51 protein-coding genes and 1 riboswitch (2 of these 52 only partly in view) are annotated in these 57671 nt (G+C 61.9%); of the genes, 29 read left to right on the top strand and 22 right to left on the bottom strand.

Features of this window, described 5'->3' with window-relative positions; all coding sequences use genetic code 11:
* From PQR27_RS14250 to PQR27_RS14230, 5 genes are all read right to left on the bottom strand, one after another.
* A protein-coding gene (locus PQR27_RS14250; protein ID WP_408524262.1) for a hypothetical protein crosses the window boundary here: on the bottom strand, positions 1 to 115 show its 5' portion. It extends 206 nt beyond the left edge of the window; the window shows 115 of its 321 coding nt (coding positions 1-115); it begins with the start codon at positions 113 to 115; its stop codon lies beyond the left edge, outside the window.
* A gap of 125 nt (positions 116 to 240) precedes the next feature.
* Positions 241 to 1071, bottom strand: a complete 831-nt coding sequence (locus PQR27_RS14245; protein WP_408524261.1) for an alpha/beta fold hydrolase — start codon at positions 1069 to 1071, stop codon at positions 241 to 243.
* An 8-nt stretch (positions 1072 to 1079) separates the two neighbouring features.
* Positions 1080 to 2672, bottom strand: coding sequence for a benzoate-CoA ligase family protein (locus tag PQR27_RS14240; RefSeq protein ID WP_408524260.1), 1593 nt, complete (start codon positions 2670 to 2672; stop codon positions 1080 to 1082).
* 86 nt (positions 2673 to 2758) lie between these two features.
* Positions 2759 to 4351, bottom strand: coding sequence for a 3,4-dehydroadipyl-CoA semialdehyde dehydrogenase (locus PQR27_RS14235; protein WP_408524259.1), 1593 nt, complete (start codon positions 4349 to 4351; stop codon positions 2759 to 2761).
* Between the two features lie 8 nt (positions 4352 to 4359).
* Complete coding sequence (locus tag PQR27_RS14230; RefSeq protein ID WP_408524258.1) at positions 4360 to 4827, bottom strand: DUF4863 family protein; 468 nt, start codon at positions 4825 to 4827, stop codon at positions 4360 to 4362.
* A gap of 182 nt (positions 4828 to 5009) precedes the next feature.
* Here PQR27_RS14230 and PQR27_RS14225 point away from each other — a divergent pair, with 182 nt between their 5' ends.
* From PQR27_RS14225 to boxA, 4 genes are all read left to right on the top strand, one after another.
* On the top strand, positions 5010 to 5990 hold the full coding sequence (locus PQR27_RS14225; RefSeq protein WP_408524257.1) for a helix-turn-helix transcriptional regulator: 981 nt from the start codon (positions 5010 to 5012) through the stop codon (positions 5988 to 5990).
* A gap of 117 nt (positions 5991 to 6107) precedes the next feature.
* A complete protein-coding gene (gene boxC, locus PQR27_RS14220) occupies positions 6108 to 7778 on the top strand; it encodes a 2,3-epoxybenzoyl-CoA dihydrolase (RefSeq protein WP_408524256.1) in 1671 nt (556 codons plus the stop codon).
* 144 nt (positions 7779 to 7922) lie between these two features.
* Positions 7923 to 9350 (top strand): benzoyl-CoA 2,3-epoxidase subunit BoxB, encoded by a 1428-nt coding sequence (gene boxB / locus PQR27_RS14215; protein ID WP_408524255.1) that lies wholly within the window; start codon positions 7923 to 7925, stop codon positions 9348 to 9350.
* Positions 9351 to 9416: 66 nt separating this feature from the next.
* Positions 9417 to 10655 carry a benzoyl-CoA 2,3-epoxidase subunit BoxA gene (boxA, locus tag PQR27_RS14210; RefSeq protein ID WP_408524254.1) on the top strand — a complete coding sequence of 413 codons (1239 nt, stop codon included), beginning with the start codon at positions 9417 to 9419 and terminating at the stop codon, positions 10653 to 10655.
* Between the two features lie 73 nt (positions 10656 to 10728).
* On the opposite strand, the gene PQR27_RS14205 is transcribed toward boxA, so the two are convergent.
* Positions 10729 to 11493 (bottom strand): TetR/AcrR family transcriptional regulator, encoded by a 765-nt coding sequence (locus PQR27_RS14205; protein ID WP_408524253.1) that lies wholly within the window; start codon positions 11491 to 11493, stop codon positions 10729 to 10731.
* A gap of 302 nt (positions 11494 to 11795) precedes the next feature.
* Between PQR27_RS14205 and PQR27_RS14200 the strand changes: the two genes are divergently transcribed.
* The 10 genes from PQR27_RS14200 (at position 11796) to PQR27_RS14155 (ending at position 24225) form a co-directional block, all read left to right on the top strand.
* Positions 11796 to 13076 carry a Zn-dependent hydrolase gene (locus tag PQR27_RS14200; protein ID WP_408524252.1) on the top strand — a complete coding sequence of 427 codons (1281 nt, stop codon included), beginning with the start codon at positions 11796 to 11798 and terminating at the stop codon, positions 13074 to 13076.
* Positions 13077 to 13205: 129 nt separating this feature from the next.
* Positions 13206 to 14555, top strand: a complete 1350-nt coding sequence (locus PQR27_RS14195; RefSeq protein ID WP_408524251.1) for an NAD(P)-dependent oxidoreductase — start codon at positions 13206 to 13208, stop codon at positions 14553 to 14555.
* 67 nt (positions 14556 to 14622) lie between these two features.
* The gene (gene preA / locus PQR27_RS14190; RefSeq protein ID WP_408524250.1) at positions 14623 to 15972 is read left to right on the top strand and encodes an NAD-dependent dihydropyrimidine dehydrogenase subunit PreA; all 1350 of its coding nucleotides are present in this window, start codon (positions 14623 to 14625) and stop codon (positions 15970 to 15972) included.
* Between the two features lie 116 nt (positions 15973 to 16088).
* Positions 16089 to 17600, top strand: a complete 1512-nt coding sequence (locus PQR27_RS14185) for an NCS1 family nucleobase:cation symporter-1 (protein ID WP_154559077.1) — start codon at positions 16089 to 16091, stop codon at positions 17598 to 17600.
* A 52-nt stretch (positions 17601 to 17652) separates the two neighbouring features.
* Entirely contained in the window at positions 17653 to 19104 is a 1452-nt protein-coding gene (gene hydA / locus PQR27_RS14180) for a dihydropyrimidinase (RefSeq protein WP_408524249.1), read from the top strand.
* A 357-nt stretch (positions 19105 to 19461) separates the two neighbouring features.
* Entirely contained in the window at positions 19462 to 21213 is a 1752-nt protein-coding gene (locus PQR27_RS14175) for a S8 family serine peptidase (RefSeq protein ID WP_408524248.1), read from the top strand.
* Between the two features lie 26 nt (positions 21214 to 21239).
* A complete protein-coding gene (locus PQR27_RS14170) occupies positions 21240 to 21731 on the top strand; it encodes a hypothetical protein (protein WP_408524247.1) in 492 nt (163 codons plus the stop codon).
* 247 nt (positions 21732 to 21978) lie between these two features.
* On the top strand, positions 21979 to 22758 hold the full coding sequence (locus PQR27_RS14165) for an amino acid ABC transporter substrate-binding protein (protein ID WP_408524246.1): 780 nt from the start codon (positions 21979 to 21981) through the stop codon (positions 22756 to 22758).
* 22 nt (positions 22759 to 22780) lie between these two features.
* Entirely contained in the window at positions 22781 to 23458 is a 678-nt protein-coding gene (locus PQR27_RS14160; RefSeq protein WP_408524245.1) for an amino acid ABC transporter permease, read from the top strand.
* Positions 23458 to 24225: an amino acid ABC transporter ATP-binding protein gene (locus PQR27_RS14155; RefSeq protein WP_408524244.1), complete on the top strand. Its 768-nt coding sequence runs from the start codon at positions 23458 to 23460 to the stop codon at positions 24223 to 24225. The genes PQR27_RS14160 and PQR27_RS14155 overlap by 1 nt, the downstream gene beginning before the upstream one ends.
* Before the next feature lie 330 nt (positions 24226 to 24555).
* Here the strand turns inward: PQR27_RS14155 and leuA are convergent, their stop codons facing one another.
* A complete protein-coding gene (gene leuA, locus PQR27_RS14150) occupies positions 24556 to 26277 on the bottom strand; it encodes a 2-isopropylmalate synthase (RefSeq protein ID WP_408524243.1) in 1722 nt (573 codons plus the stop codon).
* A 267-nt stretch (positions 26278 to 26544) separates the two neighbouring features.
* On the bottom strand, positions 26545 to 27411 hold the full coding sequence (locus PQR27_RS14145; RefSeq protein ID WP_408525489.1) for a class I SAM-dependent methyltransferase: 867 nt from the start codon (positions 27409 to 27411) through the stop codon (positions 26545 to 26547).
* A gap of 283 nt (positions 27412 to 27694) precedes the next feature.
* On the opposite strand from PQR27_RS14145, the gene PQR27_RS14140 reads away from it, so the two are divergent.
* A complete protein-coding gene (locus tag PQR27_RS14140; protein ID WP_408524242.1) occupies positions 27695 to 28015 on the top strand; it encodes a hypothetical protein in 321 nt (106 codons plus the stop codon).
* A 127-nt stretch (positions 28016 to 28142) separates the two neighbouring features.
* Here the strand turns inward: PQR27_RS14140 and PQR27_RS14135 are convergent, their stop codons facing one another.
* Positions 28143 to 28757 carry a cadmium resistance transporter gene (locus PQR27_RS14135; RefSeq protein WP_408524241.1) on the bottom strand — a complete coding sequence of 205 codons (615 nt, stop codon included), beginning with the start codon at positions 28755 to 28757 and terminating at the stop codon, positions 28143 to 28145.
* A gap of 237 nt (positions 28758 to 28994) precedes the next feature.
* Between PQR27_RS14135 and PQR27_RS14130 the strand changes: the two genes are divergently transcribed.
* Positions 28995 to 29519 carry a hypothetical protein gene (locus PQR27_RS14130; RefSeq protein WP_408524240.1) on the top strand — a complete coding sequence of 175 codons (525 nt, stop codon included), beginning with the start codon at positions 28995 to 28997 and terminating at the stop codon, positions 29517 to 29519.
* Positions 29520 to 29577: 58 nt separating this feature from the next.
* Here the strand turns inward: PQR27_RS14130 and PQR27_RS14125 are convergent, their stop codons facing one another.
* The 3 genes from PQR27_RS14125 to PQR27_RS14115 form a co-directional block, all read right to left on the bottom strand.
* A complete protein-coding gene (locus PQR27_RS14125; RefSeq protein ID WP_408524239.1) occupies positions 29578 to 31461 on the bottom strand; it encodes a glycosyl transferase family 1 in 1884 nt (627 codons plus the stop codon).
* Between the two features lie 310 nt (positions 31462 to 31771).
* Complete coding sequence (locus PQR27_RS14120) at positions 31772 to 33040, bottom strand: DUF3443 domain-containing protein (protein WP_408524238.1); 1269 nt, start codon at positions 33038 to 33040, stop codon at positions 31772 to 31774.
* Positions 33041 to 33087: 47 nt separating this feature from the next.
* Positions 33088 to 33552 carry a DUF2844 domain-containing protein gene (locus tag PQR27_RS14115; protein WP_408524237.1) on the bottom strand — a complete coding sequence of 155 codons (465 nt, stop codon included), beginning with the start codon at positions 33550 to 33552 and terminating at the stop codon, positions 33088 to 33090.
* Positions 33553 to 34012: 460 nt separating this feature from the next.
* On the opposite strand from PQR27_RS14115, the gene PQR27_RS14110 reads away from it, so the two are divergent.
* Positions 34013 to 35245 (top strand): outer membrane protein assembly factor BamC, encoded by a 1233-nt coding sequence (locus PQR27_RS14110; RefSeq protein WP_408524236.1) that lies wholly within the window; start codon positions 34013 to 34015, stop codon positions 35243 to 35245.
* Positions 35246 to 35385: 140 nt separating this feature from the next.
* Here PQR27_RS14110 and PQR27_RS14105 read toward each other — a convergent pair whose 3' ends face one another.
* The 6 genes from PQR27_RS14105 to PQR27_RS14080 form a co-directional block, all read right to left on the bottom strand.
* Positions 35386 to 36312 (bottom strand): DMT family transporter, encoded by a 927-nt coding sequence (locus PQR27_RS14105; RefSeq protein WP_408524235.1) that lies wholly within the window; start codon positions 36310 to 36312, stop codon positions 35386 to 35388.
* A gap of 371 nt (positions 36313 to 36683) precedes the next feature.
* The gene (locus PQR27_RS14100; RefSeq protein ID WP_408524234.1) at positions 36684 to 38282 is read right to left on the bottom strand and encodes an L-lactate permease; all 1599 of its coding nucleotides are present in this window, start codon (positions 38280 to 38282) and stop codon (positions 36684 to 36686) included.
* Between the two features lie 331 nt (positions 38283 to 38613).
* On the bottom strand, positions 38614 to 39135 hold the full coding sequence (locus tag PQR27_RS14095; protein WP_408524233.1) for a hypothetical protein: 522 nt from the start codon (positions 39133 to 39135) through the stop codon (positions 38614 to 38616).
* 233 nt (positions 39136 to 39368) lie between these two features.
* Positions 39369 to 39581: a YMGG-like glycine zipper-containing protein gene (locus tag PQR27_RS14090; RefSeq protein ID WP_408524232.1), complete on the bottom strand. Its 213-nt coding sequence runs from the start codon at positions 39579 to 39581 to the stop codon at positions 39369 to 39371.
* Positions 39582 to 39877: 296 nt separating this feature from the next.
* Positions 39878 to 41809, bottom strand: a complete 1932-nt coding sequence (gene thiC, locus PQR27_RS14085; RefSeq protein ID WP_408524231.1) for a phosphomethylpyrimidine synthase ThiC — start codon at positions 41807 to 41809, stop codon at positions 39878 to 39880.
* A 93-nt stretch (positions 41810 to 41902) separates the two neighbouring features.
* A riboswitch (TPP riboswitch) is annotated at positions 41903 to 42021 on the bottom strand.
* A 154-nt stretch (positions 42022 to 42175) separates the two neighbouring features.
* A complete protein-coding gene (locus tag PQR27_RS14080; RefSeq protein WP_408524230.1) occupies positions 42176 to 42586 on the bottom strand; it encodes a GreA/GreB family elongation factor in 411 nt (136 codons plus the stop codon).
* A gap of 507 nt (positions 42587 to 43093) precedes the next feature.
* Between PQR27_RS14080 and PQR27_RS14075 the strand changes: the two genes are divergently transcribed.
* From PQR27_RS14075 to PQR27_RS14055, 5 genes are all read left to right on the top strand, one after another.
* Positions 43094 to 43951: a DUF1223 domain-containing protein gene (locus tag PQR27_RS14075; protein WP_408524229.1), complete on the top strand. Its 858-nt coding sequence runs from the start codon at positions 43094 to 43096 to the stop codon at positions 43949 to 43951.
* A gap of 56 nt (positions 43952 to 44007) precedes the next feature.
* The gene (locus PQR27_RS14070) at positions 44008 to 44646 is read left to right on the top strand and encodes a cytochrome b/b6 domain-containing protein (protein WP_408524228.1); all 639 of its coding nucleotides are present in this window, start codon (positions 44008 to 44010) and stop codon (positions 44644 to 44646) included.
* Positions 44647 to 44688: 42 nt separating this feature from the next.
* Positions 44689 to 45468 (top strand): molybdopterin-dependent oxidoreductase, encoded by a 780-nt coding sequence (locus PQR27_RS14065; RefSeq protein ID WP_408524227.1) that lies wholly within the window; start codon positions 44689 to 44691, stop codon positions 45466 to 45468.
* Positions 45469 to 45593: 125 nt separating this feature from the next.
* Positions 45594 to 45842, top strand: coding sequence for a pentapeptide MXKDX repeat protein (locus PQR27_RS14060; protein ID WP_408524226.1), 249 nt, complete (start codon positions 45594 to 45596; stop codon positions 45840 to 45842).
* A gap of 364 nt (positions 45843 to 46206) precedes the next feature.
* Entirely contained in the window at positions 46207 to 47136 is a 930-nt protein-coding gene (locus PQR27_RS14055; protein ID WP_408524225.1) for an EamA family transporter, read from the top strand.
* Between the two features lie 29 nt (positions 47137 to 47165).
* Here PQR27_RS14055 and PQR27_RS14050 read toward each other — a convergent pair whose 3' ends face one another.
* Positions 47166 to 49211 (bottom strand): oxidoreductase, encoded by a 2046-nt coding sequence (locus PQR27_RS14050; protein ID WP_408524224.1) that lies wholly within the window; start codon positions 49209 to 49211, stop codon positions 47166 to 47168.
* Between the two features lie 362 nt (positions 49212 to 49573).
* Here PQR27_RS14050 and PQR27_RS14045 point away from each other — a divergent pair, with 362 nt between their 5' ends.
* Positions 49574 to 50371, top strand: coding sequence for a DUF4397 domain-containing protein (locus PQR27_RS14045; protein ID WP_408524223.1), 798 nt, complete (start codon positions 49574 to 49576; stop codon positions 50369 to 50371).
* 296 nt (positions 50372 to 50667) lie between these two features.
* Here the strand turns inward: PQR27_RS14045 and PQR27_RS14040 are convergent, their stop codons facing one another.
* On the bottom strand, positions 50668 to 50802 hold the full coding sequence (locus tag PQR27_RS14040; protein ID WP_012433647.1) for an entericidin A/B family lipoprotein: 135 nt from the start codon (positions 50800 to 50802) through the stop codon (positions 50668 to 50670).
* A 214-nt stretch (positions 50803 to 51016) separates the two neighbouring features.
* On the bottom strand, positions 51017 to 52483 hold the full coding sequence (locus tag PQR27_RS14035; protein WP_408524222.1) for a sensor histidine kinase: 1467 nt from the start codon (positions 52481 to 52483) through the stop codon (positions 51017 to 51019).
* A gap of 252 nt (positions 52484 to 52735) precedes the next feature.
* Here PQR27_RS14035 and PQR27_RS14030 point away from each other — a divergent pair, with 252 nt between their 5' ends.
* The 5 genes from PQR27_RS14030 to PQR27_RS14010 all read left to right on the top strand — a co-directional run bounded on the left by PQR27_RS14030 (position 52736) and on the right by PQR27_RS14010 (position 55128).
* On the top strand, positions 52736 to 52912 hold the full coding sequence (locus PQR27_RS14030; protein WP_408525488.1) for a DUF1328 domain-containing protein: 177 nt from the start codon (positions 52736 to 52738) through the stop codon (positions 52910 to 52912).
* Between the two features lie 112 nt (positions 52913 to 53024).
* Entirely contained in the window at positions 53025 to 53186 is a 162-nt protein-coding gene (locus tag PQR27_RS14025) for a DUF1328 domain-containing protein (protein WP_006052455.1), read from the top strand.
* 87 nt (positions 53187 to 53273) lie between these two features.
* On the top strand, positions 53274 to 53846 hold the full coding sequence (locus tag PQR27_RS14020; RefSeq protein ID WP_408524221.1) for a ferritin-like domain-containing protein: 573 nt from the start codon (positions 53274 to 53276) through the stop codon (positions 53844 to 53846).
* 216 nt (positions 53847 to 54062) lie between these two features.
* Complete coding sequence (locus PQR27_RS14015) at positions 54063 to 54695, top strand: response regulator (protein WP_408496292.1); 633 nt, start codon at positions 54063 to 54065, stop codon at positions 54693 to 54695.
* Between the two features lie 4 nt (positions 54696 to 54699).
* Positions 54700 to 55128, top strand: coding sequence for a response regulator (locus PQR27_RS14010; RefSeq protein WP_408524220.1), 429 nt, complete (start codon positions 54700 to 54702; stop codon positions 55126 to 55128).
* A 684-nt stretch (positions 55129 to 55812) separates the two neighbouring features.
* Here PQR27_RS14010 and PQR27_RS14005 read toward each other — a convergent pair.
* Positions 55813 to 57009, bottom strand: coding sequence for an MFS transporter (locus tag PQR27_RS14005; protein WP_408524219.1), 1197 nt, complete (start codon positions 57007 to 57009; stop codon positions 55813 to 55815).
* A gap of 263 nt (positions 57010 to 57272) precedes the next feature.
* Here PQR27_RS14005 and PQR27_RS14000 point away from each other — a divergent pair, with 263 nt between their 5' ends.
* Positions 57273 to 57671, top strand: the 5' portion of a protein-coding gene (locus tag PQR27_RS14000; protein WP_408524218.1) for a DUF2569 domain-containing protein. The gene runs 87 nt beyond the window's last position; only the first 399 of its 486 coding nucleotides appear in the window; the start codon lies at positions 57273 to 57275; its stop codon lies beyond the right edge, outside the window.

Here is a 57671-nt window from a genome sequence, read left to right as displayed (position 1 = left end):
ACGCCTTGTCGTCGTCATTGCTGCATGCGGTCAGCATGCACAGCGACACGGCGAACAGCGCGCCTGCCAAACGTTTGCGATGCAAGGCAGCAGCTGGCTTCAACACGACGGGCATGGAGTGACTCCGGCACGGGGAAAGGTGCGCCAGGGCATCCAGGTGCCCAGGTCAGCGATGCGGAAGAATAATCGCTGACCTGTGTAAGTTTTGTGAAGGTGCGGTGAGTAGTACGGACTGGTCCGTTAGCGGTGGCTCGATACAAACGCGCTGATTGCGTCGTTCAATGCATCCGGCGCATCGCGGTGGGGCGAGTGTCCGCAGGACTCGAGTTTGACTCGTTGCGCATGCGGCACGCAGTCGGCGATCGTATCGATCTGCGCCATCGTGCCGTAGTTGTCGTCATAGCCTTGTACTGCGAGCAAGGGCTTTTCGATGGACGCCAATTCCCCGGCGATATTCCACGCCCTGAAGGCCGGATTCAGCCAGATGTCGTTCCAGCCGTAAAACGCGGAGTCGACATCGGCGTGATAGCGGCTGAGCTTGCTGCGCAGATCCGTGGACTCGTAGAGCTGTTTGGTTTGCGCGATGCTGCTCACTGAGATGTCCTCGACGAACACGTGCGGCGCGATTGCCACCATGCCGGCGAGAGCATCCGGATGCAGCGCCGCGTACAGCAGCGCGATCGAACCGCCGTCGCTATGACCGATCACCCACATGCGCCGGCGTTCCGGCATGCCGACGGCGAGCGCGTCAAGCAACGCAGGCAGTATGTCGTGCGCCTGCGCCGTCATGAAATCGACTGGCCACTTCACGTCATGCGGGCGCGGCGTGGAGCGCCCGTAGCCCGGCCGGGAATAAACCAGTCCACGCATGCCGAGCCGCGCGCACAGTGCTTGCGGCCAATCGCGCCACATGGCGATCGAGCCAAGTCCTTCGTGCAGGAAGATAGCGATCGGCGCGTCGCTTGCCGTTTCATTCACCCAGCGATATTCGAGGCGCAGCGGCCCATGTGCCGCCGTGGCGGGGAGTTCTGCAAACTTGCTATCCGTGGTTGCGATTGCCGGATTCTGCATGGATTACCTTATGACTGTTCGCGCAGTTTGAAGCGTTGGATCTTCCCGGTTGCGGTCTTGGGCAGATCGTCGACAAACACGATATCGCGCGGATATTTATGCGGTGCGAGGCGGTCCTTGACGAAAGCCTTCAGCTCATCCGCGAGTATCTCAGACGGCGGGAATTCACGCTTTAGCACGACGAACGCGCGTGTCTTGACGAGGCCGCCGTGCTCGACGCCGACCACCGCTGCTTCGAGCACTGCGTCGTGCTGCACCAGCACCATTTCCACTTCGACTGGCGAGACATACTGGCCGCTGACTTTCAGCATGTCGTCGCTGCGGCCCGCGTACACGTAGCAGCCGTTTGCGAGGCGGCGGTACTTGTCGCCGCTGCGAATCCACTCGCCGAGAAAGGTCGCACGCGTCTTCTCGCGATTGCTCCAGTACATCAATGCCGCGCTGGGTCCTTTGATAAACAGATCGCCCACTTCGTCATCGGGCACTGGGCGGCCGGCTTCGTCCCGCAGTTCGACTTCATAGCCGGGCACCGGGCGCCCGGTCGTGCCGTATTCAACCGCGCCCGCGCGATTCGACAAGAAGATATGCAGCATTTCCGTCGAACCGATGCCGTCAAGAATCTCGCAGCCGAAGTGCGCAGTGAAGCGCTCGCCGATTTCACGCGGCAACGCTTCGCCCGCCGATGTGCACACACGCATCGCAACATCCGCACGCGCGGGCAGCGTGGGCGATACGAGCATGCTTGCGTAGAGCGTCGGCACACCGTAGAAAACAGTCGGCCGATGCTGTATGAGACGTTTGAAAATAGCATCGGCTGTGGGCCGTTCCGCCATTAATATCGCGGTAGCACCGACCGAAAGCGGGAAGGTCAGGCCGTTGCCGAGACCGTACGCAAAGAACAGTTTGGCCGCCGAGAACACCACGTCGCTTTCGACAATGCCGAGAATCGGCTTGGCATACAACTCCGCGGTCCAATACAGATTCGCATGCGTGTGAACGGTGCCTTTCGGTTTGCCGGTCGAGCCTGACGAATACAGCCAGAAGGCGATGTCGTCGCAACCCGTCGAAGCCGCCTTGACGGCGGGCGTGGCGGCGTCGATCAGATCCCTGAATTGCGGCGCGAGCAGCGGCTCACCGTCGAGCGGCTGCGAGACGATCAACTGGCAGCCGTCATGTTCGGCGGTCGCCATCGCCTGCGTGACGTTCGGCAAGAGCGCGCCCGACGCAATCACCGCGCGCGCGTGGCTATGCGTGAGCATGTAGACGTAGTCAGGCGCGGTCAGCAGGGTATTCGCCACCACCGGCACGACGCCCGCATACAGTGCGCCGAGAAAGGCGATCGGCAACTCGACGGTATCGAGCATCACCAGCAGCACACGCTCTTCCGGATGCACGCCGAGCGTACGCAGCGCGCTCGCGAAGCGCCGCGCCCGTTCTTCGAGTTCGCCGTATGTCGTGGCGCTAGCGTCGTCGATATAGGCGGTTTTGCCCGCGCGTGTTTCGTTCAGGTGGAACAGATAGGCCGCGAAATTGAATTGCGCGGGCGGTGGCTCGACCGTCGCGGCGGACTGACTCGCCGCGGATTCCAGCAGGGCTTCCATGTGTCTCCTCCATCGGGTGAGGGCGGGTCCGGCTGTTTTGTGCTCGTGATCCGCGCGATGTGTGCGTACTGTCCGTTTGCCGCGTTTTACGCCGTGGGTAGACAGGTTGTTTGCGTCAGCGTGTCGACGGCCGCGCTCGATGCCTGGATCGCCGAGCGCCGGTGATAGAAACCCAGCGCACGCAAGCCGCCGAGTTCTTCGCCCCCGCCGGCGCGTCCCGGGCCGCCATGCAGCGACATCGGCATCACATTGCCGTGGCCGGTCTGACTCTGTTGCACGGCCGGCGAGACGGCATGCACGCGGCCGTGTGAATCGGCCAGTTCCAGGGCGAGGCGGCCGAGATGCGCGTCGTCGTTCGAATAGATCGATGCAACGAGCGAGCCCTGGCCGCGTCGCGCGAGTGCGACGGCATGGGCTTCGGGCAGTGCATTGCCGGCGGCCACGCGGTAGGGCGCCACGCTTGCCACCGGTCCGAACACTTCGACGTCGTGCAGCAGCATGGCGCTATCGGGATCGTTGACGACGAACAGATGCGGCGCGATGCAAGCGGCGATCGTTGCGTCCGCATCGACCAGCGGCACGGAGGAGCCGTCATAGGCGAGCACGGCTTCTTCGCGTAGCGCGGCAATACCGGCCAGCACGTTCTCGTATTGCTCACGACTCACGAGCGAACCCATGCGCACGGTGTCGTTGCGTGGATTGCCCACGGTGATCTTCGCGAGCTTTGCCTTGAGCGCATCGAGCACCGCTTCAAGCGATGCCTCTGGTACGAACGCACGCCGGATCGCGGTGCATTTCTGACCCGACTTCACGGTCATTTCACGCACCACTTCCTTGATGAACAACTCGAATGCGAGCGTGTCGGGCGTTGCGTCAGCGCACAGAATCGCGCTGTTCAGACTATCCGCTTCGACATTCAAACGTGCACCGTGCTGTACGAAAGCGGGATGCGCGCGCAGCGTAGCGGCAGTCTCCGCGGAGCCCGTGAACGAGACCACGTCGAATGCCTGAATCTGATCGAGCAGGCCCGCCGAACTGCCGCAGATCACCGACAACGCGCCGGCCGGCAAAATCCCTGCGTCGACGACGTCGGCGACCATCCGTTGAGTGAGCCATGCGGTGGCCGTAGCCGGCTTGATGATGACCGGCACACCGGACAGCAGTGCGGGCGCTGCTTTCTCCCACAGACCCCACGACGGGAAATTGAACGCATTGATAAAAAGCGCGACGCCGCGCGTCGGCGTGAGCACGTGCTGCACGCTGAACGACTGGTCTTTGCTGAGGGATGCGGGGCTGCCGTCGCGCAGCGCATGCACGTCGCCGAGTGACGCACCGAGTTTGGCGTAGTACGACAGCGTGAACAGGCCGCCGTCGATGTCCACGGCTGAATCGTTGCGCGTGGTGCCCGAGTTTGCCGTCGCGATCGCGTAGTAGTCGTCGCGCTTCGCCTGCAGTAGCTTGACGATCTCCGCGAGGTGGGCGGCGCGCTGCGCGTAGGTCAGCTCACGCAAGGCCGCGCCGCCCTGGTTGCGTGCAAAGCCGAAGGCCTCGCCGAGATCCAGGCCCTGGCTCGACACGCGCACGAGCGCTTCGCCCGTCACCGGATCGGTGAGCGTGACGCCTGCGCCGCCGCCCTCGATCCACTGGCCGGCAACGTAGTTCTTCAATAGTTCAGTCATGGCGGGTCTCAGGCAGGAGTGAATTCGATCGCGCCTTGCGGCAACAGGTACAGCACCAGCGCCTGGCCGTTCGCGACAGTGGGACGATGGGCGCTGCCAGGGCGGTACACGCACCAGCCGGCCGGGTGGCCGTCGAAGGTGGCGCCTTCGGTGAGCGGCATGATCAGGTCGATCTCGCCGTGCGGGTGGACGTGATGTGGACCGGCAATATCTTTCATGTCGACCACGTCGACGGAAAAGCCGTGAGTGTCGGGCAGTGCCTTGAAGATGCGCCCGTAGCGAATGCCGCCGCCTTCGCGATTGCATAGCCAGCCCTCAGCGACGCCGGCGCGGCAGGCATCCGCGAGCGTGCGAAAGGCCGTGCTGCCGGCCGGATAGCGGTCGTTCAGCCACGCGGCGAGCGCGTCGTCGAGCGGCCGGCCGGCGATCTGCGCGGTCACGCCCGCGATCAGGCGTTGGAACTCATGTGGGGACATGCGAGCCTCCAGATAGACGCTCACGCACCTTGGTTCATGCGTGTTTGAGCGCCGTCTCCGTTGCGCCGCCGAAACATTCCGGCAGCGTTTGTTATTAAAACAATATTTGGCGAAAATTAACCGTTCACTAGATGTGTGTCAAGCACTATAGTACATGTATCGCAGTCAATGGGTAGCAAAACATGAATCAAAATGACATTCGAGCGCCACTGGACGAACCCGCCGAGGACGATGCCAGTCGCGTGGAGCGGGCGGAGCGAGGCGTTGAGCGCGAACAGCGCGATCCTTTTCTGACGGCGATGGGCGAGCGCGTGCGTCTGCTGCGCGCGCGCCGCGGCATGACGCGCAAGACACTGGCAACCGAAACCGGTTTGTCCGAGCGGCATCTGGCCAATCTGGAATCGGGCGTGGGCAACGCGTCGGTGCTGGTGCTGCGACAGATCGCGGCCACGCTGAACTGTCCGTTGGCGGAGGTGATCGGCGACGAAACCACCGCGTCCGCTGAATGGCTGCTGATCCGCGAACTCCTGCAGGGGCGCGATCAGGCGGCATTGCAGCGCGCCCGCGTGGCGCTCGCCGAGATGTTCGCCCAGGCGCCGCGCGACCCGCATCGCAAGGACCGGATTGCACTGATCGGCCTGCGCGGCGCGGGCAAGTCGACGTTCGGGCGAATGCTCGCTCAGGAGCGCAAGGTGCCGTTCGTCGAGCTGACGCGCGTGATCGAGCAACTGGCGGGCTGTCCGCCGTCGGAGATTCATTCCCTGTATGGTGCGAGCGCATATCGGCGCTACGAACATCGCGCGCTGGAGGCCGTGATCCATGAGCATGAGCGCGCCGTGATCGCCTCTCCCGGCGGGCTCGTGTCGGAGTCGGGCACCTTCAACGCGCTGCTCTCGCACTGCTTTACCGTGTGGCTGCAGGCCACGCCGGAAGAACACATGCGCCGCGTCGTCGCACAAGGCGATTTGCGGCCGATGTCGGGCAACAAGGAAGCAATGGACGACCTGAAGCGCATCCTGGCCGGGCGTGGCGAGCTGTACGGGCGCGCCGACATGACCTTCGACACCAGCGAGAAAACCTTGGCCGACGCCTACCTGCAACTGCGTGACCGGCTCGCCGCCAGGCTGGCGGCGGAAACGCCGGACGACGCGCGGGTCAGCTGATCTGCAATGCGGTGCCAGGGTTTACTAGCAAACATGCACTAAAGTGCTTTACATGGGTATGACTATGCACTATTGTTCAAAAAACAAGTTTTGCTTCGTCCAGTCAGGAGACGCCCCATGTCCACAGCAGAAACCGCTATCGCGCCGGTCGACTACCGCACCGATCCTTCGCAGTACAAGCATTGGAAACTGAGCTTCAACGGCGCCGTTGCGACGCTCGGCATCGACATCGCCGAGGACGGTGGGATTCGCGACGGCTACAAGCTGAAATTGAATTCATACGATCTTGGCGTCGATATCGAACTGCATGACGCGATCCAGCGCATCCGCTTCGAGCATCCCGAAGTCAAAACGGTGGTGCTGACAAGCCTGAAAGACCGTGTGTTCTGCTCGGGCGCCAATATTTTCATGCTTGGCTTGTCGACCCACGCGTGGAAAGTCAATTTCTGCAAGTTCACCAACGAAACGCGCAACGGTCTGGAAGACTCGTCGCGTCATTCGGGTCTGAAGTTTCTCGCGGCGGTGAACGGCGCGTGTGCCGGCGGCGGGTATGAACTCGCGCTGGCTTGCGACGAAATCTATCTGATCGACGACCGCTCGTCGTCGGTCTCGCTGCCGGAAGTGCCGCTGCTCGGCGTGCTGCCGGGTACGGGCGGCCTGACGCGCGTCACCGACAAGCGCAAGGTGCGCCACGACCGCGCCGATATCTTCTGCACGGTGGTCGAAGGGATTCGCGGCGAACGCGCGAAAGAATGGCGTCTGGTGGATGAAGTGGTGAAGCCGAACCAGTTCGATCAGGCGGTCCAGGCGCGCGCGCTCGAACTCGCTGAACAAAGCGATCGTCCCTCGGACGCGCAAGGCGTGACGCTAACGCGTATCGAACGCACGAATCGCGAAGACGGCCTTACCTACAGGACGCTCGACATCACGATCGACCGTGCCAGGCGCATCGCTACCTTTACCGCCAAAGCACCGCAAACCGAACAACCCACTGATATCGACGCCATCGTGGCAGCCGGCACGAGCTGGTGGCCGCTGCAATTCGCTCGCGAACTCGACGACGCGATCCTCACGATGCGGACCAACGAACTCCAGGTCGGCACGTGGATCTTCAAGACCGAAGGCGACGCTCGCAACGTGCTCGCCGCGGATGCCACGCTGATGCAACATAAGGACCACTGGTTCGTGCGCGAGACGATTGGCCTGCTGCGCCGTACGCTCGCGCGCATCGACGTGTCGTCGCGTTCGCTGTTCGCGCTGATCGAACCGGGTTCGTGTTTTGCCGGCACGTTCGCGGAACTCGCGTTCGCCGCCGACCGCACCTATATGGCCGCGCTGCCTGCCAATGAGGACGAAGAACCGGCGATCACGCTTTCCGAAGTCAACTTCGGTCTTTATCCGATGGTCACGCACCAGTCGCGTCTTGCGCGCCGCTTCTATGAAGAAGCCGCGCCGCTCGACGCAGTGCGCTCGAAGATCGGCCAGCCGGTCAAGCCGGTGGAAGCCGAGCGTCTTGGTCTCGTGACCGCATCGCCCGACGATATCGATTGGGCCGACGAAATCCGCATCGCGCTGGAAGAGCGCGCGGCAATGTCGCCGGATGCCTTGACCGGTCTCGAAGCGAATTTGCGCTTTAACGGTCCGGAAACGATGGAGACGCGCATCTTCGGCCGTCTCACCGCGTGGCAGAACTGGATTTTCAACCGGCCGAACGCAGTGGGCGAGAAGGGCGCGCTCAAGGTGTACGGCAAGGGCAGCAAAGCGCAATTCGACGTCTCGCGCGTCTGAGTTCCGCGTTTGGCTCGCGTCAGGTTGTTACGCGACCTGACGCACGCCGGCTGCACCGATACGACGCCTCTCATCTAAAGACACCGATAGACACTGCTGTTTCCCGATTGGGAAGTCACCACGGAAGCGACCAAGGAACCGACCATGTCAACGATCAACTACAGCGATAAAATTCCGAACAACGTCAATCTCGCCGACGACCGCGCCTTGCAACGCGCGCTCGAACAATGGCAGCCGAACTTCCTGTCATGGTGGGGCGATATGGGCCCGGAGGGCTCGCACGGTTACGACGTTTATCTGCGCACGGCAGTGAGCGTCGATGCGGGCGGCTGGGCGCATTTCGATCACGTGAAAATGCCGGACTATCGTTGGGGCATCTTTCTGACACCGGGTGAGCAGGATCGCAAGATCCATTTCGGCGAGCACAAGGGCGAAGCCGCGTGGCAGGACGTGCCCGGCGAGCATCGCGCGAATCTGCGCCGCATTATCGTCACGCAAGGCGATACGGAGCCGGCTTCGGTCGAACAGCAGCGGCACCTGGGTTTGACCGCGCCGTCGATGTACGACCTGCGCAACCTGTTTCAGGTGAATGTGGAAGAAGGCCGCCATTTGTGGGCGATGGTGTACCTGCTGCATCGCTACTTCGGTCGCGATGGCCGTGAGGAAGCCGAAGCATTGCTCGGCCGCCGCTCGGGCGATGAAGACAATCCGCGCATTCTCGGCGCCTTCAACGAGAAAACACCGGACTGGCTCGCGTTTTACATGTTCACGTATTTCACGGATCGTGACGGCAAGTTCCAGTTGTCGGCGCTGGCCGAATCGGGTTTCGATCCGCTCGCACGCACCACCAAATTCATGCTGACCGAAGAAGCGCATCATATGTTCGTCGGCGAATCCGGTGTGTCGCGCGTGATCCAGCGCACCGCACAGGTGATGAACGAACTGGGCACGGACGACGTCAGCAAGATTCGGGCAGCCGGCGTGATCGATCTGCCGACCATCCAGCGTTACCTGAACTTCCATTACGCGGTGACGATCGACCTGTTCGGCGCGGATCATTCTTCTAATGCGGCCACGTTCTATAGCTCGGGTCTGAAGGGCCGTTACGAAGAAAACAAGCGCGACGACGATCACCAGCTGAACGGTCAGAGCTACAAGCTGCTCGACGTGCAGGGCGACAAACTCGTCGAGCGCGAGGTGCCGATGCTCAATGCAATGAACGAAGTACTGCGCGACGACTACATCAAGGATTCGGTGGCGGGCGTGGGGCGCTGGAACAAGGTACTCGAAAAAGCCGGCATCGATTTCCGCATGACCGTGCCGCATAAAGCGTTCAATCGCCAGATCGGTACATTCGCCGGCACACGGGTGTCGCCGGATGGCCGCGTGATCAGCGAAACCGAATGGGCGGCCAACGAAGCGAAGTGGCTTGCGACCCCGGAAGACCGTGCGTACGTGGCATCGCTGATGGGGCGCGTGAGCGAGCCCGGCAAGTTCGCGAACTGGATTGCGCCGCCGGCGATGGGGGTGAATCGCCAGCCGGTGGATTTCGAATACGTGCGCTTCAATTAAGCACGCGGCTTGCACGAGTTGGTACGCGCGGTGTTGCAGGCGCGGGAATACATGGTGGAGGAAGTCATGAACGGCCCAGTATCGATCGAAGTTCTCAGGCAGCATCTGATCGATCCGGAAATCTGCATTCGCTGCAATACCTGCGAAGAGACTTGCCCGGTCGATGCGATCACGCACGACGAGAACAACTATGTGGTCAAGGCGGATATCTGCAACGGCTGCATGGCGTGCGTGCCGCCGTGTCCGACCGGCGCGATCGACAACTGGCGCACGGTGTTAAAGAGCGACGCGTATTCCATCGACGAGCAGTTCAAGTGGGACGTGTTGCCAGAACAGAACACGATGGCCGTGCCGCCAGCAGAGGCGGCAACGGCCGGGCCGTCCGGCGATGCAGCGGCGGAAGCGAGCGGCATTGAAGTCGATACCGTGCGCGGCTCGGTCGTGCCGCCGTGGTCCGCCGCGAAGCCGTATGTGAATCTCTACACGCACAAGGCGCCGACCACCGCGACGGTGGTCGGCAACTACCGGCTCACCGACGGGGCGACCGAGAGCGATATTCATCACATCGTCCTCGATTTCGGGTCGATGCCGTTTCCGGTGCTGGAGGGTCAGTCGATTGGCATTCTGCCGCCAGGCGCAACCGACGACGGCCGCGTGCATCATGCGCGGCAGTATTCGATTGCGAGTCCGCGCGACGGCGAGCGGCCGGGCTACAACAACGTGTCGCTCACCGTGAAGCGCGTCAGCCAGCAACACGGCGACGTGATGGACGGCGTGTGCTCGAACTATCTGTGCGATCTGAAGAAGGGCGACGTGGTCAACGTGATCGGCCCGTTCGGCGGCACATTCCTGATGCCGAATCATCCGAACTCGCATCTGCTGATGATCTGCACGGGCACGGGTTCGGCGCCGATGCGCGCGATGACCGAGTATCGCCGGCGGCGCCGGCTGAAAGGCGCGACCGGCAAGCTGATGCTGTTCTTCGGCGCGCGCACGAAAGAAGAGTTGCCGTATTTCGGGCCGCTCACCAATCTGCCGAAGGACTTCATCGATACCAATCTGGCGTTTTCACGCACGGTGGGGCAGCCCAAGCGCTACGTGCAGGACGCGATGCGCGAACGCGCGGTCGATGTCGCGCAGATGCTCAGGGACGATAACACGCACATCTATGTGTGCGGTTTGAAGGGCATGGAAGACGGCGTGCTGCAGGCGCTCAAGGATATCGGCGAGCAGCATCAGATGGATTGGGAAGCGTTGTGGGCGAAGCTGAAGCGGGAAGGGCGACTGCATCTGGAAACGTATTGAAGCTCTCCGTCTGCAATAGCCTCATGCCATAAACGAAAGGCCGCGCTGCTCGTGAAATGCAGCGCGCCCTTTTTCATCTTGCGGGGTCCGCTCCGTCCTCATGCTGCGCCGGCGACACCGCCCCGCACGCCCGAATCACTAACTGCACGACTTCCTCGGTCGTCGCCTCAAACGCTTTCTGCGTCAACGCGCGTTTGCCTTTGAGCGCGCGTATCTGTGCGTCGAAATCGGCGTAGTGCTGGGTGGTTGCCCAGATCATGTACATCAGCGTTTGCGCATTCACCGGCGCGAGCAGGCCGCGCGCGATCCAGTCGTCGATTACCGTGACGCGGCTGTCGAGCCACGGCTTAACGCGCCCCGTGAGAATGTCCTGCATATGCTCCGCACCGTGAATGATCTCGCTCGCCCACACCTTGGAGCCGAGCGGACGGCGGCGCGACAACTCCATTTTCGCGCGCACGTAGCCACCAATCGCTTCGACCGGATCGTCGCTGCATTCGAACGTATCCGCTGCGCGATGCCAGTCTTCGAACAGATCTTCCAGCACGCGTCGATAGAGGGCGAGTTTTGTCGGGAAGTAGTAATGCAAGTTAGCTTTTGGTAAGCCGGCACGCTCCGCGATCATCGCGGTACTGGTGCCGTCGAGTCCGCGCTCCGCAAAAACCGCCTCGGCGCACGCCAGCAAATGCGCTTCGTTCGACTCGCGAATGTGCGCCTTGCGCCGCCGCAAAGGCGCGCGGGTTTCCGCGTTTATTTCATCGTTTTCCGTGATGTCGGCAGCCACGTCGTCGTCTCTCATGTTGGCCTGCATCGGCATGTGTGCCGCGTCGCGCTTCATTCTAGTCGTTTGAGCGGCGCGCGATACAAGCATTCGCAACGTGTGCGGCAAACGTGTTGCACTGCAATGGCACGCTTCTCGCTATGTTTCCCACCGTACGAAAGGTGTTGATTTGGCGGGCTTAATCGTCTACAACCTGTCCAACTGGACAGGATATGGAGAGCGGCCGATGTCTTAGGGTTTGCCCTTTGTACAAGGGACGATCGAAGTCATCAGGCGTGCACCGCCGCCGTGCGGCGACGCCCCAGAATCCACCGCCGATGCACCAGTTTCATGTCGATTCACCGAAAGGAGCGAGACGAATGGACGCGGTATCCGAAGCGCTGAAACACCCTGAACCCGCTACGTCGATCAAGGTCGACGGCAAGCGTCTCTGGGACAGCCTGATGACGATGGCGAAGATCGGCGCGACGCCGAAAGGCGGTGTTTGCCGCCTCGCGCTGACCGATCTCGACAGGGAGGGACGCGACCTGATCGTCAGTTGGGCGAAGGAAGCGGGTTGCACGGTCAGTGTCGACCAGATGGGCAATGTGTTCATGCGCCGCGCCGGGAAGAATCCAGACGCGCTGCCGGTGATGACTGGCTCGCACGCGGATTCGCAGCCGACCGGCGGCCGCTTCGACGGCATTTACGGCGTGCTCGGCGGCCTCGAAGTGATCCGCAGTCTCAACGATCATGGCATCGAGACCGAGCATCCGGTTGAAGTGGTGATCTGGACCAATGAGGAGGGCTCGCGCTTCGCGCCGGCTATGGTCGCCTCGGGCGTGTTCGCAGGCGTTTTCACGCTGGAATACGGCTTGTCGCGCAAGGATGTGGACGGCAAAACGATCGGCGAAGAACTCAAACGCATCGGCTATGCAGGCGATGTTCCATGCGGTGGCCGGCCCCTGCATGCGGCATTCGAATTGCACATCGAGCAAGGACCGATTCTCGAAGCCGAACGGAAAACCATCGGCGTGGTGACCGATGCGCAAGGTCAGCGCTGGTACGAAATCACGCTGACCGGGCAGGAAGCGCATGCGGGCCCGACACCGATGCCACGCCGTCGCGATGCGCTGCTTGGCGCCGCGCGCGTGGTCGATCTGGTCAATCGCATCGGGCTTGACAATGCGCCGTTCGGTTGCGCGACGGTCGGCATGATGCAGGTCTATCCGAACTCGCGCAACGTGATTCCTGGCCGCGTGTTTTTCACCGTCGATTTCCGTCATCCGGACGATGCGGTGCTCGCAAAGATGGATGCCGCGTTGCGCAAAGGCGTGGCCGACATCGCGAACGGTATTGGCCTCGACACCGAACTCGAACAGATCTTCTATTACGCGCCAGTCGCTTTCGACGCCGCCTGCGTGAAGTCCGTGCGCGCCGCGGCTGAACGCTTCGGCTATCCGCATCGCAACATGGTGTCCGGTGCGGGACACGATGCATGTTATCTCTCGCAAGTCGCGCCGACTTCGATGGTGTTCGTGCCGTGTGTGGACGGCATCAGTCACAACGAGATCGAAGACGCCACCTTCGAATGGATCGAAGCGGGCGCGAATGTCTTGCTGCACGCGATGCTCGAGCGAGCGTGCGAGCCGGTTTCATAAGGCTTCTGCAGTAACGGTTGCGGTCGTTTCACCAGCCTCACCGTAGTGCCCATAAAACATGCCGCCCCGGCTCCGCCATTGCGCAGCCGGCGGGACCGGCTACGTCCTCACATCGAAGAAGGAACGTGTATGGCCATCAAGCAAACCGGCGACATTGCCCCTCAACGCCTGTCGCCCGATCAGCTTTCGTGCGAGTTCGCCGACATCGCGCCGTTGCTCGACGCGAGCGCCGCGGCCGCTGCGGCGAGCCGTTGTCACTACTGTTACGACGCGCCTTGCGTGAATGCGTGTCCGACCCAGATCGACATTCCCAGTTTCATTCGCAAGATCAGTCACGGCAACCTGAAGGGTGCGGCCGTCGATATCCTGTCGGCCAATCCGATGGGCGGCATGTGCGCGCGCGTTTGCCCGACCGAGATTCTTTGCGAGGGTGCTTGTGTGCGCAACCATCAAGATGCGAAGCCGGTGGCGATAGGTGCGCTGCAACGTCATGCCACTGATTGGGCGATGGCGGGCGGCGAGCCGTTGTTCAAGCGCGCGGCTGAAACCGGTCGGCATGTCGCGGTGGTGGGGGCGGGGCCTGCGGGACTCGCGTGCGCGCATCGCCTTGCACTCGCTGGCCATAGCGTGACGATCTATGACGCCCATGAAAAAGCAGGTGGCCTGAACGAATACGGCATCGCCGCGTATAAAACCGTCGACGATTTTGCGCAGCGGGAAGTGGAATGGCTGTGCTCGGTCGGCGGCATCGAAATAAAAAACGGCATGGCGCTTGGGCGTGAGTTGAACCTCGACGCATTGCGCAAGGAACATGACGCCGTGTTTCTCGCTATCGGCCTCACCGGCGTGCGCGCATTGGCGATGGAAGGCGAGGACCTGAGCGGTGTGATGAACGCAGTGGACTTTATCGAACAGGTGCGTACCGCGAGCGACTTCGGCACGGTGCCGGTCGGGCGGCGCGTGGTCGTGATCGGCGGCGGCAATACCGCGGTCGATGCCGCCGTGCAGAGCCGCAAGCTCGGCGCAACCTCGGTGACGATGGTGTACCGGCGCGGCGTCGAATCAATGAGCGCCACGTGGGCCGAGCGCGACTTCGCCCAAACCAACGGCGTCACGCTCGTTACCCATGCGACGCCGATGCGTTTGATCGGTGAGAACGGCGTGGTCAGCGGCGTCGAATTCGAACGCACGTCGAGCGAAGGCAGTCAGGAACGCTTCATCGTCGACGCCGACATGGTGCTCAAAGCGATCGGCCAGACGTTGGTGCCGGTCGGGATTGAACGCGAGCTCTTGACGCTGGACGGCAGCCGCATCGCAGTCGATGCAGATGGGCAAACCTCCTTGCCTGGCGTCTGGGCGGGAGGCGATTGTGCGGCCACCGGCGCGGTGGATCTTACGGTGCAAGCGGTGCAGGACGGCAAGGTCGCAGCAGCCGCGATCGATGCACAGTTCGCCCGCACCGCCGTCAAAGCCGCATAAGCCCGTAAGCGTCGCGATATACGACGACAAAGCGAAGACAAAAACAGCAGTCCCCAAGGAGCCGAACATGGCCGATTTGCGCTGTACGATTGCCGGCATTACCTCGCCGAATCCTTTCTGGCTCGCCTCCGCGCCGCCGACCGACAAAGCCTATAACGTGAACCGAGCATTCGAAGCGGGCTGGGGCGGCGTGGTGTGGAAGACGCTGGGCCTCGACCCGCATGTGGTAAACGTCAGCTCGCGCTATGGCGCGGTGCAATGGAACGGTCAGCGCATTGCCGGGCTGAACAATATCGAACTCATCACTGACCGTCCGCTCGACATCAACCTTAAGGAAATCGCCCAGGTCAAACGCGACTGGCCCGACCGCGCGATGATCGTCTCGCTGATGGTGCCCTGCAACGAACGCGACTGGAAATGGATCCTGCCGCTCGTCGAAGACACCGGCGCCGATGCGGTCGAACTGAATTTCGGCTGTCCGCACGGGATGAGCGAGCGCGGAATGGGCGCGGCCGTGGGCCAGGTGCCCGAGTACGTGGAGATGGTCACGCGCTGGGTCAAGGAGGGCACGAAGCTGCCGTGCCTCGTCAAACTCACGCCGAACATCAGCGACATCCGCGTCAGTTCGCGTGCGGCCTATAAGGGCGGCGCGGATGGCGTGTCGCTGATCAACACGATCAACTCGATTGTCGCGGTGGATCTCGATGCGATGGCACCGCTGCCGATGGTCGATGGTAAAGGCACGCACGGCGGCTACTGCGGCCCTGCTGTCAAACCGATTGCGTTGAACATGGTCGCGGAAATCGCCCGCGACGTGGAGACGCCGAATCTGCCGATCTCCGGTATCGGCGGCATTTCAACCTGGCGCGACGCGGCCGAATTCATGGTGCTCGGCGCGGGCAGCGTGCAGGTCTGCACGGCGGCGATGCACTACGGCTTCCGGATAGTCTCCGACCTCGCCGACGGTCTGTCGAACTGGATGGACGAAAAGGGCTACGCGACCCTCGACGATATTCGCGGCCGCGCGGTACCGAACGTCACTGACTGGAAGTACCTCAACCTCAAATACGACATCAAGGCGCGCATCGATCAGGATAAATGCATCCAGTGCGGCCTGTGCCATATCGCCTGCGAAGACACCGCGCACCAGGCGATCATGAAAGAAAAAGATGGCGTCCGGCATTTTGAAGTGATGGACTCCGAATGTGTCGGCTGCAATCTCTGTATGCACGTGTGCCCGGTCGAGCAATGCATCACGATGGAGCGCGTGGACAACGGCGAGTATGCGAACTGGACGACGCATCCGAACAACCCCTCGCGCGTGAATGCGGGCGAGCCGCAGAAGGCGGAGACGGCGCCAGCCGCCGAGCACGCCCATGCGCATGCAACCGTGGCAACTGCAGCAAAGGCAGCCTGAAGCGTCAGACTGCCATAGATAGCCGATGCGCATGTACTGAAGCTGGGTTTTTCCCAAAGGTCCGACGCGCCCTCAGAAGTCGCGCGGGTCTCAACGATCTTAGTGGAGATCTATCGATGAAGCAGACAGCGCAACCCGTCGATCCGCAGTTCGCGGCCGGCGCGCAGGGCAGCAGTCTCTATAACGACGACCTTGCGCCGACCGGCGTCGCGCAGCGTACGTGGAGGTGGTATCACTTCGCCGCGCTCTGGGTGGGGATGGTGATGAACATCGCGTCGTACATGCTCGCGGCCGGTTTGACGGAAGAGGGCATGTCGCCGTGGCAGGCCGTGGCGACCGTGCTGCTCGGCAACCTGATTGTGCTGGTGCCGATGTTGCTGATCGGTCACGCAGGCGCGAAGCACGGCATTCCATATGCGGTGCTGGTGCGTTCTTCATTCGGCACGCAAGGCGCAAAACTGCCGGCGATGCTGCGGGCGATTGTTGCGTGCGGCTGGTACGGGATTCAGACGTGGCTGGGCGGCAGCGCGATCTACACGCTGCTGAACATTCTGACCGGCAATGCGTTGCACGGCGCGGCATTGCCGTTTCTTGACATCTCGCTCACGCAGCTCGCGTGTTTCCTGGTGTTCTGGGCGCTGCAGATCTACTTTATCGTGCATGGCACGGATTCGATCCGCTGGCTCGAAAGCTGGTCCGCGCCGATCAAGATCGTGATGTGCATCGCGCTCGTATGGTGGGCGACCTCGAAAGCGGGTGGGCTCGGCTCGATGCTGTCGGCACCATCGCAGTTCGTACCGGGCGGCAAGAAAGAGGGCATGTTCTGGGCGACGTTCTGGCCCGGACTCACGGCCATGGTCGGCTTCTGGGCCACGCTTGCGCTCAACATTCCCGACTTCACGCGCTTTGCCAAAACGCAACGTGACCAGATCATCGGCCAGTCGATCGGCTTGCCGGTGCCGATGGCTTTGCTCTCGGTGATTTCGGTGGTGGTGACCTCGGCCACGGTTGTGATCTACGGCAAGGCGATCTGGGACCCGATCGATCTGACAAGCCGTATGACCGGCATTGGCGTCGGCCTCGCGTTGATCATTCTTACGCTCGATACGATGTGCTGCAATCTGGCGGCAAATCTCGTCGGCCCGGCCTATGATTTTTCGAGCTTGTGGCCCAAGGGCATTTCTTATCGGGTCGGCGGCATGATTACCGCGACCATCGCGATCGTGATGATGCCGTGGAAGATTCTCGCCACTACGCAAGGGTATATCTTCACGTGGCTGGTCGGCTACTCGGCCTTGCTTGGCCCGGTGGCGGGCATTCTGATGGTCGACTACTTCCTGATTCGGGGCACGCGCCTCGACCCGCGTGAACTGTTCGACGAGCATGGTGAATACAGCTACACCGGCGGCTGGAATATCGGCGCGGTGGTGGCGCTCGTGATCGGCGTGCTGCCGAATCTGCCGGGCTTTCTGCATACGGCGTTTCCGGCTTCGTTCCCGAACGTGCCGGCGATCTTCAATACGCTCTATACGTATGCGTGGTTTGTCGGACTCGCGTTGGCGTCGATCGTATACAGCGCGTGGATGAAGCTGAGCAAAGGACCGAGTGCGCGGGTGGCGAGCGCATGATCTGAATGCGATACGTAGCAATGAAACCAGCAGTTCATAAGGAGGCGGCAACATGACGACCCTGATTCGCGGCGGCACGGTGATCGACGCGGAGCGCGCGTACCGTGCGGACGTGTTGTGTGCGGACCCGCAGGACGGCGGCACGATCCTGCAGATCGGCGTGGACCTGGAGGCGCCCGCGGGCGCCACGATTGTCGATGCGGGCGGGCAGTACGTGATGCCTGGTGGCATCGATCCGCATACGCACATGGAATTGCCATTCATGGGCACGACGGCCAGCGACGACTTCTATACCGGCACAGCGGCGGGCTTATCGGGCGGCACGACCAGCATCATCGATTTCGTGATTCCGAGTCCGAAGCAGCCGCTGCTGGACGCCTTCAAGGAATGGCGCGGCTGGGCAGAAAAGGCTTCTGCGGACTACGGCTTTCACGTGGCGGTGACATGGTGGGACGATTCTGTGTATCGCGACATGGGCACGCTGGTGCATGAGCATGGTGTGTCGAGTTTCAAGCACTTCATGGCCTACAAGAACGCGATCATGGCCGACGACGAAGTGCTGGTGAATAGCTTCTCGCGTTCGCTCGAACTCGGCGCGCTGCCTACGGTGCATGCGGAGAACGGCGAACTGGTGTTCCAGTTGCAGCGCCAGTTGCTCGCCAAGGGCTTCACGGGGCCGGAGGCGCATCCGTTGTCGCGGCCGCCCGAAGTGGAAGGCGAGGCCGCTAATCGGGCGATTCGCATTGCGCAGGTATTGGGCGTGCCGGTTTATATCGTCCACGTGTCCTCGAAAGATGCGGTCGATGCAATTGCGCGAGCGCGCAGCGAAGGCTTGCGTGTGTTTGGCGAAGTTCTGCCGGGCCATCTGGTGATCGACGAGGCAGTGTATCGCGACCCCGACTGGACCCGGGCCGCGGCGCATGTCATGAGCCCGCCGTTCCGTTCGGCGGAGCATCGGGAGGCATTATGGCGGGGACTGCAGGCGGGCCAGTTGCATACCACGGCGACCGACCACTGCGTGTTCTGCGCATCGCAGAAGGCCATGGGTCGTGAGGACTTCACGAAGATCCCGAACGGCTGCGGCGGTGTTGAAGACCGGATGGCGGTCCTGTGGCATCACGGCGTGAATTCCGGGCGTCTGACGCCGAATGAATTCGTCCGCATTACGTCGACCAACGCCGCGCAGATTTTCAATTTGCATCCGCGTAAAGGCACCGTGCAAGTCGGCGCCGATGCCGACCTGGTAGTGTGGGACCCGGCGGCGAGCAAAACCATATCGGTGAAGACGCATCATCAGAAGGTCGACTTCAATGTGTTTGAAGGCATGACGGTGCAGGGTGTGGCGATGCACACGCTGACGCGTGGCGCGCTCGCATGGACTAACGGTGAACTGCGGGCCGTGCGCGGTGCGGGGCGGTATCTGAAGCGTCCGCCTAATCCGGCTTACTTCGACGCGATCCGGGTTGCCAACAAACTGAAGGAGCCGCATCCCGTGGAACGATAAGCGGTGACGGGTTCAACGTTGAACGTCTTCGGAACTATTCAGGAATAACGGGCGCATGGCGCCCGTTTTCTTTTCCTCGCCCTATTCGATCATTTCCGCTGAGTCCCAATTTCTCTGCATGTCGCGTCGCGGCAGCGAACGTTTCTACAAAACTCCCACCTTCTACAAAATCTCTGCACAAAACGCCACATTTCCAGGCGCACGTGCTGAATACAATTAATCAGACATGCAAATCAAGTGAATTCAAGCGTTCATGCTGAACGTTGAAAGATTCCATGCGAACGGACGTCCACGAGGACTCTGAAAAGGGCTTTCGAATTTCAGATTTCATGTACTGACGCAATTCAGAGGTGAAGAATGAAACACTTGGGATATGGATGGGTTGGCGTGGTCTTTTTGAGCGGTATGGTCGCGGGCTGCGGTGGGTCGTCCGACGACGGCAGGCCCGGGGAATCACTCTCTCAATACCAGTGGCATTTAAAGAACACCGGGCAAACTGCCTTCTCCACGCTGCAAGGTTTGGCGGGCATGGACCTGAACGTCGAGCCGATATTTCGCGAGGGAGTCGTTGGTAAAGGCGTCAATGTACTGGTGCTTGATGACGGGATCGACATCAAGCATGTGGATCTTGCTGGTAACGTCGCTGCTTCGATGCTTTACAATTTTGACCCCAACGCGGCAAATGCACTCGATCCGACGCCACCGCCGGCGGATGGTCACGGCACTGCGGTGGCGGGATTGATTGCCGCAACTTCGATAAAGAATTCAGGTGTTCGAGGGGTCGCTCCGGGCGTTCGATTGGGCGGCGCAAGATACATTGGAATTGATTCGCGTTATTCACGGGTAGTTGATAAGTTCGATGCTTATGGCGGAGCCCCATTTTCGCGTTATGCCGACGTCTTCAATGCATCGTTCGCGAAGTCGCCAACAGTACCCCTTGATTTTCTTCCGGGTGTGACAGTTGAATCTCTTGTGATTGAAGGGTTGGAGCGACTGCGCGATGCGAAGGGGGCCATTTTCGTCCAGGCCGCTGGCAATGAATACCGGGCCAACGAGAACGATGCGGCCGTTTGCGCCCGTTCGCGCGAGGTGGGCATCAGTTGCTCAAACGCCAACCTCGACCCTGACAGGACGATGCCTCAGGTCATCACAGTTGGCGCACTCAATGCATTCGGCGTGCGTTCGAGCTACTCCACTGCCGGATCGAATCTGCTTGTATCCGCATTCGGCGGTGAATACGGAGGACCGACCGGGCCGGCGATTGTGACGACGGACCTGATGGGTTGCGATCGCGGCTCGACCAGACGCGGCGTTCCACCCAAACCGCTCAACGATTTTGACGACCCTGATTCGAAAATCGGCAAGGCGCTAAATCCATCTTGTAACTACACTTCGACGTTCAACGGCACATCGGCAGCGGCACCGATGGTGAGCGGCGTGGTTGCATTGATGCTTGGCGTCAACCCGAACCTCACCTGGCGCGACGTGCGATTCATCCTGATGAAAACAGCAAGAAGAGTCGACGCGCAACGTAAGCCGATTGAAGTCTCCTTGTCTTCTGGAGAGAAGTATATTCCCGAGCCCGCGTGGACCCGCAACGCTGCGGGCTTGTGGTTTGACAATCAATACGGGTTTGGGCTTGTCGATGCAACGCAAGCGGTCAGGATGGCGAAAAGTTACAACACCTATCTCAAGGGAAGGATGGCAAGCACAGGTGAAGATCTGACGTACGAAGCGCCTCAGGATGGAGAAGGGCTATCCGTTCCGATTGGTACGGCCACTGGCGTAGACATACCGCTGTCCTATCAGAAGACCCGGGTCGGAAGAATCGAGGCGGTCCAACTGACGATGTCGATGAATGACGCGAGCATGCGCGATCTCGCAGTTGAACTGATATCTCCAGCGGGGACCCGCAGCGTACTAATGAACGCGTACAACGTTTTTTCGGAGAAGCCCACGAAAGTGGAGATGTTCACGCTCGCGTCGAACGCCTTTAACGAAGAATCGGCGAGCGGCACCTGGAAGTTGCGACTTATCGACACGAACTCCAGGCGAGGCTCGCAGCCGGCGCGGCTGAAGGGTGCGTTGTTGCGGGTATATGGTCACTGATACGGCTACCAATCGGGTGAATTGACATGAAAACGAAATCCCTTCTTCTCATGGCGGCTGCATGCGCCAGCTTTTGCAGCCCGTTTATGGCGCGAGCACAGAATTCTCAGGCATTGAAGCCGGGGCAGATTGCGCCGGCGGATATCGTTGAGCAGGTCCAGAACCAGAACCCGGTGAAGATCGGTTCTGTCTCTGTGAGGACCCTACCCCCGAGCAGTACGCGGGCGCAATCTGGCGGTTCAGAACAGTCGACACTTGTTCTGCGGTCGACGGACAATCTGATCGGCGTGAGCGCTAACGAACTGGTGGTGATTTACAAGGAGCCCAAGGCTGTTCAACTGAAGGTCGGGGAGTGGCTCAAGGATGCGACAGTTAAGACTTACGAGGATCATGGGCTGGTTGTCATACGGTTGAAGCGTTTCGCAGATATCCAGCCCCTCCAGTTGCGGCTCGCGGAGCTTTTTCCCGGCGCACGTTTCGATCTGCCGGTGACATACTTCAGAAATGAGGCGAGGTAACGAATGGATCATTCATCGGCTGCGGCAAGTAGTCTCTCGCACCCTCGCGTTACCGTGAATTGCCACGGAGGCGTTTTCGGTCTAGCTTATTCCTCCGTGGCATATCTAATAGCCGCAAAATGCGTTGTGAAAACAAAGGCCGTTTGCTACAGTCCGCCCACTCTGCCGGGCTCGACGGGCCGCTGGCGGAAACTGCCGAACCCAAAGACCCAGCCACCGACGTAGCACACCTTACGGAGCCCACCTGATGAAGTCGATTCGTTCCATTCTGCTAATCGCGCTGTTGCAAGCCGTGACCGTGAGTTCGGCGTTTGCCGCAGACGGGCTCGCGCAGATCAAGTCTTCCGGCGTGTTCAGGATCGGCACCGAAGGCACCTATGCACCGTTCACGTATCACGACGAATCCGGCAAACTGACCGGTTTCGATGTCGAGATCGGCACGGCGATCGCGCAACATCTGGGTGTCAAGCCGCAATTCGTCGAAGGAAAGTGGGACGGCCTGATCGCCGGTCTCGACGTGAACCGCTACGACGCGGTGATCAACGAAGTCGCCGTCACTGACGCACGCAAGGCCAAGTACGATTTCTCAGACCCGTACATCACATCGCACGCGGCGCTGATCGTGCGGTCGGACAACACCACGATCAAGACGTTCGACGATCTGAAGGGCAAGAAGTCGGCCAACACGCTGACCAGCAACTTCGGCAAGATTGCGGCGGCGCATGGTGCGGAAGTGATTCCGGTGCAGGGCTTCAATGAATCGATCGACCTGTTGACCTCCGGGCGGGTCGACGCGACCGTGAACGATTCGCTGTCGTTGCTCGACTTCAAGAAGCACAAGCCAGACGCCAAGGTAAAGATCGTCGCGCTCGATAGTTCTTCGGAGAGTGACAAGTCCGCGGTGTTGATCCGCAAGGGCAATCCCGAGTTGCAGGCCGCGATCAACAAGGCGCTCGCGGACATCCGCAAGGACGGCACCTACGAGAAGATATCGCAGAAGTATTTCGGCAAAGACGTCTCCCAATAAGCGTCACCTGCGAGCCTGAATCATGCCAGCCTGGTTGCATTTGATGGCGCATTCACTGTGGCCCCTGCTGTATGCGGGGCTCGTGTTCACCGTGCCGCTGACGCTGGTATCGTTCGCGATCGGGTTGGCGTTAGCCTTTATCGTCGCGCTGGTGCGACTGTTCGGGCCGCCGTCGGCGGTCGCGGTTGTACGCTTTTACGTATGGCTGTTTCGCGGCTCGCCGTTGCTGGTGCAACTGTTTGTGATTTTCTACGGACTGCCGAACGTCGGCATTGTGCTCGACCCATTGACGGCGGCGATCATTGGTTTTTCGCTGAATGTCGGCGCGTACAACTCGGAAGTGATCCGCGGGGTGATCGAGTCGATTCCGAAAGGCCAGTGGGAGGCGGCCTATTCGATGGGGATGACGCGTACGCAGGCATTGCGACGCGCGATCCTGCCGCAGGCGGCGCGTGTGGCGTTGCCGCCGTTGTCGAACTCGTTCATCGCCCTGGTGAAGGACACCTCATTGGCCGCGGTGCTAACCGTGCCTGAAGTATTTCAGGCGGCGCAGCGGATTGCGTCGGTCACGTATGAACCATTGATTCTCTATACAGAGGCGGCGCTGGTTTATCTGGTGTTCAGTTCGGTGTTGTCTTCCGCGCAAGTCAGGCTTGAGCGCAAGTTCGGCCGTCACGCACTTTTCCAGGCGGGCAACTGATGATCCGACTGGAAAAAATCGACAAGTATTTCGGCGAGCACCGGGTGCTGAGTTCAGTGGATCTGAAACTCGCGTCGGGCAACGTCACGGCGTTGATCGGTCCATCCGGAAGCGGGAAGAGTACGTTATTGCGCTGTGTGAATCTGCTGGAAATTCCCGAATCCGGTTCGCTTGAACTCGGAGATCAGCGACTCGAGTTCAGCCGCGAGCAAAAACCGTCACGCGAAGCCGTGCTGACGATACGGCGCCGCACGGGCATGGTATTTCAGAATTTCCAGCTGTTTCCGCATTTGACTGTCCGCCAGAACGTGATGGAAGGCCTGCTGACGGTGTTGAAGTGGAGTAAGGAAAAGGCGCGCGTGCGGGCGGACGAATTGCTGGAGAAGGTTGGCATTGCGCACAAAGCGGACGCGTGGCCCGTGACGCTTTCCGGTGGCCAGCAGCAGCGTGTAGCGATTGCACGCGCATTGGCGCCATCGCCGGAGGTGCTGTTGTGCGACGAACCTACTTCCGCACTGGACCCCGGTCTTGCCGCGGAGGTGGTCGAAGTACTCAAGCAGCTTGCCGCGGAAGGCATGACCATGTTGATGGCGACGCACGATTTGCGCCTCGCCGCAACGATTGCGCGAGACGTAGTATTCCTGAGCAACGGCGTAATAGTGGAAGCGGGTCCATCGCGGGATATTTTCATGCAACCACGCGAAGCGGAGACCGCACATTTCGTATCGACGCTAACGCACAGCCTGCCAGACGCATGGACCCGATAAGACGGCCGGGAGGGATAAACCAGGACCGCCCTACAAGCAAATCAGTGCACGCCACCACGAAAATAACCATGGGTTTCCCTGGCAGACCCAACCGCGACGCACGCAGTGCGGAGTGGGAGCGGATGACGGCTGTGTCACTGGCGCTAATGGACCGCGGTGTGATCCGTTAATCGCACCACAATCCCCTCCAAGCCAGGAGACCCGCTTAAATGTTAGCGGTGTGAGCCGCTTTCTTTTGCCTACTTTTCTTTGCGGCTGGCAAAGAAAAGTAGGTGCCGCCCCGCACAGGGGCAACGCTAATAGACCACCAGCAACAGAACCGCCAGAGGCTCAAACCACCAGAGACTCATCACGAGCACTCATAGCGACATCAAAAAACGCCCGCTGCGCAGCAGCAGAATCAACCCGCCCATAAGCGCGATTCACCCCACTGATAACAGCCCGAATAGAAGCCGTCACCAGGTTGGCATCGATGCCAACCCCAAACGCGCTGCCGGCCACATCCGCCCCTGCCATCTCGGCAATAGCAACCGCGCGAGCATCCGCGCCCTGAGTCAAAGCACGCTCTTCATAGTGCTGAATCCTGACCGGCACCCCCATCGCGTGCATCAACGCATCCAGCGGCCCATTCCCCGCGCCGCTCAAAACCCGCCGTGAGCCATGAATCTCGACAGTAAGCTGGATCCGCGCGCCATCGCCCTGTTCGGACAAGTGGTGACCGATATACCGCACAGGGGCCGCACTGTGCACGTACTCCTGCTGGAACAGTTCCCAGATCTGCGAGGACGTGACCTCCTGTCCACTATCGTCGGTATAACGCTGCACAGCGGAGCTGAAATCCACCTGCAGGCGCCGCGGCAACACAACCCCATAGCCCTGCTCGAGCAGAAACGCAATGCCGCCCTTGCCGGACTGGCTATTCACCCGGATGACGGAATCATAGGTACGGCCGAGATCGCTCGGGTCGATCGGCATATAAGGCACTTCCCACATCGCGTCCGGTTTTTGAACCGCAAAGCCTTTCTTGATCGCATCCTGATGCGAACCGGAGAACGCGGTGAACACGAGATCGCCGACGTACGGATGGCGCGGATGAATCGGCAATTGCGTGCATTCCTCCGCCGTGCGAGCGACTTCATTGATGTTCGAAAAGTCGAGACCAGGATCGACGCCTTGCGTGTAGAGGTTCAACGCGAGCGTGACGAGATCGACGTTGCCGGTGCGTTCACCATTGCCGAACAGGCAGCCTTCGATACGATCGGCTCCAGCCATCACCGCGAGTTCGGCGGCAGCCACGGCAGTACCGCGGTCGTTATGCGGGTGCACGGACACGATCAACGAATCGCGGCGCGCGAGATTGCGGTGCATCCATTCGATCTGGTCGGCGTAGACGTTCGGCGTCGACATTTCGACGGTGGCCGGCAGGTTGACGATAGCTTTGTGTTCGGGCGTCGGTTGCCAGATGTCGAACACGGCGTCGCACACTTCCTTGGCGAATTCGAGTTCGGTGCCGCTGAAGACTTCGGGACTGTACTGAAACGTGAAGTTCGTTTCCGGTGTGGCATCGGCGATCCGCTTCATTGTGCGGGCGGCGCTCTGCGCGAGCTCCTTGACGCCGCTTTTCTCCAGACCGAACACGATGCGGCGGAATTCCGGCGCCGTCGCGTTGTACAGATGAACGATGGCGCGCGGTACGCCACGCAGCGATTCGAAGGTGCGTTCGATCAGATCGTCGCGGGCTTGCGTGAGTACTTCGATGGTGACGTCGTCCGGAATATGGCCACCTTCGATCAACTCTCGCACGAAATTGAAGTCGGTCTGCGATGCGGCCGGAAACGCGACTTCAATTTCCTTGAAACCGATTTGCACCAGGGTCTTGAACATGCGCATCTTGCGCTCGGCGTCCATCGGCTCGAACAGCGACTGATTGCCGTCGCGCAGGTCGGTGCTCATCCAGATCGGCGCGTGCGTGATGGTGCGCGACGGCCACTGGCGCTCCGTCAAATTGACGGGGTTGAACGATCGGTATCTGGTAGCAGGGTTCTTCAACATTTTCATCATCCTTGGATTCGACAAGCTGGGCAGTCGACCGGACGACGAAAAGGCAAAAGCAGGGCCGCCGGTCGGAAACCGGGGCTGGGTCAGTTACTGGGGAATTGAGCGGTGCTTCGGGTGTATCAGATAGAAGCGCGCAGCAGCAGACCTAGCCCGGTAGAGGGGGCTAGTAGTAGCGATAGGATGGTCTGGGCACGGTACATAGCGTGCAATAGGACCACATTATTGGGATCGCGTCAAGCGCCACGCGGTCCGACTGCGCCGCTACTTCGGCTTCACGAAGCGCAAAGTCATCCGGTCCGATTCGCCGATCGCCGCATATTTCGCCCGGTCGAGGTCGCCGCCCTCGTAAGTGGGCGGCAGCGACCAGACGCCGTGCGGGTAATTTTTCGTGTCGCGCGGATTGCTGTTGACTTCGCTTTGGCCCACCAGCTGGAAGCCTGCTGCGCGAGCATGCTCGATCACATAGGCCTCGGTCACATAGCCGGTGTCGATGGTCTGTTGCAACGACGTGCCGGGTGCCGCGCGATGCTCCTCAACGCCGAGGATGCCGCCCGGTTTCAGTGCGGCGAAAAAGGCGCGCAGGTTCGCGTCGATCTGTCCGTCCTTGATCCAGTTATGGATATTGCGGAATGTCAGGACGCGGTCGACGCTGCCGTCGGCCGGAAAACCGCTGAACTGGCCCGCACGCAGCGTGCCGACCACCACGTTGCCGTAGACCGCGGGTGTGGCCGCGAGCTTGCTTGCGAATGCCGCGCGCCCCGCCTGTTCTTCCGCCGCCGCCGAGGCGTCGGGGCTGTCGTATTGCGCCTCGTACAGCATGCCGTGATCGTGCAGATAGGGCGCGAGGATGTCCGTGTACCAGCCGCCGCCCGGTGCGATCTCCAGCACACTTTGCGACGGCGCGATCTCGAAGAATTGCAATGTTTCCTTTGGATGGCGGTAGACGTCGCGCGCGCGGGCTTTGTCGCTGCGCTGCGCGCCGGAGATGGCGGCGTCCAGCAGGCCAGGGTTAGCCGCAGCGGACGGCGCTGTTGCGGGGGCGGCACAGGCTGCCAGCAGCAGCGCCGCGCTCAATACCGCGAGCGTATGCAGCAGCGCGCGGGCTTTGCGAGTAGGGTAGGCGTTCATGGCAGCTATTATCGGGCCCGCTTCGTCCGGAAAGAAATCGGTAATCGGCATAACGATATGCGGTTGCTGAATTTGTGGCATTCGGGCATTCCGGCGTTTTGGGCCTGACGGTGTGGCATGCCGCTCCGGTTGTCGGTGGCGGGTGTCGGCAGGGTATCGCCGAATCCGAAAGTCAGTGTGGCGCGTATAACCGTTGTGATCAGCATCCGCCGCACGCGAACGCTCGCGTGCGCCAACCGCGGACACGGTCTCCTTTCTTCATTTCACTTTGCTGGAGGCAGGTATGAAACGAACTTCGAGGGTAGGGCGCGCCTGGTTGTGCGCAATTGCGTGCGGGGTTGCGGCGCAGGCCGGAGCGCAGGGGCTAAGCGTGCAGGACGACATGAGCGCGCCACAAAACAATACGCGCCTGATGCCGAATGCGGCGCGCGGCAGCGAATATCCGTCGCACGGCAATCAGCAGGCGGGTGAGATGAATCTGAATCCGACCGATCCGCGCGCGCAACTAGTCAATGGCTTGCCGAACAATACGCAATCGGGCGGGTACGGTTCGCCGCTCGCCGGCGTGCGTACTTACGTCCAGCCGCAACAGCCGTCGAATTGAGCGCTGGCGTGGGGACGGTCGTGCTGCCTCGCGCTGCCTCGTTGCAGCGCATCTTTGCACGGCCCCTGCCGTTTGGCGCCGGGCTGACTGACCGCTAGCCAACTGCCGATAGCCCGCGCCCCAGCGCTCAGATGCCGAACACGATCCGCAGCGTATCGTTCTGTACGATCACGGAGACGCCGATAATCAGCAGAATCAGCGGCAGCAACGCCGTACCGTAGCGCCGGATCGGCGCGCCCAGCAACGGGTGCTCCACCAGCCACACCGCGCCGGCACACCAGAGGCCGATCATCACGATAAATACCAGCGAGATCAGCGCGCCTTCGCTATGCGAATGAGCCGCGTACAACGGCACGTAGACGGCGAGGTTGTCGGAGCCATTGGCGACGGCGACACACGCTACCGTCCACCAGGACGAGCCGTTTATCGATGCCGGCGTGCCGGCCGCGTCTCCTTCATCCTCACCACGCTCGCTGCCCGGACCAAATCGCGCCCACGCTTTGCTCAGGCCCACACCGATTGGCAGGATGCCGAGCAAACCGACGTAGCCAGCCGGCAAGCGTGCCAGCAGCGCGGCAAACAGGATCGACCCCGCGATCAGGGTCAGCGATCCTGCGTACTGGCCGGCGATCACGCGGCGCCGATCGCCGCCCGCTTCGGCGAGGAATACGAGCAGCACGAACAGGTTGTCGATATTCGTGGCGGCATAGGCCGCGATGGCGAGCAGGGCAAGACTGAACATACGGGAAAGCCGGTCAACGCGTGGTGGTGAAAGTGAAGCTGTACCCGTTAAGCTGGGTCAGGGGAGATGCGGCCGCGCATCGCGGACATGGCGGCCGGTCAACACGATGCCGATGCCCGCCGCCGCGGTCAAGCCGTCGGCGGATCCGGTTCGACGCGCCCGTCTGGCTGGCGACCGCGCGGCCGGTCCGCCAGCCTGTAAGCTACAATTGCCGACGGCCTGTAAAACGGAACATCAATGAAGATTCGGATTCTCTCTATCGCCTGCGTCACGACCGCTGCCGCGCTGCTGGCGGCCTGCACGGCCGTCTACAAGAACTCGGACGCATGCGAGCAGTTGATGCGAAGCAAGCTGGCTGAAACGTCGCCGGATACGCTGAAGATCGCCCATACGGGGGCCGGCATCGACGGCTCGCGGGTGGTCGTCGAAGGCTCGATCGAGCATGTGGTCACGGCTTCGGATGTTACGGCATCCGCCGGCACCGCGGCCTCCGCCGCGCAGGTGGCGAATGCGCCTCGTATGGCTTCTGCCGCTGCTGCGGCGTCTGGCGCGATGGCTTCAGGTGCTTCGGATGCTTCCGCCATCCTGGCCGCGTCAGGAGCCGAAGCCGCCTCGCTCAAACCGGCCAAACCGAAGAAGATCACCACGGCCGCTGCCGCCGAGTGCACCTTCCACGGCCCGGCACTGAATGTGTTCAGCTGGCTGGCTCCGGCGAAACTCGCCGCACCGTCCGATGCGGCTGCAAGCGAAGCCACGGAATAGCGCATCGCTTTCAAAGGGCGCGAGCGACACTCGCCAGCACCCGCTTCACCTCGATATCTCAGGCCGTCACCTTCGCGTGACGGCTTTTGTTTTCGCGCACCAGTTTCAGCACGTTCTTGCCAAACGCCTGCGGCTGTCCTTCGAAGCAACGCTGTACCGCCTGCGTGTCGATCAGACGCTGCCGCAGCGCGATGCGCTCTTCATGCTGATCGATCAAACGCACGGCGGCGGCGATATAGGCATCGACGCTGTCGGCGACGTTCCATGACGGCATGCCCACGCGCTCGAACAGCGCGCCGTCGATCCGCTCGAACACTTCCGCTCCGCGCTTGCACACGCCGGGCAGGCCGAGCGTGAGGGCGTCGACGATACCGTTGGTATTGCCGAACGGAAACGGGCTGATATACAGGTCGGCCTGATTGACGCGCGTCAGATAAGCCGCGTAGTCGTGAAAGCTATGCACGATGGCGCCGGGCACCGCGAGTTTGATGACCTCGCGCATCCGGTCGAACGACAGGCCGGACGGCAGGCCGGTCATGAAATGCAGTTCGACAGGCGTCGCGGCACGCGCGCGAATTTCACGGCAGGCGTCGAGGAAGCCTGGGTTGAGCTTCATGGCGCTGGCGGTAACGATGACCTGAAGCGTGTCTCGCCGCGGCGGAATCTGCGCGACGATGTCGGGCAACGCGACGGACGGCCGGTATGGCTGCCCGTTTTTCGGCAGTTTCATCAGACGTTCGCTGAAACAGGCCGGATCGCCGACATAATCTTCTTCGACGCTGATGTAATCGATGCACTCTGAATGCGTCGTTGCCGGATGCCCCAGCCCGGCGATCTGCAACGGTGCAATGCGCAGATTCGACATAAACACCGTCAGCACGAACATGCCGACGCTCGGCATATACAGCACGTCAGGTTGATGCTCCGCCGCGAACTCGCGAATCGTGCGCATACATTCGCCGATGTAGTCCGGCTGCTCGAGTTCGATGAACCGGTCGAAGACTGCCCGGCCGACCTCGTCGACCGCGTAGCCGAAGCCGAACGCGATCACTTCGAAATGCTCGCGCGCGGCTTCGAGCGTGCGCGAATGCGTGCGGTAGATCGAATGGGCGCCACTGAACCACTCCAGCACGACCACCATCAGTGGCTTCTTGCGCCGGGGCTTGTTCTGCGTTTGCGGCGTCGCGGCTGGCATGGGCGTTGACGTTGGCAAATCGGTCAGGCCCAGCTGGTCGAGTTTGCGGCGCACGAGAACATCGATGTCCTGCTTGATGGCATGGCGCTGCGGCGTGTCCGCATAACTGCAGAACATATAGGCGTTGTGCAGCACGGCCGTGGGCAATGCGTCGAGGTCGTCGATCTGGCGCAGTTTGCCGGGCAGCCATTCAAGCAACGCTTCGCGCTTGCCATGGGCGGTGGCGGAGCCCTGGAAAACCGGCGCCAGCAGGGCGAGCGCGAGGTTGGCAGCGAGCATTTTGTCGCGTGACCACAGCGCTGCGAAGTCCAGCTCGAGTTCGGATTCGTTCGAATAGAGCAGGCACAGTTTCTCAGTGTGGCGATCGCCTGGCAGGAACTGTTGGTCCGCCTCGCCGCGCGGATTCAGATAGCGGGCGATGTGATCGGCGTTGCCGGGGCCTGCGGCCGAAAAAAGCAGGCCGAGCCATTCGTGCAACGTGAAGAGCAAGCGGAGAAACTCGTGTTGAGGCTGGAAGCCGGGGTCGGCGAAGAGCGTAGATGTCGCGCTGACCAGGCGGCTATAAAACTGTTTGCGCTGCAAATCCGCTGGCAGGCCGGGCACACACGATGCCTGGAAATCTCCATCCAGTTCGCCCCGTTTATGCGACAGCAGCGCGAGCGCGCCGATGAGCTGGAGGGCGGCTTGATCGTACGAGCGGGTGTAGACGAGTTGCTCGAAGCGGTCGAGCGAAAAGGAGAGAGCCATGATGTCGAACGAATTGAAAATCGGTGAAACGAGCGGCGGAGGGCTTTGATAAGCGCGGGGCAATATCGAAGCGGCGGCAGATTATTGCAGCCGTGGTGTATCAAATTTGTGCGCGGGCGGAGACTGGGAAATTTCTCGCGGTCTATCGGCGGATTCCGTGCGAGGCGCGGATGTGGCGCAATGCGGCCTATCCGCGCTGATAGGGCGGCCGCCTGATGATCGTCTGGTTTCGGCTGGGGCGTTTGCAACGCGGCAGCGGCAACAGAATGCCGGCGCTGCGTTCCCAACGCCGGCATTTAAGGTGGTTCAATCAGAACGCATAGTAAGGGCCTGTCCCAGCCGATGTCAGCCGCGAGGCGATCGCCGTGTAGACACGACGTCCAAAAAAGAACGGCAAGCCCCATCCGAAGCTGTTGCTGGCAATACCGGCCAGGTTGTTGAACGCGTTATTCGACGACGCAAACAGCGTGCGCGAATTGCCAATCGCAAACGATACGGAAATCGACGCCCCATTTGTGCCGACGATAAGCGCGTTGGCCGGTTGCGTCGAGCTCGGGCAATACCAGTAACCGCATTGCGGCAATCCAGTATTGCTGAAGAACAGTCCGTTAGAGCCACTGTCGACATAGCTTTGCGCATAGGTCTGGCCGTCGCTGGTCGTGCTCACGTAACCCGTCTGGGTATTCGCCTTGACGACGGTAGCGCTTCCGAGCGTGTTATTTGCCTGGGTGTCGATGCCGAAGGTCATCGAGCCCGAAACGGTGGCTGCGCCGGCGTCGGGGATAGGCGGCAGCTCGATGACGACGCCGTTGTTGTCCAGCGCGAAGCGGCTGACCGGATTGGTCACCTGTTGCGCGAGGGCTTGCGCGGTGGCGAGACAGGCGCCGCTTGCGTCGCAACTGTAATACCAGCGTGGCGGTGCGGCATTGACGCAGTTGCTGCCGCAGTCGGCCGCGAACAGGCCGACGCCCAGAATGCCGTTGGCGCGCAGTCTCGCGACGCTCAGCATGGCCGGACCCGACGCCGCGCAATCAGCGGGCACGCTGGGCAGCGTGGGGTCGGCGATCACCTGGATGGAAATCGATGCGGCGAGTTGGCCGGCCATGCGGACGTCCGCGCTGCGCACCGCGCCCCATGCGTAGCCACCGCCGAAAACCGCGCACTCGCCCGTGACTGCGCTGCCCGAACCCACGGCGGCAAGCTGAAGCTGAGCCGGCACCGCGGACGCGAGAATCCGCAAGCCGTGCGAACCGGTGTCGACCTGAATATTGTCGATGGTCGCGCAGTTCGTGGTCCCCGGCTGACAGACGGTGACACTGGTCGTCAGCATGTTGCGCGTCAGGCCCGGTGCTGTGCTGACTGTAATCGGCTGGACGTTCGGCGTATTCGACTGCGGCACGGAGTTGGGAGTGTCGGTGACGTCGGCCGCGGCCGGTGCGCTCGCCGCAGCGGGGCTGCTGGCCGGACTGCCGGAACCGCCCGAGGCTGAGGCAGCGGTCGTGCCGCCGCCACCACCGCCGCAACCCGCGAGTGCGGCGCAGACGACCAGCAAGGCAGAGAGATGAGTGGAGATCTTCATGGCATCCTGGGAGGTCGTCGCGGGCTTTTGCCGAGTGCTTGGGCCGATCAGCGGAAGTCGGCGGACGTCACGCCGGATGGCACGGCCGCCGGTAGCCATGCGCGGCCCGCATAGCCGCGCATCGGGCCGCCGGATTCCACGATCACGTCCGGCCTGACCACCCGTGAGGCGTGCAGATTGCCGGTTGCCGGCGAGGCGGCAGCGCCGGCCCGGTAGGAGGCGGCGTATTTGCCGAGCAGCGCGTTCATATCGGGCATGGTCGGCCCCTGCCACGTGTAAGCGATGATCTCGCCCGTGCTCGTCGCGTATTCGGTGATGGTCGTATTGCCGGCGTCGACCCGCATGCGCATGCGCAGCGCGCCGTTCAGCAGGATCTGCGGCGCGGCGGCCGAGGCACCCGGCTCGGTGGACATCGTGCCGCCCAGTTCGGCACGCACGTCGGCGCTGACAAGCAGCGCTGCAAGCAGCATGGCCGAGGCGGGGACGGTCAGTGAAAAAGAAAGATCTGGCATGGCAATGTGGCTCGCGGTTGAGGCTTCAGCCTTTATCGAGATGGCCAGTTCAAGGTAACACCGGGGCTTTGTAGCGGTTATCAGAGGCGACGCAAGTGGCTCCGCGCAATCTCGAAAATGACTCTGTATTGGGAGTGGAAAAGTTGTTTGTAATCAATAATCTGACGAAAATGTAGGAAACGTCCGATTGTCGTTGGGGAAATGTTGTGAACTGTTAAATCTGCGGGCTGGCAAGACGGCCGGAGACAGGGTTGGCAACCGGTTTTCCATCGCCACGAGCTCGCTTGGCAGACTCGATCAGCGGGTACGCACAACGCGCGTCGCAGCATGCGTTTTGCCGCGCGCACGTGGCTCAACTCGCGGGCAAACCCCAGTTTTTGCACATGTGTCGCCGGGATCGGTAAAATGTTGGGTTGATCCACGGAAACTTGCCGTGGCGTAGCGGAAGGATTCCCCGAACATGACTGATCTTCGTCTTACCAAGCGGTTTGCAGTAATGCTGATGGCAGGCGGTCTGGTCGCCGGCTGCGGCACGTCGTCGCCGACCAAAATCGACTACAAGAGCGACTCGAAATCGAAGCAGGTGTCACTCGCCGTACCGCCGAACATGATCGATGAGACGTCCGATCAGCGTTCGTTGCCCCCGCAAGGCGGCGAAACCTCGCTGTCCGCGCTCCAGCAGGTTCAGGCGCAAGCGCCGGCCGCCAATACCCTGGTAGTCGTGCCGCCGGTCACCGGTATGCATATCCAGCGTGACGGCACGGAAAGCTGGCTCGTGATCGACAACAAGGCGCCCGACCAGGCGTGGGCGCAGATTCGCCGCTTCTGGCAGGAGCAGGGTTTCCTGCTGGTGGTCGACCAGCGCGACAAAGGCGTGATGGAAACGGACTGGAATGAAACGCACGCGCAGATCAACGACGGCCTGATCCGCAACACGCTGTCGAAGGCGATGGGCAACAGCTACGTGAGCTCGGAGCGCAACAAGTACCGCACGCGCCTCGAAGCGGCGCCGAATGGCGGCACCTACGTGTTCATCAGCCAGAAGGGCATGCGCGAGGCCATCACCGGCACGAACAATGATTCGACCAAGTGGGAAGCGAAGCCGAACGATCCGGGCCTCGAACAGGAATACCTGAAGCGGCTGATGGCCTCGCTGGCGCTGGCCGATTCGCGCAGCAAGCCGGGCGAGACGCAGAACGCCGATCTGTCGCCGGCGGGCACGCAAACCGCGCCGAACGCGGCAACTACGGGCGCGAAGTCGGCGGCTGCGGCCAACGCGGCGCAAAACGTTGCGCTGTCGGCGCAGCAACCCTTGCCGGATGACGACGCGGGGAATACCTCTGCGCAACTGTCGTCCACTGAGTTGACGCTCGGCGAGCCGTATGACCGCGCGTGGCTGCGCGTGGGCCTCGCACTCGACCGCAGCAACTTCACCGTCGACGATCGCGATCTGAACCGTGGTCTGTACTTCGTGCGTTATGTCGATCCGAAGGATCTGAGTTCGGCTGAGCAGGGCTTCTGGAGCCAGGTGTTCCACGGCAAGAAGGAAAAGGTCGCCAAGCAGTATCTCGTGAACGTGCGCGCCGTGACGCCTAACCAGACCCGCGTGGCTGTGGTGGACGACAAGGGCGCTGTCGATCAGAGCCCGCAGGCCAAGCAAATCATGAGTCTGATGGCCGACCAGTTGCACTGAACGACGCTGTAGTCTGCAGTAGCGCAGTCCGAAAACCCGCCTGGCGTAAGCCGGGCGGGTTTTTTTTACGCCCGCGTGCTGTTGTCGTGCCTGCTGGCAACGCGCGTGGCCGCTATGTGCGGCCCCGCGCGTAGTGAAGTTCAGGTGTCAGCGCGGCGCGGCCCAACCCAGGGCAAGCGCTTGACGACACCCGTAGCGAGCGCGGTGCCGACCAGAATGACGCTGCAGCCTGCCAGCATGCCGGGCGATACGCTTTCGCCAAGAAACAGCGCGCCCCACAGGATGCCGAAAATCGGAATCACGAAAGTCACTGTAATCGCGCGCGCCGGCCCGACGACGGCGATCAGATGGAAGAACAGCATATACGCGACGCCGGTACACGCCACGCCAAGCGCTATCACCGCGCCCCACGCATGCAGCGAAATCGGCGCGGCCGGCCAGTAGATCACGGCGAGCGGCAGCAGCACGATGGTCGCGCCGGTCATCGTGCCGGCGGCGACGGTGAGGGCGTCGACGCCGGTCAGGTGCCGCTTCGTGTAATTGGCGGCCACACCATACAGCAAGGTCGCGCCGAGTGCGGCCACGGCCGCGAGCGCGGTGGTGAGCGGCGTGGCGGCCGAGCCGTTTGGCGCGGCGATCTGGTCCCATACCAGCATCAGCACGCCGAGAAAGCCAATGACCAGACCGAGTGTGCGCAGCGCGCTCAGCCGGTCGCGCAGCCAGAGAAACGCGACGAGCGCGCCCCACAGCGGCGTGCTGGCGTTGATCACGGAAGTCACGCCCGCCGAGAGCGTCAACTCGGCATACGCGAACAGGCAGAACGGCGCCGCCGAATTGAGGATGCCGACCACCAGCAGCGGGAACGCGCGCGTGCGCAGGATGGTCGCGGACTGACGCAACGGCCGTCGCGCGATCAGCACGACCGCGAGGAATGCCGCGCCGATGCCGACGCGCAGCGCCATCAGCGGTGCGACGCCGAAGTCGGTCACGCCGACTCGAATAAACAGAAACGACGCGCCCCAAAGGGCCGCGAGAATCAGCAATTGCAGCAGGTTTTTAGCATTCATGGTGGTAGCGCCGCGCGCGGTTGAGTCGAGACGCCAGCGCATCGTAACAGCGCGATCGGGGGAAACGTTTCACGTTGGGATGAAACGGCAAGATACGGGAGATGAAAGGCGTCTGATGAGTGTGATCGTAAGCGCTGTCAGGCGAGGCGCAAAGCGAGCATTTCTCACGCTGATGTGAGAAAAATTGCGATGAACGGAGAGAATTTTAGCGGAACGACGCAGACCACACCGGAGTGTGGGCCTGCTGAGCATGAATTATTTTGCGGCAAAGCGTCGGTTGGGCGGATTGCTTCGTCCGTTCGGACGCGAGAGCCCGGGCCGAGCGAGACGCGCCGCGACGGCGCGCCCGCTGACCGGTTCGAACCGCGCATTCAGTGCGGAATCATCCATTGCAGGAAATTCTGCTGGACCCACACCAGCACACCGAGGACGACCGTCAACAGAATCGAATGCTTGAAGGTTTTGGCGAACACCACGCCTTCCTTGCCCTTGAGTTCGGTGGTCGCCACGCCGGTCGAGATGTTTTGCGGCGAGATCATCTTGCCCATCACGCCGCCCGACGAATTGGTCGCGGCCATCAGGATCGGGTTCAGGTTCAGCTGATTGGCCGCCACCACCTGCAGATTGCCGAACAGCGCATTGCCGGACGTATCGCTGCCGGACAGGAACACGGCGACCCAGCCGAGGAAAGCCGACACCAGCGGAAAGAACGGTCCAACCGACGCGGCGCCGAGCCCGAGGGTGTAGGTGAGCCCCGAGTAGTTCATCAGATAGGCGAGCCCGACGATGGTCGCCACCGTCAGAATGGCGATGCGCGTCTGGATCCATGTGTCGGCGATCGCCTTGCCGAAGTCGCGTGCGCTCAGTCCCACCACGAGCGACGTGATGATGGCGGCCACCAGAATCGCCGTGCCGGTGGCAAGCGGCTGGAAGTCCCACACCGCGCCATACGGCGTGTTGTATAGCGTGATGAATACGGCTTTGTCGAGGCCTGGCCACGGAATCTTGGTATCGCCGATCAGGAAGATCTTGGCGACGGTCCACACGATCACCACCACCGAGACGATGATCCACGGATACCATCCCTGGACGCCGCCAATCTTGCCGCGCACCTCGCCGACACGGTCGATGTTGATCGCGAACTTCGGATCGACGGCGGGTTTCCAGACGCGCAGAAACGCGATCGTCAGGATCAGCGACACCATCGACGACAACACGTCCGTCAGACTGTAGTTGACGTAATTCGACGCGACGAACTGGGTCAGCGCGAAGCTTGCACCCGACACCAGCAGTACCGGCCACACGCGCAGCATGTTACGAAAGCCCGCATACACGCCGATCACATAGAACGGCAGCAGGAAGGCAAAAAACGGCAACTGCCGCCCGACCATCTTGGCGAGCGAGTCGGCCGGCAGGTGCGTGACAGCGCCGAGGACCGTGATCGGGACGCCCAGCGCGCCGAACGCGACCGGCGCGGTATTGAAGATCAGCGTGAAAGTGAGCGCTTCGAGCGTCGGGAAACCGAGCAGGATCAACAGCGAACTGGTGATCGCGACCGGCGTGCCGAAGCCGGAAATCCCCTCGAGCAATGCGCCGAAAGAAAAACCGATCACGACCAGCACGACGCGACGGTCGTTCGGCAGGTTATCGATCATCCACATGCGGAAGGCCGCGAAGCGCCCCGAGCGCTGCGAGATGTTGTAAAGCAGAATCGCGGCGAAGACGATCCACATGACCGGCCAACAGGCGAACACCGCACCGGCGACCACCGAATCGACCGCGAGGCCGACCGGAAACTGCCAGACGAAGATCGCCACGATCAGCCCGACGATCAGGCCCGCGAGCGACGCCTGCCAGGCCGGCCGGCGCGCCCAGCCGAGCAACAGCAGGACGACGATAATCGGCAGGGCGGCGACCAGGAACGAGGGCAATAGGGAATTGCCGACCGGAGTGAGTAGTTGGTGAAACATCACGTCTCCTTCGTTGTTGTTCGAACTCGACGCGGGTCCACGCACTACGGGCGCGTCGCTGTGGCAGGACGGATGGGCGCTGGCGGCGCGTGAACGACGCGCGAAGGCGCTTATTTAAATGAATACTGCGTGTGGCATCCCCAAGGATAGAGCCCGGATGTGGCGCGTCAAGGAGGGAAACTACGGGCGAAGGGGGCGGGAGCTGGGAGCGCGCCTTGCGCGAGTCTGCGCGGCATGCAAGGCGCGATGTGAGGCGAGCGCCGCGCCGCAGGGATCCGCCACGCGAGCACGTCATGTGAAGGTCAATGAAGTTCAGGCATGCCGGCGAGCGTCAGTGCCAATGGCCGTGGCCGCCCCCCCAACCACCGTGGCCTCCCCATCCGCCGTGGCCACAGCAGTAGCCACCGAAAGCGAAGCCGACCGAGACCGACGGTCCATACCAGCCAGGATAGCCATAATAAGCCGGATAAACCGGCGGATAGTAGGCAGGATAAACCGGCGGCGGCACGTAAACGGGCGGGGCGGCAACGGCATAGGTCGCGGGCGGGTTCTGCTGCCCCGCCTGTGCTTGTGCCTGTTGCGCCTGTTGGTCTTGCTGTTGCGCCGCGGACGGATCGCCTTGCCCAACCGGCACCGCCTGCTGGGTACCGTTTGCGGGCACCGTGGCGTAGTAGGGGGAATAGCCCGCCGGATAGTAACCAGCCGGATAGTAGCCGTAGGGGTAATAGCAACCGGACAACGTGAGAACGCCGATCGTGCCAGCGAGCGCCATGCCGGTTCGGGATAAACGGGGCAAGGCGCGCGGCAGCCACCGGCGCGTCGAGAAGAGAGGTGTGTCGACGCGGGACTTCATGACGCGCTCCTGGTGACTTCGAACGCCGCCATACGGGGCGTAATAACATTAGCTTACGCCGCCGTGGCGCTAACTGGATTGCAAAACGGTAACGGCGTATTTCACTCCATTGCCAAGCATCTCCCGGCGACGGAGCGGCGGTATCCGCGCCGCTTATCGTCACAACGCTTGTCGATCCTCGGGCATGCTCAAGTGTCCACTCAGTCTGTTTTCATGCAACGCGGTCGCGTGACTTACTTGCCCACCTGATTGCCGATAATGCCGCCCGCCGCGGCGCCGCCGATAGTCGACAGCGCATTGCCGCCGATCGCCGCACCTGCCGCACCGCCCACCCCCGCGCCGATTGCCGTATCGCGTTGACGCGGAGTCATACCGTCACACGCGGAAAGACTTGCGAGGACCGCGACGATGGCCGTGAGCGTACCGATTTGACGAATCGATTTCATGATGTTGACTCCAGTAATAATCGGAACAGGACGGATGAGAGAGCGAAGCCCTTCGGCGTCCTTTCATTTGATGGTATCGCCGCAGCCCGTATCTGGATGTGTGCGCTTGTCAGCGGACTGTCGGTTTCGTAATCAAATGTTTCCTCACGCGCAGCATGTGGCGTGCCCGCTCCCGGTGCCCGCGCGCAAATGCAAAAGCCCGCCAGTGGCGGGCTTGGGTACTGCAACGCAACGATGCGCTTGCCAGGCTGGCGGCCGCACACTAGCGGCCGCGTAGCTGAACCTTACTGACGCTCTTACTGACGCTGATAGATCTCGGCGCCTTTCTTCATGAACTCGATCGACTTCACTTCCATGCCTTTCTTCAGTGCCTCGTCGTCAGTGACGCCTTGTTGCGCTGCGAATTCGCGCACGTCCTGAGTGATCTTCATCGAGCAGAAGTGCGGGCCGCACATCGAACAGAAGTGCGCGACCTTGGCCGAATCCTTCGGCAGGGTTTCATCGTGGAATTCACGTGCCTTGTCCGGATCGAGACCGAGATTGAACTGGTCTTCCCAACGGAATTCGAAGCGCGCTTTCGACAACGCATTGTCACGCACCTGCGCGCCCGGATGGCCCTTCGCCAGATCGGCGGCGTGCGCGGCGAGCTTGTAGGTGATGATGCCGGTCTTGACGTCGTCCTTGTTCGGCAGACCCAGGTGTTCCTTCGGCGTCACGTAGCAGAGCATCGCCGTGCCGAACCAGCCGATCATCGCCGCGCCGATGCCCGACGTGATGTGGTCGTAGCCCGGAGCGATATCGGTGGTCAGCGGTCCCAGCGTGTAGAACGGTGCTTCGTCACACCATTCCAGTTGCAGGTCCATGTTTTCCTTGATCAGTTGCATCGGCACGTGGCCCGGGCCTTCGATCATGGTCTGCACGTCGTGCTTCCACGCGATCTGCGTGAGTTCACCGAGGGTCTTCAGCTCGCCGAGTTGCGCTTCGTCGTTCGCATCGTAAATCGAGCCGGGACGCAGACCGTCGCCGAGCGAGAAGGCTACGTCATACGCCTTCATGATTTCGCAGATGTCTTCGAAGTGCTCGTACAGGAAGCTTTCCTTGTGATGCGCGAGACACCACTTCGCCATGATCGAGCCGCCGCGCGAGACGATCCCCGTCATGCGCTTCGCCGTGAGCGGCACGTATTGCAGACGCACGCCCGCGTGGATCGTGAAGTAGTCGACGCCTTGCTCGGCCTGTTCGATCAGCGTGTCGCGGAAGATTTCCCACGTCAGGTCTTCAGCCTTGCCGTTAACCTTTTCCAGTGCCTGATAGATCGGCACCGTGCCGATCGGCACCGGCGAATTGCGGATGATCCACTCGCGCGTTTCGTGAATGTGCTTGCCGGTGGAGAGATCCATCACCGTGTCGCCGCCCCAGCGGATCGCCCACGTCATCTTGTCGACTTCCTCGCCGATCGAGGACGTCACGGCCGAGTTGCCGATGTTCGCATTGACCTTCACGAGGAAATTGCGGCCGATGATCATCGGCTCGCTTTCCGGGTGATTGATATTGTTCGGGATGATCGCGCGACCGCGGGCGACTTCTTCGCGCACGAATTCCGCCGTAATTTCCGTCAGGCCATTGGGACCGAAAGCGCTGGCGCCGAACGCCTGGCCGGGGTGCTGACGGCCCATCATGGCGGCCAGCTTTTCGCCGTTCGGACCGCTTGTCTTCAGCGTCTCCAGATACGCCGCGCGCTGCTGGTTCTCGCGAATCGCGATGTATTCCATTTCCGGCGTGACGATGCCTTGACGCGCGTAGTGCATCTGCGAAACGTTCTTGCCGGCGATGGCGCGGCGCGGCGTGCGGTGCAGGCCCTGAAAGCGCAGATCGGCGGTGGCGGTGTCGGCGGCGCGTTCGCGGCTGAAGTCGCTGGAAAGGCCCATCAGCGCTTCGGTGTCGCCGCGTTCTTCGATCCAGCGCTGACGCAGCGCCGGCAGACCCGCGCGGATGTCGATCGTGGCTTCCGGATCGGAGTAGGGCCCCGACGTATCGTAGACGTAGACCGGCGGATTCTTCTCGCCGCCGAAGCTATCCGGCGTGTCGGATTGGGAGATTTCGCGCATCGGCACGCGGATGTCGGGGCGCGAGCCGGTCACGTAGATCTTGCGGGAATTCGGCAGCGGCGCGACAGCGGCGGCGTCGACGTGGGCGTCGGCGGAAAGGAACTTCGGATTGGCGTTCATGCATATCTCCAATGACGCATAGCAATGTGGGGCCGCTAAGCAGGAGACGAGACGGAAGTTGTCGGATTCGCGAGAGAGGAAACGGTAGACCAGGTGCGAAATCCGTACGCTTCCCTGCGCTGGCATTATCCAGATCAGGTTCAAAGGGTATTTCTCACCCACGCAGCACGGACCTCCCACCACCGTGCGACGCAGGACCCCCGCGTTAGCAGCGCACACGATACACCGCCCGGGCGTTGCTTGGCAACCCGTCTTGAAAAAGTCAGATGTCGGAGATAACGCCGGTCAGCCGCGCACTATTCTTATTGTGATAGGGCTGCCGGGGATGAGGAGGCGCAGCGGCTCTGCGTCGCGCGTGCGCCTGGCTTACAGCGTGAAATCGTCGGCGGCTTCGGGCTGAAACAGGATTTTTTCGAGCTTCAGCACTTTCTCCGTGCCGCTCGGCGGCGTGAAGCGGATGCGCTCGCCGCGCTTCGCGCCGAGCAAGGCGAGACCAACCGGCGAAAACACATTCAGGCGGCCCTGCGCGAAGTCCGCATTGGGCGGATAGACGACCGTCCAGGTCATCTGCTCGCCGCTGGTTTCGTCGACCAGCGTGGCTTGCGAATTCATTGTGACGATATTCGCGGGGATGTCGCGCGATTCGACGATCACGGCGCGTTCCAGAACGTGGTCGAGCATGTCTTGCATTTTGGCGTCGGCGCCCGGCGCGGCCGCGTGCTTCTCAAGACGGGCGACGTCGAGTTCGGTGAGGTAACAGGCTTTCGTCTTTTTCATGACGGGTTCTCCAATTGATCTGCATATAAAGGAATTGCGTGCGGATGAGATCAGCCCGGAGCCCGACGACGCGGCCCCGGCAATAGAGGGAAAGCTGCGTCAGATCGGGCGCCGGGCGGCGAGAAGCGGGAGCGTTCGGGATGGCGCGCCGGCGCGATGTGGCGATACGTCTGCACGCGCGTAGCCCGTTGCGCGGTAAGGGCGCAGGCGGGTGAGGGCATGAGAGATCGGAAAACGCATTGAGATGGCCGGCGGATATCGAAAAAGTTGCGGTGTGTCGAGGGAATGCTTCTTCGACGTGATCGAAATACGAAAGACTTATGTTAGCACGAGTGAGGGCGGCTCTTTATTCGACGCCCAGGGGTCGGTTGCTTACGCCGCTACCGCCAAAGGCGAAAAAAAAAATCCCACTCACATCGGGGGAAAAACAAAAAAAATTCCATCCCGTTGTCATAACCGCCGCCCCCATTCGACAAACGTGCAAATCCTGATGGAGCGGAGCACGCCATGCAAACCAGAACCACTCCCGACCGCCGAGTCGAGCGGCCGCCCCTCACGCGAGCGATCGCGCTGGCACTATCGTTGGCGGCGCTCTCAGCCAGTGGCCTGGCCACTGCAGCGACAGCGACCACCGCGACCACCGCCATCTGCGCATCCCACAGTCCATCCCACCGCGTGGCGCTAGTCGAGCTCTACAGCAGCGAAGGTTGCAACAGCTGCCCGCCAGCGGACAACTGGCTGGGTCAATGGAAAAGCAGCGGCGCCGCCCAAAGCATCGTGCCGTTGGCCCTGCACGTCGACTACTGGAATAGTCTCGGCTGGACCGACCGCTTCTCACAGCATCGTTTTACCGAACGTCAGCAAACCCTCACTGACCTCGCCGGCGGCCACACCATCTACACGCCCGAGATCTTTGTATCAGGCCGCGAACTGCGCGACTGGTCGCAGCGCGACAGTTTCCAGAGCCGGATCGGCAAGGTTGTCGCCGAGCCGGCGCAGGCGAACGTGGCGCTCGAACTGACACCGCAGGCAAAAGGCGCCTTTAACGTCGATGCGCAATTTACCAGCAAGGCGGCCGCCACCACGGGCCAACTGAGTGCCTACGTCGCGGTTTACCAGAACGCGTTGAACTCGCAGGTCAGAGCGGGGGAAAACAGCGGTGCAACGCTGCATCACGAACGCGTCGTGCGGCAATGGATCGGCCCGGTGCCGCTGGTTGCCGGTCACGTGCAAATCCACCGCGATATCCGTATCGACGATGCCGACGCCAACGCCCCCGCCGGCGACTTCGGCGTCGTCGCTTTCGTCGAAAACGCCGCGACCGGCGACGTGTTGCAAGTGGGCGAACTGGCCGCCTGCAATTGATCGCGCGACGACCCCGCAAGGCCCCCGCGGCACACCCCATTCCAACGGAGATTCTCATGGCAACGCCTCATGCACTCAGCGAAACCGCTCCGCCGGCCACGCCGAAGCGCGGCACGATTCATCCAGTGTGGGTGCGCGTCACGCATTGGCTCAATGCTCTCGCGGCCATCCTGATGATGCTGTCCGGCTGGCGCATCTATGACGCGTCGCCGATCTTCAAAGGCTTTACGTTTCCGCCGGCCATCACGCTCGGCGGCTGGCTCGGCGGCGCGCTGCAATGGCACTTCGCGGCCATGTGGCTGCTGGTCTTCAACGGCCTGCTGTATCTGGTGCTGAACCTGGTCAGCGGCCGCTTCGTGCGCAAGTTCCTGCCGGTCTCGCCGCGCGCCGTGCTGCACGATTTCATTGCCGCACTGACTGGCAAGCTCTCGCATGCCGATCTGCGCGTCTATAACGCGGTGCAGAAATTCGCTTACCTGTTTGTCGTTTGCGATCTGATCGTGCTGGTGCTCTCGGGTCTTGCGATCTGGAAATCGGTGCAGTTTCCGCTGCTGCGCGAGCTGATGGGCGGTTACGACAACGCGCGCATCGTCCACTTCTGTGCGATGTCGCTGATGGCTGCGTTCGTCGTCGTGCATCTGGCGATGGTGGCGCTCGTGCCGCGCTCGCTGCTGGCGATGCTGCGCGGACGTTGAGCCGTTGATGCACGCATACGCAGAACTTAAGGACATCCAATCATGACTCAGCCCGACATGAAGCCGGATAGCAAACTCGACCGCGAGTCGATCCTGATCGACGCCCGCCGCGAACTCGCGATGCCGTCGCGACGCCTGTTCGGCAAGCGGCTTCTGACGCTCGGCGGCCTGTCGATGCTGACAGGCTGCTCCCTGACCGACAACGATTCGGTCAACACCTTCCTGACCGCCGTGTCGCGCCTGAACGACCGCGCGCAAGCGGCGTTGTTCGACCCGAAGCAACTCGCGCCGACCTACACGGAAGCGCAGATCACGCGGCCGTTCCCATTCAACGCGTTTTACGGCATCGATGACGTGCCCGACGTGGATGCCTCCGACTACAGGCTACAGGTCAGCGGCCTGGTAAGCGGCCAGCGTGTCTGGAGCCTGCCCGAGCTGTATGCGCTGCCGCATGCCGAGCAGATCACGCGGCATATCTGCGTGGAAGGGTGGAGCGCGATCGGCCGCTGGGGCGGCACGCCATTTGCCGATTTTCTGCGGCGCATCGGTGCGGACACGAGCGCGAAATACGTCGGCTTCAGATGCGCGGACGACTACTACGAAAGCATCGACATGCCGACCGCGTTGCATCCGCAGACGCTGCTCACGTTGTCCTACGACGGTGCGCGTCTGCCCCCGAAATACGGCTTCCCGATGAAGCTGCGCATGCCGACCAAGCTCGGCTACAAGAACCCGAAACACATCGTCGAACTGTTCGTCACCAACACGTATCCCGGCGGCTATTGGGTCGACCAGGGCTACAACTGGTTCGGAGGCTCCTGACGCGCGCGGGCCGCGCACTGAACCGGATGCGCGACCCCGGGCGGCAGAAGCTTCGGAAATACGCCGGCACAAGGCACAAGGTAGAGGCCGGTTCTGATTCATCCACAACAACACGGAGTTATTCCATGAAAAAGTTCGCAATCGCAGCAGTGGCCGTCGCGCTCCTCACCAGCGGCGGCGCCGCGTTCGCCCAGGCAAGCGGCGCGATGTCCAACGATGCAATGTCAAAGGACACAATGTCGAAAGGTTCGATGTCCAAAGACACGATGTCGAAGGACAGCATGAAAAAGGACACGATGAAGCACGACAAAATGAAAAAGAGCGGCGACGCAATGGGCATGAAACACGAAGCGTCGGGCGCGATGGCCAACTAAAGACCGTCGCGATGCTATCTGCATAGCCTGAACGCCGGTTCCACGCGCGAGGCAAAAAGCCGGGGACGTCCCCCGGCTTTTTGTTGTAAGTACGCCAAAAAATTACGATTCTTTCAGCCGGCGCGGTGGGCGCTTACTGCATAATGCGATCCGCGCCAGACGTTTGGCGCGTGTCAGCCGTGGCTCGATCGCCTTCGATCGCCGCGGCGTTGTGGCCCCATTGGCCATCTCTCGTCTTCCCGTTCCACCGACATGTCCGCCAGCCTCGACCGCCATTCCGCATCGCCGATGCGGTGTCCGCCATCCCGCCACAGGGTCTTCAGCGGGGGCGCAGCACCTCGCGCGGCCTGGGCGGGTTGAACGCATGTCGCTGCAATTTCTCAACCGTTTCGCGCGTGGCTTCGCCATCCGTCTGCCGCAGTCGCGCAATGGCCAGATCGCGCTCGCGCTCGCCGTCGTCTATATCGTCTGGGGTTCGACGTACCTGGCCGTGCACGTCGCGCTCGGTTCGTTTCCACCGCTATTGCTCTCCGGGCTGCGCAATCTGTTTGCCGGCATCGGGCTGTTCATCTTCGCGGCGCGCCGTAAGCCGGTCTGGCCGAGCGCCGCCGAAATCCGTAATGCGGGTCTGGTCGGCACGATGCTGGTCGGTTTGTCGAGCGGCATGCTCGCCTTCGGCATGCGGACGGTCGGCACCGGCACCGCAGCGGTCATGGTCGCCACCGTGCCGCTGTTCGCCACGGTCATTGCGGCGGTGGCGGGGCGGCGGATCGGCAAAGGCGAATGGTTCGCGGTCGGGCTGGGCCTGGTCGGGATCGGGATCCTGAGTCACGGTGACACGTCGCCCGGCTCGGCCGGCGGCAGTCTCGCGATTCTATGCGGCGCGCTTTTCTGGGCGGGCGGCGCGCATCTGGCCGGGCGGCTGAAGCTGCCGTCGGATCTGTTTCTATCGACTTCGTTGCAGATCGGCCTGGGCGGCGCGATGTCGACTATCGTCGCGTGGGTGTCGGGCGAACGGATGCTGGAGGTGCATGCTCTGCCTGTGCTGGCGTTTATCTATCTGATGCTGATCGGCACGATGACCGCGTATGTCGCGTATGGTTTTCTGATCCGCCACACGAGCCCGATCATCGCCAGTAGCTGCATGTACGTGAACCCGGTGGTCGCGGTCGCGCTCGGCGCATTGTTGCTCGGCGAACCCGTCACGCATTCCACGGTGATCGCGACCATTGTGATTCTGGCGAGCGTGGGCCTGTCGTTCTGGTTCGACTACCGCAAGAAGGCGCTCGCCTGATGCGGGGCGGCTGCCCGCCGCCCGCCGTGCTATAGCGCCGCCGCCACTTCCGCACCTTCGCGGATCGCGCGTTTCGCATCCAGTTCGGTCGCCACCTTCGCGCCGCCGATCACGTGAAAGCGCGGACCGTTTCCAGCATTCGCGGTACCTGCCGCCGTCGCCGGGTACAGATCGCGCAGCGATTCCTGCCCCGCGCACACGACAACCGTGTCCACCTCGAGCCATTCTTCGACGCCGTCGCGCGCGATTTTCAGGCCGCGCTCACTGACCGCCAGATACGACACGCCGCCGAGCATCTTCACGTTGTTTCGTGCGAGCGTCGCGCGATGCACCCAGCCGGACGTTTTGCCGAGCCCCATGCCGAGCTTGCCCGCCTTGCGCTGCAACAGCCAGATTTCGCGCACCGGTTGCGCCGGCACTGGCGGCTTCAGTCCGCCGCGCTCGCGCACCGCGAGGTCGACGCCCCATTCGTCGAGCCATGCATCGCGCTGCATCGGCAACGGCTCGCCCGGCCGATGCAGCAGGAACTCGCTGACGTCGAAGCCGATCCCGCCCGCGCCGATCACGGCGACGCGGCGCCCCACCGGCGCGCCACGCAGTACGTCGATATAAGACAGCACGTTCGGTCCGTCGATGCCGGCAATCGCCGGCCGTCGCGGCACGATGCCGGTGGCGACGATCACGTCGTCGTAAGCGCCCGCGGCGAGCGTTGCCGCGTCAACGCGCGTGCCGAGCCTCACCTCGACGCGGTGCCGCTGCAACTGACTGTCGAAATAGCGGATGGTCTCGCTGAACTCTTCCTTGCCCGGCACGCGCATCGCCAGATTGAACTGCCCGCCGATCGTTGCGCTCGCATCGAATAGCGTCACGCGATGTCCGCGGGACGCCGCCACCGTTGCGGCCGACAAACCCGCTGGGCCGGCACCGATCACCGCGACCGAGCGCACCGTCTGCGCGCCGGCAACCGGCCGATAAACCAGTTCGGTCTCACGGCCGGCGCGCGGATTCACGAGGCAACTCGCGCGCTGGTTCCTGAAGGTGTGATCGAGGCAAGCCTGGTTGCAGGCGATACAGGTGTTGATTTCGTGCGCGCGTCCTTGCGCGGTCTTGACGACGAACTCGGGGTCGGCGAGCAGCGGTCTTGCCATCGACACCAGGTCACCCGCGCCCAGGGCGAGCAATTCCTCAGCCACTTCCGGCGTGTTGATCCGGTTCGACACGATCACCGGCACCTTGACGGCGGCCTTCAACCGGGCGCTCAGCGAAGCAAAGGCCGCGCGCGGCACCGAGGTCACGATGGTCGGCACTCGCGCTTCGTGCCAGCCGATGCCCGTGTTGAACATGGTCACGCCGGCGGCTTCGAGCGCCCGGGCGACCTGCACGGTTTCGTCCCATGTATTGCCGCCTTCCACGAGATCGATCAGCGAGAGCCGGTACACCAGGATGAAGCGTTCGCCGCACGCCGCGCGCACCCGTTCGACGATCTCGCGCGCAAGCCGCATGCGGTTCTCGATGCTGCCGCCGTAACGGTCAGTGCGTTGATTCGTGCGGGGGCAGAGGAACTGATTGAGCAGATAGCCTTCGCTGCCCATGATTTCGATGCCGTCGTAGCCGGCGCGTTGGGCGAGCCGCGCGCAGCGCGCGTAGTCGCGCACGGTGCGGGCGATGCCGGCCTCGGTGAGCGCGCGCGGCTTGAACTTCGAGATCGGCGACTTGAGCGCCGACGCGGACACCACGAATGGCTGATAGCCATAGCGTCCCGCATGCAGGATCTGCAAGGCGATTTTGCCGCCTTCGGCATGCACGGCCTCGGTCAGCAGCCGATGGTTGCGCAGGTCGAACACCGAGTTCAGCGTGCCGCCGAACGGCAGCAACCAGCCCTGCCGGTTCGGTGAGATTCCGCCCGTGACGATCAGGCCGACGCCGCCTTTGGCGCGCTCGCGAAAATACGCCGCCAACTTCCGGTAATTCCAGAAGCGGTCCTCCATGCCAGTGTGCATCGAACCCATCACCACGCGGTTGCGCAGGCGAGTGAAGCCGAGGTCGAGTTCGGCAAGCAAGTGTCGGTAAGACATGCAGAGGACCGTGTAAGTATTGGATGCGCACGAACAATACACCGCGAACCGTGCCAACCCTCCGAGGAAAAATTCTAATCCTCGCAAACTTATTGTTCCGTAAGACATTCTTCAGGCTCATTTAGCCATATCGAAGCCCGCGGCACACGCTTTGCTCATCCCGAGCGTCCATCGACACGGACTGCGCCGCTCTGGAAAGAGCCGCGCTGTGCGAGACGGATAGGGAGGGGGTGCTGCATATCGGAGCGCCAGTCTGAGACCGTTCCAACGATCAACGAACACGGTTTCAGTCGACGCGAAATCCGAAGCGATGCCCGCAAAATTAATGGGTCGAGGGCCCACATCGATATAGGTGAATACAAATGAAAATGATCCGAACCATGGCAGCTGTGGTTGCCGTTGCCTCTGTTCTGAGCGCGTGCGGTGGCAGCGGTAGCGACGTCGGCAAGGAACTCGGGCTGACCAACCCGGAGATCCATTTCATCCACGCCATTCCAGGCGGCCCGGCCGTCGACTTTCTCGTGAACGGCGCGGCGCCTTCGGGACAGACGAACATCGGTTATAAGGGTGTGACGAACCTCACCAATATCAACACGGGCGCAACCACGGTCGCTTACGCGGCGACCGGCACGACGACCGCGCTCGCGAGCGGCAGCTTTCCCGACGTCGCCAAGGGCCACGAGTACACCGTGCTGGCGTTGCCCGGCCTGGCTGCACCGGATATCGGCCTGATCGACGATCCGTTCGACAAGGGTCTCCTGTCCAGCAGCGCGCGCCTGCGTGCCTTTAACGCATCGGCGAACGCGACCAACCTCGATCTGTATCTGGTTCAGTCGACCAATACCAACATCAGTGCCGTAGCTCCGACGATGGCGGGTGTGTCGTTCAGGAACGCGGTGCCGGCGAGCGGCCAGGATTCGATCTACGTGTCGGGCGGCGCGTATGTACTGATCGCGACGGTGGCGGGCAGCAAGACGCCGATCTTCCAGTCGGGTGCGTTCTCGCTGTCGAATAACGCCGACTGGCTGGTGACATCGGTGCCGATCGCCGGGGCGTTGAGCCAGCTCGTACCGGGGCAGATCCATCTGCTGGTTGCGCAGAATGGCAACACCAGCACGCCGAGCATCGAACTGACCAATACGCTGACCGGCGGCCAATAAGCCAGGAAAACCGCTGACCGTAAGCGCATAGCGAACGCAAGCGATAGATGCGATAGGCGACAGTCCTGGGGAGGACGGGGCGGCGGTCCACGCGAGTGGGTCGCCGTTTTTGTTTGCCGCCTGGCGCCTGGCGACCTGGCGGCGCGCATCCTGCATGCCGCTGCAGCTTGGGGCTTATGCCTCAGACGACTGCGTGGCCGCAAAAAAAGCCCGTCGCACGGTTCCGCGACGGGCTATCGAGTTCCTGCACGGCGGGACGCTTTCAGGCGTCCCGCCATTCATGGCATACCGACGAATTACTTGGCTTGTTCGGCCGAGTTCGTGATGGCGTTGCCGCCCTTCGAAATATCCTGCCCAGCTCCGGCCATGGTATTGCAACCGGCGAGCGCAGCCGTCCCTGCAATGAGAAGCAAAGCGATCAGTCGATTCATGAGGGTTCTCCTTGTCGAGAATGCATCGGTTGACGTACCTGGTTGTGCCGGCACGCGCTAGCTGTCGTCCGACCGGAGCTTACGCCAGTCGATCCGGTCTGATTGCATGTTAAAAAAAGGGCGGGGATAAGGCTGTCGGTTGTGCTGCGATTTTGTTGTAGGTGCGCTCCGGTGTTTGCGTCGGCGCACTCCTACATGGTGCGCTGAAGCCTTGCTACGCGGAGGTTCGCGACGGTGCGGCCGGTGGCAGGTCGACTGACGGCGTCGCGGTGCTGACGCTCGGCATGATCACATGGATGTCCGTGCCGTTCGGCACGCCGCGCCGGATATCGAAGTGCCCGCCATGCGCGGCGACGCGCTGGCGCATGCCCAGCAAGCCGTGGGTATGCGTGCGCTTCAGATCGGCCGGCGTGATGCCGACGCCGTTGTCGGCGATATCGAGCGCCACCTGGCCGTCGCCGACCTGCAAACCGATCGATACCTTCGAGGCCCGCGCGTACTTTGCCGCATTCGTCAGCGACTCCTGCGCAACGCGAAACAGGGCGATCTCGGTTTGCTCGTCGAGCTGGATATCGTCGGCGGGAAGATGGAGTTCGAGCGCCCAGTTGTTGCGCTGCGCGGCTTCGTCGGCGAGCGTGCGCAGCGCGGTGACCAGCCCGAAATTCGCCAGCACGGTGGGTCGCATGTCTTCGATGATGCGGCGCTTGAGCGCGATGCCCTGGTCGAGGTTGGCGAGCGCGCGTGTGAGCTTTTCGGAGATGGCCGGTTCGCTCTCCTTAAGCTTGCGGTTCGCCCAGGCTACGTCCATTTTGCTGGCGGTCAGAATCGCGCCGAGCTCGTCGTGCAGCTCGCGCGCAAGCTGGGTTTTTTCGTTCTCGCTGACCGCCTGCAAATGCCAGCCCAGCGCTTCGAGCTGCCGCGTGCGTTCGTTGACGAGCTGGTCGAGCTCTTCCTGTTGCGTGATCAACTGACGCTGCACGCGCGCCTGGCGATCGAGCTGGATGCCCAGATTGCGGAACAGCAGAATGAACAGCACGATATTCAGCGCCGACAGGCCTGCCGCGCAAAGCGTGGAAATGCGCTGATCGGCGCGGCTCGCATCGAGCGCGTGCTGCGCGCGGCGCTCCTCGTTATCGCGCAGCAGCGTGAGCGTGCTGTCGACCAGCGTGGCGTCGGCGGGATTGGCTTCGCTTGCGCTGCCGCAGGCGGCGAGATCGAGCGGACTGGGCGCCGCGCGTTGCAATGCAGCAGCGCCCGCGCCGATGCGTGCTTCGATCAGCGTGAGAATCTGCGTGAAGCTCGCAAGTTCGGCGTTATCCGCCTTGCTGCGATAAAACCGGTCCAGCTGCTGCCCGCTCTGCCGAATCCGCACGGCGGTCGCGCAAAAGGCTTGCGCAGAGGCGTCCTGTTTTGTCAGAAGGAAATCGCTCTGGTGCGCGCTCAGGCTGGACAATTGGCTCGCGAGCGTGCTCAGTTGCACGGTGACGTCGCGCGCTTCGAGCGCGGTCTCATACTCTGCGGCGATGCGTTCGCGCGCGGTTTCGAGGATCACGAGTCCGCCCACAGTGATGACGATCGCCACGGTCATCGCGATCGCCCAGCTGCGAGTGCGCATCCAGTCGCTTAGCCGCGCTGCGGCACCTGGGTTCTGCATGTTCGACACATTCTGCACATTCGACACGTTCAGCTCCTCGACTGGGGCACCAGTGTAACGTCCGTCGCTCCACGTGATGGCACAAACCCGGCGCAAACCCGGCGCAGACCCAGCGCGGACACATCGCAACGGCGTCGCCGGGGCAGGTTGCGTAACGCTGCCGTAATCCAATGTAAGCGGATTCTCACACGAAAACCGGAGTGCGTCGGAATGCGCCCACCTGTGTCGATCGATAGGATGGACCTGACCGTTCAATCATTGATCTGGGAGGAAGCCATCATGCTGAAATGGGCATTGCTGTTCGCCGTCGTGGCGGTGATCGCCGGCCTTCTTGGCTTTACCGGCGTGGCCGCGGGTGCGGCGGCGATCGCGAAGTTCCTGTTTGTCGTGTTCGTCATTCTGTGCGTGGTGTTCCTCGTGCTCGGCTTCGTGGTGACGAAAAAAATCGTCGATTAGCGGCGCGCCGCGAGGGGGTTGCTCATCACTCGATGCACGCATGTTTCCGCCATGAACCGGCGCTGCGTCGTACCCGCCCAGTACGCAGAGACCAACAAGAAGGAGAGTCGCCATGCTTCACTATGCCATCGTCTTTTTCGTGATCGCGATCATTGCCGCCGTATTCGGTTTTACCGGTATCGCGGCCGGTGCGGCCGAAATCGCCAAGATCCTGTTCTACATTTTCCTTGTCGTTTTCGTGGTCACGCTGCTGCTTGGCGTATTCCGAACGTAGCCGCGTAGCTGATCCCTGTAGCGGCGCATCAGGCGCGAATCGTGCGTGATGCGTCATACCCCCAATACCGGATAAAGGAGAAATTCAATGTCGAAGTCACCAGTCGCCCAGGGCGCGGTATCTAAAGGCAGCGATCCATTCGTGATGGACATTAAAAAGATCCGCGAGGACGCACGCAAGCACATGCAGGACGGCCCCGTCACGCAGACGTACGGTGCGGACCGCGAGACCGTGCTGAAGCTGCTCAACGATGCGCTGGCCACCGAAATCGTCTGCACGCTGCGTTACAAGCGGCATCACTTCATGGCCAAGGGCATCAATTCCGAGGCCGTGGCGGCGGAATTCGCCGAGCATGCAGCGGAGGAGCAGGAACACGCTGACCGTATCGCCGAGCGAATCGTGCAACTGGGCGGCGAGCCGGATTTTGCGCCGGACGGCCTGAAGGCGCATTCGCATTCGGAATACAAGGAAGGCAAGGATCTCACTGACATGATTCGCGAGAACCTGGTGGCCGAGCGGATTGCGATCGATACGTACCGTGAGATCGTGCATTATCTCGGCGAAAAGGACGTGACGACGCGTCGTATGTTCGAGGAGATCCTTGCTGTCGAAGAAGAGCATGCCGACGACATGGCGGACCTGCTCGCAGGCCGCGAATAACGATGCACGTGGCCGCTGCGGCGCAGGTTGCCGTGGCTGCCGCGTTTTGCGGGCGGCTTGGCTGGCGCGGGTGGGTCTGGAAGGTGTCCCGCGCACGTCTTGCTGGCCCGCGGGTTAGATCCGTGTTCCACCGGGTTCACATTTCCGGCTGCGACGATGCCGGAGGTCATTACAATGTCTGCGTTGGAGCGCTTCCATTGCACGGACACCAAACCGATGATTCGAGTACTGATAGCTGACGACCATGCGATCGTCCGAGGTGGGTTCCGGCAGTTCGTCGCTGACGAGCCGGATATGTGCGTCGCGGCCGAAGCCGCCACGGGTGACGAGACCATTAGCCTTGTCCGTGAGCAGGCGTTCGACGTGGTGCTGCTCGACATCGCGATGCCGGACAAGAATGGTATCGACACCTTACGGGTGATCAAGCAGGTGCGCCCGGAGCAGGGCGTGCTGATTCTGTCGGGCTATCCCGAGAGCCAATACGCGATCAATCTGCTGCGCGCCGGCGCCAATGGTTATCTGAACAAGGACTGCGAGCCGGACGAGATTGTACGAGCGATTCGCGCGGTTGCGCGTGGGCATCGCTATCTGTCGGAGGCGGTAGCTGACACGCTCGCCGACAACCTCGACAAACCGGCGGCGGGCCGGCCACACGAAGCGCTTTCCGAGCGTGAGTTCCAGATTTTCTGCAAGCTTGCTGCGGGACAAATTCCGACTGACATTGCGGAGGAATTGCATTTGTCGGTGAAGACCGTGAGTACCTACCGGGCCCGGGTGCTGGAAAAGATGCGGCTGGCGAACAATGCCGACCTGACTTACTACGCGATCAAGAATGGCTTGATCGAATAGTCCAATGAACGGCGATCCATCTTCTCTTCCTCAGTCTTCCGGTGCAACGCCGTTGCGGGTGTTGCTGATCGAGGATTCGGCGCTGATCCGGCGCAGTCTGGTTGAAGCCATCGATGCTTCCGGTCTTTTGCGGGTGGCCGCGTATGCGGATTCCGCGGATCAGGCGATTGCGTTGTTAAGCGATGAGACTTTCGATGCGGTGATTGTGGACTTGCAATTGAAGCAGGGGTCCGGGGTGCCGGTGTTGGCTTATTTGCAGCGCGAAGGGCTGATTGATTCGGTGTTTGCCGCGGTGCTGACCAATCATGCTTTGCCGGCTTATCGGGAGCGATGCGCGCAGTATGGGGTTAGGTTTTTTTTCGACAAGTCGTTTGAGTTTGATCGCGTGATTGATGCTTTACATGAGTATGCTTTTGCGCGTAGCGCTAGATAGGGGTTTTTGCCTTTGGCGGCGGCATTTCCTGCTTCTGGCTTCTCTGGCCTTTCCTTGTTTGCTTATTGGTTTATTAGTGTTCCCCCTGTGCGGGGGGGCACCTACTTTTCTTTGCCTGCCGCAAAGAAAAGTAGGCAAAAGAAAGCGGCTTCAAACCGCTAACTCTTAAGCGGCTCCCCTGGCTTGGAGGGTGTCGTGGCTCCGTAGAGATTGAGCCTGCGCACCTGCTCTCGTGAGTGACCAGGCCGTCATGCTTCCGGCGGCGCTACGCGCGCCGATGCGATACTTCATCGAACCAGCCACTGGATTCTAAAATTTCCGGCGTATTTCGGCGCCTCGCCGAGGCGAAGCCGATGGTCCCCGCTACGCGCAAACGAAGCACCCGGTTTCCCTGGCAGACCCATCCGCGACGCACGCAGTGCGGAGTGGGAGCGGATGACGGCTGTGTCACAGACCGTTATGGACCGAGGTGTGATCCGTTTATCGCACCACCAGCCCCTCCAAGCCAGGGGACCCACTTAAAAGTTGGCGGTTTGAGCCGCTTTCTTTTGCCTACTTTTCTTTGCGGCGGCAAAGAAAAGTAGGTGCCCCCCCGCACAGGGGGAACACTAATAAACCAATAAGAAAACAAGGAAAGGCCAACGCCGCAGGCACAAGGAAATGCCGCCGCCAAAAAAAAAACCCCTAACCTTCCCGCCCGAAAGGGCCCAAATGATTCCATGCTGCCAGCCCGGCAAAACCAACCCCAGCAACACTAACCCCAACCCATCCAAAGATCGGCCACACAAACGCGCCGACCCCGGACCCAGCGGCGCCGCCGATAAAATAAGCCACCATATAAACCGTATTCACCCGACTCCTGGCGTCGGGCTTCAGCGCGTAAATTCTCGATTGATTCGAAATCTGCGCCGCCTGCACGCCAACATCCAGCACGATCACGCCAACTACCAACCCGGCAATGCTCGTCGCCGAAAACCCAAACACCACGAAGGAAATCGCAACAAGCACAATCGACACGGTGATAATGGCCCGCGGCCCGCGTCGGTCGGAAAACTTGCCGGCCAGCGGCGCGGCCATCGCCCCCGCCGCGCCCACAATTCCGAACAGCCCGGCCGCCTGCGGCCCAAGATGAAACGGCGCGCCCGCCAGCAACAACGCTAGCACCGACCAGAAAATGCTGAACGCCGCGAACATCGCCGCCCCAGTCAGCGACGCCTCGCGCAACGCCCGGTGTTCGACCACCAGATGCCACATCGATACCAGCAGCTTGCCGTACGGCAACGTCGAGGTCGGCTGGCTCTTCGGCAAACGCAAAATGATCACCATCGCCAGCACGAGCAGCGCGACGATAGACGCGCCAAACACCGCGCGCCAGCCGAAATATTCAGCGACGATACCCGCCGCGGTCCGCGCCAGCAGAATCCCCAGCAGCAGCCCGCTCATCACCGTGCCGACGGCCTGGCCGCGCTGTGACGGCGGCGCGAGTTCGGCCGCGAACGGCACCGCCTGCTGCGCAATCGTGGCGAGCACGCCAATCGCCAGGCTCGCGACGATCAATACCGGCAGCGTCGGCGCGGCCGCCGCTACCAGCAGCGCGGCGCACATGCCCACGATCTGCAACAGGATCAGCCTGCGTCGGTCGAAGCGGTCGCCAAGCGGCGCCAGCAATAACATCCCCGCCGCATAGCCGAGTTGCGTCACCGCGGGTACCACGCCAACCCATGACGCACTGCGCGGAAACGACTGCCGGAAGTCGTCGAGCAAGGGCTGGTTGTAGTAGATGTTCGCAACCGCCACGCCGGCAATAGTCGCAAGCAGAAGCAGTAGCGCGCGCAACGACCGGTCGGCGGATGCGGCAGGGGAGGTTTCAGAAGTGGACATGACGAGAGCGGTCGATGGACGCGCCCATGCGCGATCCTCAAGCGTGCCGATCATACCGGAGCAGGGCGGATCGTGCTGCGGGCCACGGAGAACCGGAAAAAGGCGCCCGCTCAACGTCGAGCGCAGTCCGACGCACAGCAGACGCAAAGACGAAGTCACGCGAAAGGCGCGCATCAGCACTCGCCGACAAAATGAGATGGCCGTTCCGTTTCCGTTCGTAGAATCGTCGCCTGCCAGAAGATCCTACCAACGCGACCGATTTCATGACCCTCACCACGAAACCTGAATCCCGCCGAATCGGCGGCTGTCTGCTGCTTGTGCTGTTCAGCCTCGCCGCGTGGGTGATTTTTACCGCGATTGCCCTGCGCGATCCGCTCAAGCTGATGCTGGAATGGGAACTGCTCGCGGTATTCATTCGCCCGGAAACGCATGGCTGGTACCGCGCCGTGATCGCATTAACCGGTTTCGACGCGATCATCGGGGTGTTCACCGTCGCCGGCGCGGGCTGGTTGCTATTGCTTGCGTGGCGTAAATCGGCACGCTTTCCCGTTCAGGTTCAAGGGTGGCTGCTCGCGATCGTCGTCATGCGCACAGGCGCCTATCTTCTTGGCGACCATATGACCCAGACGATCGGTATCGACATCCGCATTCCATTCGACGGT

Source organism: Paraburkholderia fungorum (genome assembly GCF_046027215.1).
GTDB classification, from domain to species: Bacteria; Pseudomonadota; Gammaproteobacteria; order Burkholderiales; family Burkholderiaceae; genus Paraburkholderia; species Paraburkholderia fungorum_D.
Note: the sequence above shows the minus strand (reverse complement) of the source record. Positions and strands in the feature narration are given on the sequence as shown.

Coding starts and splice junctions, on each gene's coding strand:
- PQR27_RS14095 (WP_408524233.1), bottom strand. CDS start 39,135: ATGAAGTCCCGCGTCGACACACCTCTCTTCTCGACGCGCCGGTGGCTG.
- boxB (WP_408524255.1), top strand. CDS start 7,923: ATGTCAACGATCAACTACAGCGATAAAATTCCGAACAACGTCAATCTC.
- hydA (WP_408524249.1), top strand. CDS start 17,653: ATGACGACCCTGATTCGCGGCGGCACGGTGATCGACGCGGAGCGCGCG.
- PQR27_RS14105 (WP_408524235.1), bottom strand. CDS start 36,312: ATGAATGCTAAAAACCTGCTGCAATTGCTGATTCTCGCGGCCCTTTGG.
- PQR27_RS14005 (WP_408524219.1), bottom strand. CDS start 57,009: ATGTCCACTTCTGAAACCTCCCCTGCCGCATCCGCCGACCGGTCGTTG.
- PQR27_RS14140 (WP_408524242.1), top strand. CDS start 27,695: ATGAAACGAACTTCGAGGGTAGGGCGCGCCTGGTTGTGCGCAATTGCG.
- thiC (WP_408524231.1), bottom strand. CDS start 41,809: ATGAACGCCAATCCGAAGTTCCTTTCCGCCGACGCCCACGTCGACGCC.
- PQR27_RS14230 (WP_408524258.1), bottom strand. CDS start 4,827: ATGTCCCCACATGAGTTCCAACGCCTGATCGCGGGCGTGACCGCGCAG.
- PQR27_RS14050 (WP_408524224.1), bottom strand. CDS start 49,211: ATGTCTTACCGACACTTGCTTGCCGAACTCGACCTCGGCTTCACTCGC.
- PQR27_RS14160 (WP_408524245.1), top strand. CDS start 22,781: ATGCCAGCCTGGTTGCATTTGATGGCGCATTCACTGTGGCCCCTGCTG.
- PQR27_RS14010 (WP_408524220.1), top strand. CDS start 54,700: ATGAACGGCGATCCATCTTCTCTTCCTCAGTCTTCCGGTGCAACGCCG.
- PQR27_RS14130 (WP_408524240.1), top strand. CDS start 28,995: ATGAAGATTCGGATTCTCTCTATCGCCTGCGTCACGACCGCTGCCGCG.
- PQR27_RS14065 (WP_408524227.1), top strand. CDS start 44,689: ATGACTCAGCCCGACATGAAGCCGGATAGCAAACTCGACCGCGAGTCG.
- PQR27_RS14235 (WP_408524259.1), bottom strand. CDS start 4,351: ATGACTGAACTATTGAAGAACTACGTTGCCGGCCAGTGGATCGAGGGC.
- PQR27_RS14165 (WP_408524246.1), top strand. CDS start 21,979: ATGAAGTCGATTCGTTCCATTCTGCTAATCGCGCTGTTGCAAGCCGTG.
- PQR27_RS14120 (WP_408524238.1), bottom strand. CDS start 33,040: ATGAAGATCTCCACTCATCTCTCTGCCTTGCTGGTCGTCTGCGCCGCA.
- PQR27_RS14075 (WP_408524229.1), top strand. CDS start 43,094: ATGCAAACCAGAACCACTCCCGACCGCCGAGTCGAGCGGCCGCCCCTC.
- PQR27_RS14080 (WP_408524230.1), bottom strand. CDS start 42,586: ATGAAAAAGACGAAAGCCTGTTACCTCACCGAACTCGACGTCGCCCGT.
- PQR27_RS14060 (WP_408524226.1), top strand. CDS start 45,594: ATGAAAAAGTTCGCAATCGCAGCAGTGGCCGTCGCGCTCCTCACCAGC.
- PQR27_RS14205 (WP_408524253.1), bottom strand. CDS start 11,493: ATGAAGCGCGACGCGGCACACATGCCGATGCAGGCCAACATGAGAGAC.
- PQR27_RS14200 (WP_408524252.1), top strand. CDS start 11,796: ATGGACGCGGTATCCGAAGCGCTGAAACACCCTGAACCCGCTACGTCG.
- PQR27_RS14015 (WP_408496292.1), top strand. CDS start 54,063: ATGATTCGAGTACTGATAGCTGACGACCATGCGATCGTCCGAGGTGGG.
- PQR27_RS14155 (WP_408524244.1), top strand. CDS start 23,458: ATGATCCGACTGGAAAAAATCGACAAGTATTTCGGCGAGCACCGGGTG.
- PQR27_RS14055 (WP_408524225.1), top strand. CDS start 46,207: ATGTCGCTGCAATTTCTCAACCGTTTCGCGCGTGGCTTCGCCATCCGT.
- boxA (WP_408524254.1), top strand. CDS start 9,417: ATGAACGGCCCAGTATCGATCGAAGTTCTCAGGCAGCATCTGATCGAT.
- PQR27_RS14170 (WP_408524247.1), top strand. CDS start 21,240: ATGAAAACGAAATCCCTTCTTCTCATGGCGGCTGCATGCGCCAGCTTT.
- boxC (WP_408524256.1), top strand. CDS start 6,108: ATGTCCACAGCAGAAACCGCTATCGCGCCGGTCGACTACCGCACCGAT.
- leuA (WP_408524243.1), bottom strand. CDS start 26,277: ATGTTGAAGAACCCTGCTACCAGATACCGATCGTTCAACCCCGTCAAT.
- PQR27_RS14240 (WP_408524260.1), bottom strand. CDS start 2,672: ATGGAAGCCCTGCTGGAATCCGCGGCGAGTCAGTCCGCCGCGACGGTC.
- PQR27_RS14040 (WP_012433647.1), bottom strand. CDS start 50,802: ATGAATCGACTGATCGCTTTGCTTCTCATTGCAGGGACGGCTGCGCTC.
- PQR27_RS14100 (WP_408524234.1), bottom strand. CDS start 38,282: ATGTTTCACCAACTACTCACTCCGGTCGGCAATTCCCTATTGCCCTCG.
- PQR27_RS14070 (WP_408524228.1), top strand. CDS start 44,008: ATGGCAACGCCTCATGCACTCAGCGAAACCGCTCCGCCGGCCACGCCG.
- PQR27_RS14020 (WP_408524221.1), top strand. CDS start 53,274: ATGTCGAAGTCACCAGTCGCCCAGGGCGCGGTATCTAAAGGCAGCGAT.
- PQR27_RS14175 (WP_408524248.1), top strand. CDS start 19,462: ATGAAACACTTGGGATATGGATGGGTTGGCGTGGTCTTTTTGAGCGGT.
- PQR27_RS14045 (WP_408524223.1), top strand. CDS start 49,574: ATGAAAATGATCCGAACCATGGCAGCTGTGGTTGCCGTTGCCTCTGTT.
- PQR27_RS14135 (WP_408524241.1), bottom strand. CDS start 28,757: ATGTTCAGTCTTGCCCTGCTCGCCATCGCGGCCTATGCCGCCACGAAT.
- PQR27_RS14115 (WP_408524237.1), bottom strand. CDS start 33,552: ATGCCAGATCTTTCTTTTTCACTGACCGTCCCCGCCTCGGCCATGCTG.
- PQR27_RS14185 (WP_154559077.1), top strand. CDS start 16,089: ATGAAGCAGACAGCGCAACCCGTCGATCCGCAGTTCGCGGCCGGCGCG.
- PQR27_RS14090 (WP_408524232.1), bottom strand. CDS start 39,581: ATGAAATCGATTCGTCAAATCGGTACGCTCACGGCCATCGTCGCGGTC.
- PQR27_RS14025 (WP_006052455.1), top strand. CDS start 53,025: ATGCTTCACTATGCCATCGTCTTTTTCGTGATCGCGATCATTGCCGCC.
- PQR27_RS14195 (WP_408524251.1), top strand. CDS start 13,206: ATGGCCATCAAGCAAACCGGCGACATTGCCCCTCAACGCCTGTCGCCC.
- preA (WP_408524250.1), top strand. CDS start 14,623: ATGGCCGATTTGCGCTGTACGATTGCCGGCATTACCTCGCCGAATCCT.
- PQR27_RS14125 (WP_408524239.1), bottom strand. CDS start 31,461: ATGGCTCTCTCCTTTTCGCTCGACCGCTTCGAGCAACTCGTCTACACC.
- PQR27_RS14030 (WP_408525488.1), top strand. CDS start 52,736: ATGCTGAAATGGGCATTGCTGTTCGCCGTCGTGGCGGTGATCGCCGGC.
- PQR27_RS14110 (WP_408524236.1), top strand. CDS start 34,013: ATGACTGATCTTCGTCTTACCAAGCGGTTTGCAGTAATGCTGATGGCA.
- PQR27_RS14225 (WP_408524257.1), top strand. CDS start 5,010: ATGAATCAAAATGACATTCGAGCGCCACTGGACGAACCCGCCGAGGAC.
- PQR27_RS14245 (WP_408524261.1), bottom strand. CDS start 1,071: ATGCAGAATCCGGCAATCGCAACCACGGATAGCAAGTTTGCAGAACTC.
- PQR27_RS14145 (WP_408525489.1), bottom strand. CDS start 27,411: ATGAACGCCTACCCTACTCGCAAAGCCCGCGCGCTGCTGCATACGCTC.